Here is a 57,671-nt window from a genome sequence, read left to right as displayed (position 1 = left end):
GGCGTTGACTATAAAACCTGGCTGGGACCCGCCGAGACAAGGCCCTTCAACCCTAACCGCTTTCACTTCAACTTCCGCTGGTACTGGGACTATGCAGGTGGTTTAATGACCGACTGGGGCGTGCATCTCTTAGACTACGCTTTATTAGGCATGAAAGCTGCAAATCCCACTTCCGTAATGGCTGCAGGCGGCAAATTCGCTTACCCGGACGATGCCGCAGAAACACCGGATACTCTTACTACCGTTTACCAGTTCGACGGGTTTAACATCCAGTGGGAACATGCCACCGGCATTGACGGCGGCCCTTATGGACGTGATCATGGCATTGCCTTTATCGGCAATAATGGTACACTGGTATTGGATCGCGGCGGTTGGGAAGTAATTCCTGAGAAAGGTAAAATGGAGGCCGTACCCAGACAATTATCCGTGGATAATGGACTGGACCTGCATGCTGTCAACTTCCTCGAAGTGATCAAATCACGCAAACTGGAAGACCTGCATACACCGGTACAGGCAGGTGCACATGTAGCCACCATAGCACAGTTGGGAAACATTGCCTATAAAACAGGGAAGAAACTGAATTGGGACGGGGATAAGAACAGGTTTGATGATTCGGATGCCAATAAGCTCCTGGCTGCACAATATCACAACGGATATAAATTACCAAAAAGCTCTTAACAGAGCTTTTTTTTTTATCTGTTTATCAGAAAAATCTTCTTATATAAATAGCACAAAGATGTTCAGGCAATCCTGTTATTACAAGATATCAATACTAATAAGCGGTATATGAAGAAATACTAAACTACAGGTACTGCTTTCTCTTCCTGCAACATCATTGACAGATACACCGCATCACTGATGGGGTTATTGTAATATGCTGCGATCGGCTGAAATCCCAGTCTGGTATACAGATCTATCGCTGGTGTCATATGCGCCAGTGTATCCAGCAACATACGTTTATAACCCAGCTCACGGCCTGCTTTCACGGCCCTGGAAGCCAATGCCCGTCCTACTCCATGTCCTTTAAAGGCATCCTTTACAAATAACCTTTTCATTTCACAGGTAGAGTTTTCAAAATGACGTACCGCTACACAACCTGCGGGTAAACCGTCTACTCTGGCAAGGAATAAAGCACCTTCCGGTGCAACATAAGCTGGTTCAGGAAGATTACTTAACTCCTCTTCAAAACCCTGAAAGCTGAGATCTACGCTCAACCAATTCGCGTACTCACGGAAAAGTGCTTTTACCTGATCCAATGCTGCTACATCATCCTTTGTAACTCCTACAATTTCCAACATACACTTTTATTTAAGTCTGAAAAATACAAAAGCCTCCTGAGAGCATCAGAAGGCTTAATTCTATTAGACGTCTTTGTCCAAAATCACTTACTGTAAACGATATAATTTACGCAATTAACTCATTGTCAGCTTCCCTTTCATACACACATACGCCTTACTGCTCACCCTTCCAGGAAATAGGAAGGGTAACAAATATAATGAAATATTGCCAAAAAAGAAAGAAGATCTTTATATTGTTTCTAAAATTTAACTGCACGATAATAACAGCATGATTATTGTGCCCCTGAACCGATCATGAAAGCATTTATAACAAGAATTATTCCTGATGCCGGACTGCAATTATTGCAGGATGCAGGTATCACCATCACCCAATGGACAGAAAAGCGAGACCTTACGCCGGAAGAGTTGATCAACGCCTGCAAACAACATGATGCCTTGTTAAGCTCCGGTGCCAACAACATCAATGCGCATTTTTTAAATGAATGCAAACACCTGAAAGTAATTGCATTACTGTCAGTCGGCTATGACAACGTAGATGTTCCCGAAGCTACCCGTCTCAACATCCCTATCGGTAACACGCCCGGCGTATTAAGCGGCGCCACCGCTGATACCGCATTTTTATTAATGCTGGCGGCTTCCCGTAAAGCCTTTTACGTGCATAAAAAGATCTTAAAAGGAGAATGGAAATTCTTTGACCCTACTACAGATCTTGGTATTGAACTGAATGGTAAAACACTGGGTATTTTTGGATTGGGAAAGATAGGAATGGAGATGGCGAAGAAATGTGTAGGCGCTTACAACATGAAAGTGATCTATCACAACCGTCAGCATAATCCGGATGCTGAAAAAACATTGAATGCCGTAAGGGTTTCTTTTGATGAACTCCTGCAACAGAGTGACGTACTATCCGTACACACTGCTTTAACCACAGAAACAAAAGGGATCTTCAATACGACTGCCTTCAGTAAAATGAGACCTTCTTCCATTTTTATCAATACTGCCCGGGGCGCTATTCATAACGAAGAAGACCTTAAAGCCGCTTTGGAATCAGGGACCATCTGGGGCGCCGGATTGGATGTTACCAACCCCGAACCTATGCAACCCGATAATCCTCTCTTAAACATGCCTAATGTGGCCATTCTGCCACATATAGGATCCGCTACCGTAGATACAAGAAATGCGATGTCCGTTATTGCAGCTAAGAACGTGATTGCAGGCTTAGGCGGTACGAGGTTACCTCATGTCGTTAATCCGGAGATATACCAGGACTGGAACCGGATCACCTGTTAAATGAGAAAACCGGTACAGGAATGCCCCGGTGTATTGCTCAACCTAGAACTGCCACACTGTTATTAGGCTATCAGAGCAAAAGCGGGTGTATTGGCGCCAGGTATGTTGCGGGGATATCTAAAGTGGGTAATTTCAACGCTTCAAATGTAAAGACCGATTTCAGAACGAATGTAATACAAAGCAGTATCTTTTATATTTTCTAAAGATCGTACCCGGACAGGAAAAAAAGGGGCAACGCAGAACAGCCAACGGGAGACCGTCTGGCTGTTCTGTTTTTTATTCCCGGTCCTCAACGACTTCTCTCAAACGAATATTCAGATCAGGCATTAACTGGTTTAACGGGATTAATATCTACTTTTGCAGCATTATGGCTGATACCTCTATGCAGAGGGTCGTTAAAAGGGAACAAAAATATGTACTGCTATAAACCAGCCTGTATACTGATGTGTGTGCTGGTCGTCTTATTTACCACGGCGCTTAAAGCCCAGCAAAGAGATACTGCCAAAGCCAGGGAGCTGAAAGAAGTATCTGTCATCGCGCCTAAACCCGTCCGGGAAATCACTCCCGGGCAGAAAATGCAGGGCAAAGACCTGAGTCGCCTGAACAGTCTTTCCGTAGCAGATGCCATCCGCTTCTTCTCCGGCCTGCAGGTAAAGGATTATGGCGGCATTGGCGGGTTAAAGACCGTAGATGTACGCAGTATGGGCACCAATCAGACCGGCGTATTTTACGACGGTATTCAGCTGGGGAATGCACAGAACGGGCAGGTAGACCTTGGCAAATTTTCTTTGGATAACATGCAGGAAATTGCCCTCTACAATGGGCAGAAAAGCAACATCTTTCAACCGGCAAAAGATTTCGGATCTGCTGCTGCTATCTATATGACCTCCCTTAAACCGAATTTCAATACCGGTGAAAGTATACATCTGAAAGGGACTATCAAAACCGGCTCCTTTGGTTTATTCAACCCTTCTCTCCTATGGCAGCAGAAGATCAGTAACAAAGTATCCGCCAGTTTTAACACGGAATGGACCAACGCCAATGGCAGGTATAAATTCCGCTCACGCAAGGATGACGGGTATGATACAACGATGATCAGGAAGAATGGCGATATCAATGCGCTGCGCGTAGAAGGGGGCTTAAATGGGGTGCTAAATGGCGGAGAATGGAGTACCAAACTGTATTACTACCACTCAGAACGCGGCCTGCCCGGTTTCGTGGCCAATAACGTCTTCCGTCATGTGGACCGTCAATGGGACCGTAATTTCTTTGTACAATCCTCTTTCCGTAAAGATATCACACCGCGTTACAGCCTGTTGCTGAATGCTAAATACGCCGATGACTACACCCGCTACCTGGCGCCGGACACCGCTGCCTTATACGTGGACAATCATTACCATCAGCACGAGTTGTACTTTTCTGTTGCCCAGCAGTATGCCCTGACCACCTGGTGGAACCTCGGCCTTTCTGCCGATTTCCAATGGAATAAACTAAATGCCGACCTGCGGGATTTCGCTTATCCTACCCGTTATACCACATTAGTAGCTGCTGCATCTGCTGTTTACTTCAGGCGCTTCAGTGCACAGGCCAGCGTATTAGCTACCATCGTGAATGAAACCGTGGAGAAGAAAACGGCGGCCACACCGAAAAGAGAATACACGCCTTCCCTGTTTATCTCCTGGCAGCCATTCACTACACCGGCATTCAGGCTGCGGGCCTTTTACAAACGCATCTTCCGCATGCCTACTTTCAACGACCTCTATTATACAGATATCGGTAACTCTTTCCTGAACCCGGAATTCGCTACGCAATATGATGCCGGCTTCACCTGGACGACCACCTTTTCCAATAAAATAGAAGCGGGTATTGAAACAGATGCTTACTACAACGAGGTCACGCAAAAGATCATAGCAGTCCCTACCGTCAACCAGTTCCGCTGGACGATGATGAACCTGGGCCTGGTAAAGATCAGGGGCATCGATGTGAAAGCAAAAGCCAACTGGCAGATAAACGCAGTGGGCGTCAGCACAAGACTCACGTACACCTTCCAGAAGGCACAGGATTATTCAGATCCCACTTCCGGTTTTTACAAAGACCAGATCGTGTATATTCCCAGGCATAGTGGCTCTGCTATCATCGGAACAGATTATAAAAAATGGACTGCCAATTATAGCCTGCTCTATACCGGCGAACGGTATAATGGAAAAGATAATGTTCCGGAGAATTATATGCAGCCCTGGTACACCAGCGATTTTTCCATAGGCAGGATATTACAGTACAAACGGCTGAACATTCATCTGACTGCACAGGTAAATAACCTGTTCAATCAATACTACGACGTTGTATTGAACTATCCTATGCCCGGCAGAAATTATAAATTCATTATCGCAGTAAATATTTAATCGTCATGCAAAAGCTGTTAGCTTTTTCTATTGTTATTTTCATTGGATGCCGGAAGGGCGATAAGATCGTCCCTCCTGTTGTCACGCCTGTTGACACTGCGACCATCACATCTCCCGTGAATGGCTTTTATCTGTTAAACGAAGGTAGCATGGGTACTAACAAAGCATCTTTAGATTACTACGATTACAACACCGGTCTGTATAAAAAGAATATCTATCCCTCCGTAAATCCCACAGTAGTTAAAGAACTGGGAGATGTGGGCAATGATATACAGGTATATGGTAGTAAATTATACGCGGTTATCAATGTCTCCAATAAAGTAGAAGTGATGGATGCGGCTACTGCCAGGCGCATCGGTCAGATTGATATTCTCAGCTGTCGTTATATCACTTTTGCCAATGGCAAGGCTTATGTAAGTTCTTATGCAGGCCCTGTACAGCAGGATCCACATTCACCTGCCGGTTATGTTGCAGAAATAGACACTGCCACCTTGCAGATCACCAACAAGGTAACCGTAGGTTATCAGCCGGAAGAAATGGCGGTAGTGAACGGGAAATTATACGTAGCTAATTCAGGCGGATACAGCGTTCCCAATTACGACAGTACGGTTTCAGTAATAGATCTCACAACCTTTCAGGAGATAAAAAAGATCGACGTTGCTATCAATCTAAATCATCTAAAAGCAGATAGCGATGGAGATATCTATGTAACTTCCCGGGGCGATTATTATAACATTCCTTCTTCCTTATCTGTGATAGATACCAAAACGGATGCGGTGAAAAAGAAGTTTGATATTGCGGCCAGCAATCTTTGCATTTCCGGTGATACGGCCTATATCTACAGCTCTATCTTCAGTTATCTTACCAATACCTGGGCCGTCTCTTACAACATGATCAATGTAAAAACTGAGACATTGCTCTCCGGAAATTTCATTACAGATGGAACGGAGAAAACTATTAAGATGCCTTATGGCGTAGCAGTAAATCCTGTCAACAAAGATATATTCGTGACCGATGCGAAAGACTATGTATCATCCGGTACCTTATACTGCTTTGATAAAACAGGTAAGAAGAAATGGTCTGTAACTACTGGTGATGTACCAGGGCATTTTGCGTTTGTACTGGCGCGTAAATAACCAGACTTTTGATTTGAAATCTAATATAGACTAATGCCGTGATGAAATCTATGTTGAATCTGCAGGTATTGATTACCTGACCATTAAAAAGATACAATCTCATAAATACAAATAAAGAAGGAGCTGATCTAAAATCAGCTCCTTCTTTATTATTGGGGAAATAAGATTATTTGTTTCCAAAATCCTCCATCCATTTCCTGCCAATTTCTGCGAACCGCGCATTTCTTGAGAGTGTACTATACAGATATGCTTTTTGCTCAATAGAAAGTATTTTGTCAGGATCTAAACCAAGAGATTTCATTCTTTCAACTCTGGCTAAGAATCTTTGTTCCCGTAAGTTTACTTTTTGTACGCTCATAACTGTAAAATTTATAGATTTTTGGTTTAACTAAGTTAAGATTATTTCAACTTAAAAATAAAATAGTTGTACATAAATTTCGGATTGTTTTTCGTGTTTTTCCCGAACTTCTCCTCATGTATCATGACATCTTCAAAGTCAAATGGGTCCTCGAATTGCTCTTCTCCAAGCCTTGCAATTCTCACATAATATTTGACACAGTATATGTCGAAATATTTACTCAGATAATCATAATTCCTTTTTAAAAACCTGAAGTATAAATATGCACGTCCATTTGTGGAACCGTCAATACCAAGTTGATGATCAGGATTGCGTAATAAGTAGTTTTTTGCTTCAAAAAGAATGGTAGAAAATACTTTTGAGTAATCGCTGTGCGTTAGTTGTGCCCTATCATCAATCTGCCCTTTTTTATTCAGCGGACCGAATGCAAGATTATGGAGATTAGGGCGCAATTTATGTGGTCTGTTATCTACCTCAACATGTAGATTAGTTCGTGTACCATCCTCAAGTTCCGTTTCAAAAAAACTTTCGTTAAGGTTTTCAATAACTGGTATTGTTTCATAGATGTTATCAAAATCAATTTTTACCCCGAGTGCCATTTTAATGGTTTTTGAGTTTGAGATCTGGTTTGCTGTATAGTTCCCCGGGAGATAGCAATAACATCGAAGCAGAAGACACTTCGTTTTGGGATTAACAAAAAAAACTCAGTCAAATGACTGAGTTTCAATTTATCTTTCGGAGGTTTCGAGCGGATTCGAACCGCTGTAAAAGGTTTTGCAGACCTCTGCCTAGCCACTCGGCCACGAAACCATCTTTTTGGCCCACCAATTTTGTGGGACTGCAAAAGTAGTAAATTTTCGATATTTGCCAAATCTATTTCATCATTTACTTGTTTACCATGAATGAACGTATTGCAGAATCAGAATTGATATTGAATAGCAGAGGTGCCGTTTACCACCTGGATGTAAGACCAGAAGAGCTTGCGGGTACTATTATCACCGTTGGGGACCCGGACCGCGTTCCCGAAGTAAGTAAACACTTCAACCGCCTGGAAAGCGTACACCAGCACAGGGAATTTGTTACCCATACCGGGTATATCGGTCAGAAGAGGATTACGGTAGTGTCTACAGGGATCGGTACAGATAACATTGATATCGTGCTAAATGAGCTGGATGCACTGGCGAACATAGATTTTACCACCAGGACCATCAAACCGGCGTTAACAAGCCTCAAAATCATCCGTTTAGGTACTTCCGGGGCTTTACAGGAACAGGTACCCGTAGATAGCTTCGTGGTATCCTCTCACGGCCTGGGACTTGATAACCTCATGCCCTGGTACCTCTTCGAAAACACTCCCGAAGAAAAAGCACTGCTGTCTGCCTTCCGGGAACAGGTACTCCTGCGGCCGGGAACTGCCAGCCCCTCTATATTCAGCGCGGCAAAGACACTGGCTGATAAGTTCACGACCGGATTTCATACGGGGATCACTGTTACCTGCCCGGGATTTTACGCCCCCCAGGGTCGCGCACTGAGAGGCCCTCTCTCCCACCCGCAATTACTGGAACAATTGACCGCCTTCCGCCATGAACCACATTATATCTCCAATTTTGAGATGGAAACGTCCGGGATTTATGGTTTAGGACGGGTTTTAGGACACGACTGCCTGTCTATCAGTGCAATAGTAGCCAATAGGGTACGGCAGGAGTTTTCCAAAGATGGCGCTAAAGCCGTGGATAACCTGATAAAAACATCTTTAGAAATAATAGAGAAATTGTAGAAAAAGCTTCAAAACAGGATGATCTTAGGTTAAAAGACATAAGATCATCCTGTTTTTGCAAGGCTCCTTCATGTCTCCTTCATACCTGAAGCATATTAACCGCGCACTTTGCCACCTTTGCAATAATTCTTACTTTTGCGCATTATGTCAGCAATCCATTTCTACAAATATCAGGGTACCGGTAATGACTTCGTCATTATAGACAACAGGCACGGCGTTTACAATGATCTCACAGAAGAACAGGTCCGCAAATTCTGCGACCGCCGCTTTGGTATCGGCGCAGACGGATTAATGCTGCTTAACCAACAGGAAGGATATGACTTCGGCATGAAATACTATAATGCCGATGGTAAAGAAGGCAGCATGTGTGGCAATGGTGGGCGCTGCCTCGTAGCATTTGCCCGTAAAATGGGCGTAATAAAAGAACACATGCATTTCCTGGCTGTAGACGGCCCCCACGAAGCTACCCTCAAAGGAGGCGACTGGGTAAATCTTAAAATGCAGGATGTGAATGGTGTGGAAATGGGCTCCCTTTATTATTATTTGAACACGGGTTCCCCTCACTTCGTGAAATTCACAGAAGATGTACAGGCAGTAGACGTATACGAAGAAGGCCGGCAAATCCGTTATAACGACAGATTCGCCAAAGAAGGCACCAATGTGAATTTCGTACAGAACACCGATAACGGGATCTTCGTCCGCACCTACGAACGTGGTGTGGAAGACGAAACCTACTCCTGCGGAACCGGCGTTACCGCAGCAGCCCTGATGACTGCCACGGAAGAAAAGGACTATGTAGTCCCGGTACAGACACTCGGCGGCGCACTGGAAGTTCGCTTCACCAAAACAGGAGAAAGGTCATACACCAATATATGGCTCTGTGGGCCCGCTACCCTTGTTTACGAAGGAGACATTAAAAAGGGACATTAAATAATGGTTAACACCCATCCAGATCATTAATTATTCTACCTTTGCGGCCGGATGATCAAATATTTCAAAAATATAGATGCTCGTACAGTAGAAATCGAGACACCGGAAAACGGTGCCTGGGTAAATATTACCCCTCCTCTGAAACAGTCAGAATTCGAACAACTGTCTGAAGAACTGGAGATCCCCCTCGACTTCCTCATGGACTCCATGGATATTGATGAGAAATCCCGTTATGAGCTGGAAGATAATGTCAAGCTCATCGTCATCAAAACACCTGCAGGAAACGCTTCTATCAATGAAAGCGATGCGTATTACATCACCATACCCATCGTCATCATCCTCACCCATAACCAGATATTGACCGTCAATTCCTTCGATAACGCGGCCATCAACCGCTTTCTCGATACCTTCCATAACCGTCACCCGGAAAAAAGGGCCATGATGGTGCTGAAGATCTTCGAAAAAGTAACCATGAACTTCCTGGATTACCTGAAAGAGATCAACCAGCTCAGAAATACCCTGGAACAAAAACTCTACGACAGTAACAGAAATGAAGAACTGCTGTCTATCATGCGTATCCAGAAAAGTCTCGTATACTTCCTCACAGCGCTCCGCAGTAATGAATTACTGCTGATGAAGCTGGAACGTACCAACTTCCTCGGACTAAACGAAGATGAAAAAGAGTTCCTGCATGACCTGATCGTAGATACCTCCCAGGCTCTGGAAATGGCCAATGTCTACACCAACATCCTCAGCAGCACGATGGATGCCTTCGCCAGCATCATCTCCAATAACCTGAACATCGTGATGAAACGCCTCACCTCTATTACCATCGTACTCACTTTCCCCGCCCTGGTGGCCAGTGTATACGGTATGAACGTAGAGATCCCATTCGCGCACTCTGCTCACGCCTTTTATATTCCCATCATACTCTCTATCGTCGTCTCCGTTATCATGAGCTGGTACTTCATGAAGAAGAAATGGTTCTAAACCCATTATTTCTGGACTTTCTCAAATAAAATTATATTTTTGAATGTATTATATAATTATTATAAGGCATGAAAGTAGTAATTTTTGCAGGAGGACTGGGTACCAGGATTTCAGAAGAAACGGATGTTCGCCCGAAACCCATGGTAGAAATCGGCGGTAAGCCGATACTGTGGCACATTATGAAAATGTATTCTCACTACGGGTTCAATGATTTTATCATCTGCCTGGGCTATAAAGGATACGTGATCAAAGAATACTTCATGCACTATTTCCTGCATAACTCCGATCTCACCATAGAACTGAACAGTAATAAACTGGACATTCACTATACAAAAACAGAATCCTTTAAAGTAACCCTCGTTGATACCGGCCTGCCTACCAAAACCGCAGGACGCTTAAAAAGGATCAAACAATATATCGGGGATGAAGATTTCATGCTTACCTACGGTGATGGCGTTGCCGATATCAACCTGGAAGATCTCCTCAAATTTCATAAATCCCATAATAAAATGGCTACCGTCACCGCTGTACAACCAGAAGCCCGCTTCGGTGGTATAGAGATGGACGAAAACGGCAAGATCCTTGCATTCAAGGAAAAGCCTAAAGGCGATAATAAATTTATCAATGGTGGTTTCTTCGTATTAAAACCACAGATATTCGATTATCTGAAAGATGATATGGATAATATCATGTGGGAAGATGATCCCATGGAAAACCTGGTGGCCGATGCAGAACTGATTGCCTACAAACATACCGGCTTCTGGAAATGCATGGACGCCCTCAGAGATAAAATCGAATTAGAGTCTTTATGGCAAACCAATAATGCCAAGTGGAAAGTATGGTAAGATTACAGGATTTTTATAAAGATAAAAAGGTATTCCTAACCGGTCATACCGGTTTTAAAGGTGCCTGGATGGCTGCATGGCTGCAACAATCAGGCGCTATCGTAAAAGGGTATGCCCTGCCACCGGAATACGATAACGGTGTATATGATTATATCAGACCCGCCGACAGTGTCCTCGATGATATCCGCAATAAACTGGTATTAAATCAGGCGATACAGTCCTTCCAGCCCGATTTCATCTTCCACCTGGCTGCTCAACCGCTCGTAAGACGCTCTTACGAAATTCCCGCCGAAACGTTCGACGTGAATGTGACCGGTACTGCCAACGTACTGGAAGCTGCCAACAACTTACTGAACCCATGTACCATCGTTGTCATTACCACAGATAAAGTATACGAAAATAAAGAACAGGATATCCTGTATAAGGAAGGCGATGCCTTAGGTGGTCATGACCCCTACAGCGCCAGTAAAGCCTGCGCGGAACTGGTCGTAAGCTCCTTCCGGAACTCCTTCAGCAATAAAGCCATTGCCAGCGTACGCGCGGGTAATGTTATTGGCGGGGGCGACTGGAACAAAGACCGCATCATTCCGGATATCGTCCGTGCTTTAAGCAACGGACAAGTCATAGAAGTCAGAAACCCGGTCTCCGTAAGGCCCTGGCAGCATGTACTGGAACCTATTGGCGGTTATTTACGACTGGGCGCTCTCCTGCAGCAGGACCCGGCTAAATATGCAAAGGCGTATAATTTTGGCCCTGCTCCGGATGACCATCTCACCGTAAAAGAACTGGTAGAGAAAGCCATCGCCATATGGGGAAACGGACAGTGGAAGGATGCTTCCAAACCAGGGCAATTACACGAAGCCACCCTGCTGAAACTGGATATCTCCCTGGCGAAAAAGGAACTGCAATGGACGCCTAAACTCAATGCCGCACAGGCGATTGAATGGACCATCAACTGGTATAAACAGCCAGCGGCTAACAGGCAGGCTTACACTATTCAGCAGATCAATGAATATATGCAATGAAATTTCTGTCAACACCTTTAAAAGATAGTTATATCATCACATTAGATACCATCCAGGACAGCCGCGGCTGGTTTGCCAGGGTCTATTGTAAAGATGAATTCAAACAGATCGGTCATGATAAAGAATGGGTACAACTCAACCATTCCTTTACCAGCGCAAAAGGCGCCATACGTGGTATGCACTTTCAATACCCGCCTTTCAGGGAAGTGAAAATGGTACGTTGTATCGCCGGAGCCGTGTATGACGTCATCATAGATCTACGGGAAGGCTCCCCTACTTTTTTACAGCACATCGGCGTAGAACTATCTGCTGCCAACAAACTGATGTTATACATCCCGGAAGGCTTTGCACATGGCTTCCAGGCGCTGACAAATGATTGTGAACTACTCTATCATCATAGTGAATATTATACACCCGGCAGTGAAGGTGGTATAAAATATGATGATCCGAAAATAAACATCACCTGGCCATTGCCGGTAACCGATATATCAGAACGCGATAACAAGCATGCTGAACTGACAGAAAATTTTAAAGGAATTTAATATGCAATGTAGATTTTGTAAGACTGAACTAAAGCATGTATTTATAGACCTCATCAACTCTCCTGCGTCGAATTCATACCTGAATCCGGAACAGCTGAATGAACCGGAAACATATTATCCGCTGAAGGTCTACATCTGTCATAACTGCTTTTTAGTACAGGTAGATGAATACCAGAAGTCCGATGCGTTATTCAACAGTGAATACGCTTACTTTTCTTCCTATTCACGCACCTGGCTGGCTCACGCGCAAAAATATACACAGGAAATGATCGCCCGCTTTGGCTTCTCTGCAAGTTCTAAAGTGATAGAGATCGCCTCCAATGACGGTTACCTGCTGCAATACTTTAAAGAAAAGAACGTTCCTGTATTAGGAATAGAGCCTACTGCCAACACGGCGAAAGTAGCCATGGAAAAAGGCATTGAAACAGTAGTAGAATTCTTTGGTACCAGTCTGGCTAAAAAGCTGTCTGCACAAAACATACAGGCCGATTTATTACTTGGCAATAATGTACTGGCGCACGTTCCCGATATCAGGGATTTCGTGGCTGGTATGCAGGTGATCTTAAAACCTGCCGGCGTCATCACCATGGAATTCCCGCATTTAATGCAGTTGGTCGATAACAACCAGTTTGATACCATCTACCATGAGCATTTCTCTTACCTCTCTTTCTACACCGTAAAACAGTTGTTCGAATCTGTAGGACTGGAAATGTTTGATGTGGAAGAGATCCCTACTCATGGCGGCTCACTTCGTATTTATGCAAAGCATAAAAATGATAACAGTAAAGAGATCTCTCCACGGGTAGCTGCTTTATTGGCAAAAGAGATCAAACAAGGTATCACAGACCTTAACTATTATCACAACTTCCAGCAGAAAGCATTCGATATAAAACTCTCCTTGCTCAGCTTCCTCACGGAACAAAAGAAAGCGGGTAAAAAAGTGGCGGCATACGGGGCTGCTGCTAAGGGAAACACTTTGCTCAACTACTGCGGGGTTAAAAATGATTTAGTTGATTTCGTAGTGGATTCAAATCCTCATAAACAAGGGAAATACTTACCAGCCAGTCATATCCCGGTAGTAAACGAAGCATATCTCAAACAGGAAAAACCAGATTATGTATTGATCCTCCCCTGGAATTTAAAGGATGAGATCAAAGATCAACTGGCGTATATCAGAGATTGGAAAGGTAAATTCGTAGTACCCATTCCTTCTTTACAAATCGATTAAATGAAAAAAGTACTCGTTACTGGTTGTAGCGGTTTTATAGGGAACTATGTGGTAAGACAGTTATTAAAGAATAACTGCCAGGTGATCGCTACTTCTGTTGACGAAGGTAAAGCCCGTCATCACGACTGGTTCCCGCTTGTTACCTGGGTTCCCTTCAATCTGCAAAAAGATACGGATGTAGGTGTCTTTGGTCAGCCGGATGCGGTCATTCACCTGGCCTGGGAAGGATTACCGAACTATAAATCCTTATTTCATTTTGAGGAAAACCTGCCGGCTCATTATCATTTCCTGAAAAGCCTGATCGCAAACGGTGTCACTGATATCACCGTTACCGGTACCTGTTTTGAATACGGGATGCAGGAAGGGATGTTAAGGGAAGATATGCCTGCCCTGCCCGCTAATCCTTATGCATTGGCAAAAGATACTTTACGCAAATTCCTCAGCGAATTACAGAAGCTGTATCCGTTTGATTTCAAATGGGTACGCTTGTTTTATTTATACGGAGAAGGTCAAAACCCCAACTCCATCCTATCCCAGTTACAAAAGGCGATCATCAACAAAGAACCTGCCTTTAAAATGAGTGGCGGAGAGCAGGTACGGGATTATCTGCCCGTAGAAAAAGTAGCGGAGAACATCGTGAAAGTAGCGTTGCAAAATACCATCACCGGTATTATTAATTGCAGCAGCGGAACACCTGTCACCGTAAAACAATTAGTGCAAAACTACCTGCAGGAAAATAATGTATCCATCCCCCTGCAACTAGGTTTTTATCCTTATCCGGATTATGAACCAATGGCTTTCTGGGGAGATAATACCAAACTTAAAGAGATCAGATGAAGCATATTATCACCTTACTGATACCTACACATAACCGGCATAACTATTTAGAGCGGGCCATTGCTTATTATGGGCCTATGCCTGTTAACATCTATATAGCAGATAGTTCGGCTACACCCTACGATATCAGACAGGATAATATCACTTACCTTCATCTGCCTACTCATACTTTAACAGGTAAGATCTCTCATGCGCTGAACCTCATCAATACTCCTTATGTAGTAATGAGTGCTGATGACGATTTCCTCTTACCGGAAAAGGTCCTGGCCTGCATAGATTTTCTTGAAAAACACCCGGAATATCAGTCTGCTGCGGGTAACAGCATCTGTTATAAAAAAGACACCGTCTCTTCTACACATGTAAATTTCGCTCCGATATATACAGATCGTCTCTCTTACCAGGTAATAGATAAAGATCCCTTTGATAGAATAAAATCCTTCTTTAATCCTTATCGTGGTGCGTTCTACGCAGTGCATCGTACACCTGTATTACGCAGGGCATTTGATGGTGCTGCTGCTGTTGTGAAGAACCTGTACATGAATGAATACTTAACAGGTATTTACACCATTGCGTCCGGTGGATTTGCAGAACTGCCTTTCTTATATCATGTAAGGGATTATGCAAATGATTCGGGAGATAAAACCACGCCTAATTTAGATGCGATCTTTAATGACCCTGACCTTAATAAACAATACAACGGCTTAATAGAACAACAGGCTGCATTGGTAGCTTCGATAACCAATACAGCACCTTCCTTTGCATCTTTCCGGTTACATGGTATTTTAGATGATGTAGCGATGCAGATGAAACAGGGCCGGTATGCGCCAAGAGCCAGTGCAGATAAGAAATACGGAAAGATCATACAGAAGGTCCCCCTGATCGGTAATCTGTTAATCAGACTATACCGTAATTACAGGGCCAAACAAGCCTTACAACCGTTTATCAGAACCGCAGAAGACCAGAAAAACCTGGATATGCTGCGCAACCTTATTATCTCCTATAAACATATTCTATGAGTAATTACTTTAACGTACGCGTATACGGTATCATGATCAATGAACATAAACAGGTACTGGTAAGTGATGAATTTATAAGAGGGGGTTATTACACTAAATTCCCTGGTGGTGGATTGGAATTCGGAGAAGGGACTTTGGAATGTGTGGTAAGAGAATTCCAGGAAGAGTTAAACCTGGATGTAGAAGTAGTAGAACATATTTACACGACTGACTTTTTCCAGATATCTGCATTTGATAACACGTCTCAGATTATCTCCATCTATTATCTTGTAAATCCGGTATCGGCCTTTACTGCTAAGATCCTCAGCAAACCCTTCGACTTTATCATCCCCGAAGGAGTAACAGAAGTAGAAGGGGTAAGATGGATAGATAAAGAAGAGTTCTCCTCTGCTGTGATTACTTTACCAATAGATAAAGTAGTGGCAGATCTGGTAAAGGAAAAGTATCTGTAAAACAGGGATTCCTGTTATTCCTCACTCTTTCCCATCGCAGCGGCTTTCATCTTCGCCGTCAGCTCATGCCCGAAATAACGTTCTATCATCCCTTCTATCAGGTAGATTAAAGGTGTTAATAAGATCGCTACTGTAAACTTATATGTATAATTCACCAGGCAGATAGCCAATACCAGCTGCCAGCTCCAGCCCTGCCCTACCTTAAAGGCAATATACAACACGATAAAACTATCTACCAGCTGAGACACAATCGTAGAACCGGTAGCCCTCAGCCACACATATTTCTCTCCTGTAGCCCGCTTAATCCGGTGAAACACTGTTACGTCCACTATCTGGCTCACCAGGAACGCTACTATACTCCCTGCAATGATCCACATCCCCTGTCCGAAAATACCATTGTAAGCATTTTGCATATCAGGCACCCCGTTTTTCACTCCCGAACTGATCCAGAAGTCTGCAAAAGGCATATTAATAGACACATAAAACATGAGAAACGCGTACGCAATAAGACTTACAGCGATATAAGAAATACGGCGTACCGCCTTCGGCCCGTAATACTCATTCACGATATCCGTTAATACGAACTCCAGCGGCCATAACAACACCCCGCAGGTAAGATTAAAGGATAATCCACTCTGTCCGAACAGCGTAAACGTATGTACCGGAATCCTCAGCAACTTCTCCAGAGAAAATATCTTTCCCCCTATGCATTCCGCTATCAATGCATTAGCAACGAAAAAACTGCAAAAAATAACAAATAATTTGGTAGGGCGGTCTTTAAGGATATTGTTGATCATCAGAATAGAAAGAAAAATTGAGAAACTAAGATAATAATATTTACTATAAATACATAAGGCGGTAATTCCTTCCAGCCTATCCGCTTCATAATAAGCATCACTACAGCGAATATCAGCGTTACCACGTTCAGCGGGAATGCCACCATCATGCCCAGGGGAATGATGCTTTTGATCACCGCCTCAAATCCCTTACTCATATTAACATACCTGGAAAACTGCACCAGTAAAAAACACAGGTTGCAGATAAATGCCAGCTTTAAAAGGAATCGTAACCTGCCCATATTGAAATTTCGGATAAATTACAGTTATTTTGCTTTCCTTGATCAGATATTTTAAATAAAACAGATGCAGATAGCTATATCGGTAGTCATATGTTCATATAACAGGGAAGCCTATATTATACAGGCCATAGACAGCCTGTACAAACAGGATACAGATAAAAAGCTGTATGAAGTGATAGTAGTGGATAATAACAGTCAGGATGATACTGCGGCCAAAGTGAACGCCTACATCGCTTCTCATCCTGATATGCAACTGTATTATCACCTGGAAAAACGCCAGGGGGCTTCCTATGCCCGTAATACCGGCGCAGATCTGTCCAAAGGGAAACTCATCTGCTGTATGGATGATGACGCTGTGGCCATGCCCGGCTACCTGAACAATATCATCCGCTTCTTCGAAGAACACCCGGATGCGACCGGCCTCGGTGGCCGTATCATCCCCCGCTATATCCCCTCAGAACCCAAATGGATGTCACATTACGTGTCCTCGCTCGTGGGTAATTTCGATTACAGCCCGGTAACAAAGCCCTTCGATAATGGCCGTTATCCGCTGGAATCCAATATGATAGTGAAACGGGAGGACTTTTTCGCCGTGGGCGGGTTTAATACCAGTCTGCCCGGGGTAAAAGGGACTTTACGCATCGGCGGAGAAGGGAAAGAGTTCTTTTACAAGCTGATCTCCAGGGGGGGCATCATCTGGTACGACCCCGAAGTGATCGTACACCACGTGGTGGAAGTAAAGAAATTAACATCCGAATACATGTACCGCGTGGCTTCCGGCATCGGCCGGGGTGAAAAGGTGCGGATGCAGACTGCCGGCCGGGGGGCCGTCAGCAAAAAGGGAGTGGAATACCTCTTTAAACTGGGAGCTTCTGTTCTTATAGGCGCATGGTACCTCTTACAGGGAAAACCTGCTAAATCCTGGCCGGTGATACAATTCCGTATCGATGTGCTGAAAGGATTCTGGGAACCGGTACACCTTCCTTCGAACTGATAATAATATATTATTATCTTTATTCACTTATTAACTCACTAAGCGTCACGCATATGAAACCAGACTGGTTGAAAAAAATACTGCCACACATCATCGCAATAGGTATCCTGCTGTTGCTGGCTATTCTCTATTGCAAGCCTGTACTGGATGGTAAGGTCCTGAGCCAGAACGATAATATCCAATGGCAGGCAATGGCCAAGCAATCGCTTGACTATAAAGCTACGCATGGCACTACCCCTCTCTGGACCAACAGGATGTTTGGCGGGATGCCAGCTTACCAGATCGCACTGGAATCAAACGAACCTTTCGGTATTTCTTTCTTTAACAGCCTGTTTTCTCTATGGCTGCCCAAACCTATCAACTTCTTCTTCCTGGCCGCACTGGGCTTTTACTTCCTGTGTAGTGTGTTAGGTGTAAGGTCCTGGATAGGTATACTGGGGGCCGTGGCCTACGCTTTCTCCACCTACGATCCCGTAATCATAGGTGCAGGCCATGATACCAAAATGATGGCCATCGCCTATATACCGGCGGTACTGGCCGGGATTCTGCTACTAACACAGAAGAAATACCTGCCCGGACTGGCGGTCACGACCCTGTTCATGTCCCTGCTCATCACCATGAACCACTTACAGGTGACCTACTACTTCTTCCTGTTATTAGGAGTGCTGGGTATCGTGTTCGCTGTGGTGACCATCAAAGCGAAAGACTTTAAACACCTTATATTAACGGCTTTATTGGTTGGTGTGGCGCTGGTAATAAGTGTAGGTGTCAACACCATGAACCTCTGGACTACCTACGAGTATTCCAAAGAAACCATCAGGGGTGGCAAGTCTGAACTTACTAAAAACGTAGAAACCACCAAGGGCAGCGGTCTGGATAAAGAATATGCATTCCGCTGGAGCTACGGCATCTTTGAAACATTCACCTTCATGGTACCTAACCTCTATGGCGGCAGCTCACAGGCGTCCCTGGACGAAGGTTCTGAAACATACAAAACACTTACCGGCTTACAGGTGCCAGCTGCACAGGCTGAATCCATGATCAAAGCATGGCCTTTATACTGGGGAGATCAGCCCGGTACTTCCGGCCCGGTTTACCTGGGTATCATCACCTGCCTGCTGGCCATCCTCGGCTTCCTTACCATCAGATCATGGCATAAATGGTGGCTGCTGGCTATCAGTATCCTGGCCATCCTGATGTCCTGGGGTAGCAACCTCTCTGTATTTAACTATGCATTGTTCGACTACCTCCCTTTCTATAATAAGTTCAGGGCGCCGTCCATGATCCTCATCATTCCGCAGCTTACGTTCGCCATCCTGGCGGTACTGGCGCTGCAGGCTTTAATAGAGGATAACAACAAACAATCCCTGTTCAAACCACTGAAACTGGCGGGAATGATCACCGGAGGTATCCTGGCGCTGTTGCTGCTGGCTTCTGCTACGCTCTCCTTCGGCAACGCCAACGATGCGGCTATGCAGGCTCAGTTTGCCCAGATGGCTGGTGGTAATACTACCGTAGCAGATTCCCTGATGCATGCACTGCATGCCGACAGGGCCTCTATTTTCCGCTACGACCTGTTCCGCGCGATTGTCCTGGCTGCTATTGCCTACTTCCTCATTTTCTATTACCTGAAAGGTAAACTGAAGATGCAATGGATGGCTGGTGCATTGATAGTACTGATGCTGGTAGATCTGTTACAGGTAGATGCACGCTACCTGAACAGCGACAACTACTCCGAACAGGTCAAATACAACAATGAGTTTGCAGCTACTCCTGTAGATCAACAGATCATGCAGGATAAAGACCCCTATTTCAGGGTGCTTAACCTCACTCATTCAGATCCGTTCAGCGATGCCATGACTTCCTACTTCCATAATTCCGTAGGTGGCTATCATGCGGCTAAACTCACCCTCTACCAGGACCTGATCGAAAACCAGTTAAGTCATAACAACCTGCATGTCTTGAACATGCTGAATACCAAATACGTGATCGTTCCGGGGCAGCAGGGACAACCGGTCGTACAGACCAATCCTGACGCACTGGGTAATGCCTGGTTCATCAAAGGCATCCTCTGGGTACCAAATGCAGATGCCGAAATGAAAGCGCTGGATAACCTGAATACCCGCGATTCTGTGGTCATCGATCAGCGTTATAAATCTGCGGTAACGGCAGATCCGGTATTTGATAGTGCAGCCACTATTAAACTACTGAAGAATGATGTAGATGTGATCTCTTACACCTCTTCATCTAAAACACCTCAGTTTGCAGTATTCTCAGAAGTATATTACAAAGAAGGCTGGAAAGCATTTATTGATGATAAAGAAGTACCGTATGCGAGAGTAAACTATGTGCTGCGTGGTTTATCCATCCCGGCAGGTACACATGCCATAACATTCAAATTTGAACCTAAGTCTTATTTCCTGGGTGAGAAGATATCTTTTGCCAGTACGCTGATAGTCGTATTATTGCTGATAGTGGCGGCGGTGATGACTTATCTGAAGAAAAAGAAGAAATAACTAACTATAAAAAAGGGATGCTCCATTAGAAGCATCCCTTTTTTATGTGCTTTCAATTCCCTGAATAACATGCCGCACGATCGCAGTAAATCCCAACCTGTTCATGATACCAGTCGTGCTGCAGCACACAATCAGAATTCTTCAGGCATTTCCAGGCCAGCAGTAATACCCGTTCAAAAAGTGCAGGAGGCCCCTCTGCCCGATGAGGGATCTAAAACGCCGGTCCAATTAACAGCCTGGCCGGTTGTACAAAAGCAACAGGTTATCCAGCTATATGGGAATCCGGATGAAGAAGTAGCAAATGCATTGATTAAAAAGGACCTGATCCTGGGACTAATTACAACCGGTGATTATACGACTGCTATCGACAGTTACAAAGAGCTTAAAGTTACTTTAAAAGAGACTTATCATGGCAGCTGGGAAGGTGGTAAAGGGATTTTTAAAAGGCATACAGAACCCATGCTTGCATATGTAAGGGAAGTAATCGCAGCTTTCAATGCACCGTTGCTGGTCCTCCTTAAGGAATGTGTAACTTTTTACGGAGACTTATCAGTTGAATACGAATCAAATTACAATAATCTATACGAACAGATTGCATCAGAATTAAATGCCGGAAGAGATGCTACAGCATTAAATGAATCGCTGAAAAAAATGGCATCTGACCACAAGGAAGCATTTCTTAAAAAAGAAGCTGTGACGGCCTCGATCATCAATTTCAATAAAAAGGCTGGTACGGATACAAATGTTACCTATGCCAAAGATGATAAAGAAACTATTAGAGATACGAAACTAATAGCTGTCCCTGATGAGCAGCTAGGTGCATCTTATAAAAAGAACAGAAGTCTGGTTGCGTTGTCTACATCGCATGGAAAGGAAGTCAAAAAGACAATTGATACCCCGGGGGACCAGGCATTGAAAAAGGATGTCGCATTGATACTAATGGCCGGTTCAACAGAGCGAAAAGAAGCTATCACGGCATTGTTTGGAGAAGATGTTATTAAACCGGCCAGCATATTTACACAAATAAATAAACATCACCGGTCTGATAATATTGCAGATGTTGTAACACTCCTCCAGGCCATCGGGTTAGATAACCTGCCACAGGCACTCGGGTTAATTGAACAGGTAGGTCCTAAAGGAACAATCAGTGAAATAAACAGTTTCTATACTGTTTCCAAAACCGTAAAAGGTGGTGCTCCTGCCATTGCGGAAGTCATTCTTTTCCTTGGTCAGATCGAATTCACTGCTGTTAAGGCTTTAACGGATTTTGTCACCGAAGCGGGTAAACATGGAGGTTTAAACGCTGTTAAACCTGTGTGGAATGCCGCCAAAACGAATGATAATATTGCCGGTGTAACTGACTTATTAAAGGATGGTGTTATTCCAGTCACTTTATTAGCTGACACCTTAGAGATTGCACTGACTTTTGCCGGTAAAAAAGGGAAGAGTAATGCAGCAGATTGGGGCAAATTATTAAAGGTTACAGGTTGGAGTAAAGAAGAACTGATTGCATTAGCGTCGGCTTTTGATACCAATCCTGGTAATGTTACGCCGGAACGCTGGGCAGAAGCAGCACTGAAAGACCCTACCTTAAAAACAAAACCGGATGAAGTAAGGGCCACTGCAAGACTCAACCATTTTGCCAATAGCGAATGGTATGAGAACCACGATACAAACAAGTTGTCTTCTCCCAAAAAAGCAAAGAAAAAGTATACCCAGTTATTGCAGGCTCTGCTCGGAGATACTCCTTTAAAAGACCTGGGAGATATCAGCTTTGATAATATTAAGGGAGATTTTCTCTCTATGCTGGTTTTCTTTAACAGACATATCGCTTCATTTGATGCCATTTCAGGACAGGGGTATGACAGGACAGGCGGCGCTGGCAAGTATGCAAGAAGTGATAAAGACCATGAGCTGAACGAGCAATATAAAGGGCTGGTAGGCGCTCAGGGAATAAATGTAGATACTTTACTTCAACCCGTCAGTTCCTCTTTGTTAGATCTTCAGAGTAAGGGGGCCATATCAGGTGGTAAACCCATCACTTCTACTGCCATTGGAACAACCGCTTACAGTACCGGAGGAGGGTCCGTTGCTTCTGCCGGACTACCTTCTCATAACCTTAAAATACTACAGGACCAGCAGGATATTATAGCTGTTTCACTCGATCCTAAAAAGTCAAAAGAAACACTATTCAATGCTCCCGTCCATCCGATAGCTCCTGAAAAAAGCCGCACGCTTGATGACAAAGGAGTAGCCTTAGATAGTCTGGTAGACAAGCAGAAAACGGCATTGGCAGGTAAGATCGGCACAGATCCCAAATATGATAACTTCCACGATGGTCTGTTGAAGGATAGAAGCAAAATGACCAACGATTTAAGTAATGCCATCAATACTATAACAGGAGGAGCAAAAGTGCTGAATGCAATAGGTTCAGAAAATCATCCCAGTTTAATTTTAAATGTACCTAAAACAGGTAATAAATTCTGCTATAACAATATTGCTACTTATACATCTACGGAAAAACTGGTAGGACTGATGGCTACAGATTTTAACGCTGCGCCAGGCCAGGATGTTAAGATCACGGTAAGAGGAAGTTTTGGTTTCCAGCGCCCGACCATCACAGACACAGGAGACTCTGTACGGTTATGGCCAGGATATGCACCTGTAGAGACTATATTACCCGGCCTTAAAGTGCTGGTAGAAAAATTACGCAGCAAGGGAGGTGGAGCGCTCGGGAATATAGGCGCCCTTACCAGTTTAACCTCAGATCCGGGCCAACCCATTTTATATGTAGAGGCGTTAAAAACAGCGATGCGCCATACAAGTATTGCTTTAAATAAAAAGATAGCTGGTGGCGCCCCTGATGAAAAAAAGAGGGTGTACGACTGGCTAAGAACAAGACTGCTGATCAAATTACAACAGTCGGGCATATTATTGGAAAAAGCAGCCACCATATACGACCCCTCATCCGTAGTCATCGAGTCGGAAAAAAAGAAACAAAAGAATAAACATTATCTGGTTACAGCAGACATGACCGATAAACTGCAGGAATATACCATGCTATATACCGCTGCTACCCTGGAGCCGGCTGCAAATCCCAACGCAAACCATAAAAAGGCGGGTAATTTTAAGAATACCGGTGATGCTTACGAGTCGAAAGTAGTATCCAAACTGGCGGCGGCAGATTATCGCATCTTCTATATGGATAGCGGAGAACAGGCGCTTATAACGGCAGGCATATTAGCAAACAGATTCCAGAAGAATGCAGATGAAACGACCAGCAAGGTGCCCAAAAGCACTTATATTAACAGAAATCCATACTTCGAGATAGGGGTGTATAAAGGAGACAAACGTTCCAACCTTGAAAACGATGACGTAAATGGTACAATCGTACATTCCGATCTGTCGCCCGTTATTACATCCGGAAGGACCACTCCCAAATCCAAAGCTGATATACAGAAGGAAACCAAATCCACCTGGCAGGGCCTTGACGGCAGAGTAAATAAACCAGCTATCATCCCCATTATTGACATTACCAATAGCAGCATAGATGAAGTAAGAAGCTTAGGTGATATGCCTGATAACTTCATTATTGTAGAAAGCCTCACCAAACACGAACAACTGGGTGCGGATAAATTTATTATGGGAAGATTGATAGCGGTAAGTAATACACAGGGAACACAGGGTAACAATCAATTAGTTAAAACCAATTTCCTTGATTTAGCTCAAAAAATTGCAGGGCCTGTTTCCAATGAAGCATATAATCCATTGCTGTCTCAGATCCGCGCCAATATGGATAAAGCCCTCTATTCCAATGACCTGGCTTAACTTTACCCTTTAGGGAACGCATATTCCAACCCAAAACCAGACCATAATCCTCCTTTTTACCTTAGGACAGATATCCCGTTCCCCGCACTACAAAATGGCAGGAAAATCCCTTAAAATATATTTTTACCCCCAGGCAACCTTTTTGAATAAACCCTCGTATTACTAGTTATATAAGAGCAGTAATCGTGGAAAGCACAAAAAAAATGGTCCCCCTGAAGGGTTATAATCTGGCCACCGTTCTGGATGGCTGCCGGCGGGGAATCCCAACCTGGCAGAAAGCCTTATATGAGCAGTATTACGGATTTGCAAATTCGATCTGTGTCCGGTATGCGTCAACTGATGAAGATGCGCGGGAAGTACTGAATGATGGATTTGTAAAGGTGTTTAAGGGCATTTTGTCGTTCGTAGTGTATGGCGATGAAAGTACTTTACCCATCGTTTTTATGGCATGGTTAAAGCGGATTATGATCAATACCAGCATTAATCATTCAAAACTGATGGCAAGACGCATTTCATGGACAGTTGCAGATAACACGTTGAATAGTGCTGCATCTCACATGGAAGACCCTATGGAAAGCATGGCCTATAATGATCTGGTAAAACTGATCCAGCAACTCAGTCCGGCTTATCGCAGCGTATTTTGTCTTTTTGCAATTGACGGCTTTACGCACGAAGAGATTTCCAGGATTTTAGGTATTTCCCTGGGGACGTCCAAATCAAATCTGCTGAAAGCAAGGAGGAACCTGAGGAAGATGCTTGAACAACAAATGCATATGGTAATGGCGTCATGAGAGAAACAAGCACTGGAAAAATATTTTTTATGGGAGCACTACGGGCAGGCAGCAATATTTATCCGCTTCCGGGAAGCAACGAACTTGTTGAAACTGAAATCATCAACCTGCTGAAATATTTCAGCTTGTTCAGGCATCCGCTTAAACTAAGTGAGATCTATAGATTGTTGCCGGATAATATTAAAGAGCTGGATGCTAAATTAGCGCTGAGAAAGATGGATATCACCGGCACGATCAAAAAGATCGATGAGTATTATTTATTGGCAACAGACGATGATGCAATTATTGAAAAACGAATTATAGGAGAAGTAAAGGCTACACATTTATTCCCTAAGGCAAAAAGAACTGCCCATTTCATTTCACTGTTCCCCTTTGTTAAATTTGTCGGTATCTCAGGTTCCCTGTCCAAGAATTATGCTGATGAAAAGACCGATTTTGATTTCTTCATCATTACTGCTAATAACACTTTATGGATTTGCCGCACCATCCTGCACCTGGTAAAGAAATTGAGCTATATAATTGGCAGGCAGCATTATCTCTGTATGAATTACTTCATTGATGAACATCACCTGCGACTGGATGAAAAGAATCTTTTTACCCGTATAGAACTAAGCACGCTCATTCCTGTTTATAATAAGAATATTTATAAAACTTTCTTACTGAGAAATCAAAGTAATCTCTCTAACATTCAACATCTGGATATTGATTTTGAAGGCGCGGTGAAATTTAATCTGATAACACTGGGTAAGAAGAACCTGTTTTGGAAATCACTAAATCTTTTTTTGATGGACCTCACAGACAGGAAATGGAAACATAAGTGGAGAAAGAGAGGTTTTCCAATGGAGGATTATGAGCTGGCATTTAAAACCACACCTTATGTTTCCAAGAATCATCCGGCCAATTATCAGAAAAAAGTATTAGAACAACTACAAAAGAGATAACATTGAAAGTCTTATTCAGTCATTCATACTTTCTACAGTTCGATCCCAAGCAGGTCGCACATGCAAAACCTTACCCACCATTGGGTACAATACTGGCTGCGGCTTTCCTGAGAGAAAACGGGTACGAAGTTGCTTTGTTCGATACAATGTTCGCGAATGCGCCGGAAGAACTGATACCTCTTCTGAAAACGTTTAAACCGGACGTTTTTGTTATATACGATGATGGCTTCAATTATCTGACAAAGATGTGCCTGAGCAATATGCGCGAAGCGGCATTCCTGATGCAGCAATATGCCAAAGCATACGGTTGCAGGGTAATCGTTACAAGCTCAGATGCGGCGGACCATTACGATAAGTATCTAAACAATGGGGCTGATTATGTGATCTCCGGGGAAGCTGAATATACCCTGCTGGAAACAATGCAGCAATTGGAAAAAAATATATCCCACCTGGAGAATATAAAAGGACTCATCTATTCAGATGCAGGCGTTATAAAGAAGAATCCGTTAAGACCTGGCTCAAAACATCTGGATGAACTCCCGCTGCCTGCCTGGGATCTCATAAACATTGGACCGTACAAAAAAGTATGGCTCAAAAAACATGGGTATTTCTCTATCAACATTGCGACTACAAGGGGATGTCCCTATAAATGTAACTGGTGCGCCAAACCCATTTATGGTAACAGCTACAATATGCGTAGCCCTGAAAATGTTGTGAAAGAAATAGTGCTGCTGAAACAACTGTTCCACATGGACCATATCTGGTTCTGCGATGACATCTTCGGACTAAAACGCAGTTGGGTAAAAGAATTTGCAGACCTGGTAAAAGCGGCTGGCGTCAGGACCGCCTTCAAGATTCAATCACGCGCCGACCTGCTGGTACAGGAAAAGTATGTGACAGATCTCGAAGCGGCCGGTTGTGAAGAAGTATGGATGGGGGCAGAAAGTGGTTCACAGAAGATCCTGGATGCAATGGACAAGGGCACAACTGTTGGTGAAATTAAGCAGGCCAGGAAATTGTTAAAGCAACACGGCGTCCGTGCTGCCTTTTTCATTCAATATGGCTACCTGCACGAAACTGTAGAAGATATAAATAAGACGATCGATTTAATCACGGAAACATTACCCGATGATATCGGTATCTCTGTTTCATACCCATTGCCGGGTACAGCGTTTTATGAGCACGTAAAACAAGACCTGATAACGAAAGAGAACTGGACAGATTCCGACGACCTTGATATTATGTATAAAAATACGTATGATAGTCCGTTCTATAAAAAATTACACAGGTATACACACTACACTTACAGGCTTGAGAAATTAAAAAGCGACGGGAGTCTCTTTCCCGCTAAACTCTTTAAATCACTCAAATACTCTTTTTTAAAACGCAGGCTTAAAGAGGAACTAAGCGCATATACAACAGAGATTTCAACAGGCATTATTAAACCAATCTGATTATGACCAGCAACGACCAATTGGTAAGCCAGGCATTTTCATTACAGTCTGCGGTTTTCGACAAACTAAATAATGAAAATAAATTAACAGCACATCTGCGTGCAATATACCGCGAAGAGGTCATGAAACAGGCTAAGGAACAATCCCGCTTTTTGGAATTGAACTGTGGTACAGGGATCGACACACTGTTTTTCGCCAATCAGGGATTCCGGTTACTCTCTACCGATATCGCTGCCGGTATGCTGAATGAATTGGATCGTAAAATCCGGGAGCACCATCTGGAAGATGTTATCAACACCCGGCAATGTTCATTCAATGAGTTGAACAACCTAGGAAACCAGCAATTCGATTATATCATATCGAATTTTGGCGGTTTGAACTGTACCGGCAAACTGGACCAGGTACTTGATCAATTAAAGACATTCTTAACGGAAAAAGGGAAGGCCACATTGGTCATAATGCCTGTAGTTTCCCCCTGGGAACTGATCATGGCGCTGAAAGGAGATTTTAAAACCGCATTCAGAAGATTTAAAAAAGATGCCACCGCACATATTGAAGGTGTCCATTTCTCTCTGCGGTATTATAATCCTTCTTATATAAAGCGGCATCTGAAAAGTGATTTTGATGTCCTTACCTTAAAAGGGATCTACTTTGCTGTGCCCCCGGAATTTTACCAGGGATTTATAGAAAGGTATCCCCGTTTATATAAATTCCTGCAAAAGGTGGAGCGGCGCTTAAGCAATTATTTCCCCTTTAACATTTTCTGCGATCATTATCTGATTACAATCCAAAAAAAATCATAATCCGGTTATGCAAGAAGAGAGAGCACCAAATGATGAGTTAACGATGAATGAATTTAACGGGCAAATAAAGTTATTAGTTCATTTTATCCGGTCAATAATTCATCAGTACTGCAAAGGGTTCAAACGTTATTGGTTTGCAATGACTTTCCTGTTGATAGTGATAACTTCGGGAGGACTGTTATATTTCCTCCATGCAGAAAAGAAATTTGAAGGAAAGGCTTCTTACGGATATACTTCTTTAAAAAGAAAATTATATGGGGAAGCAATTGATAATGTGAATGCGCTTATTCAAACGCGTTCTTATCAACAATTACAAACTTTATTACCACTGGGTATAAATCAGTTAAAGCACCTCCGCGAAATAAAAGCAACAAACAACTATGGAAGTTTGTTATCGGATGATATGACAGAGAATAATAGTCAGATCTTTTATATTTCCGTAAAAAGTACAGATCACGCAGTATTTGATAGCCTGGCAATTCTATTGGAAAATTATCTCAATAATATTGTTGCCGTACAGGAGCTACAGCGGCAGAGGGCAGAAAAGTTTAAACGGGCTATCACATACAGGGAAAAAGAACTGGTCGCGCTCGATTCCCTGATGCATGCATATACCAATAGTCTGAACAGCACGACACAATCTGTTTACCCTGTTCAGAAAGGACAGATCAATACAGAAGCGCTTTTTGAGAAAGGTGAAAAGATCACGGAAGAAATTACGGATATGCAGAATTTCCTGCAAGACTCACGTGCTGTAAAATTACAGGAACCGTTCCTGGTAAGTCAGATGCCCGTGCAAAAGTCCGTGGTGAAATTTGTGGCAGTAGTTATAATAATGTACTTAGTAATAAGCGGGCTAATCCTCTTTATCTTATTAAACATTACCAGACCCAAATATGTTCCGGAATAAAAATATCATCAATAGCTTTTGGAATATAGCGGATATCTTTCTCTATCCGGTGCTCTTTTTCGTGAGCACCTCTTTCTTTATCAAACACCTGGGACAGGCACAGTTCGGGATATGGATGCTGGTAAATACCATAGTGGTATCTATGCAGCTTTTTAATCTGGGGATAGGCAGTATGGTATTGAAAAATATCGCCTTGTATACAGGAAGGCGGGATGAAGAAGGGAAAACTGGTACAATGAATAATGCTATCAGCATTACCGTTGTGCTGTTCGCATTTTGCATATTACTCTCTCTGACAGGCTACTTTTTGGTATCTCATTATCATTTGTTTGAAATAGCGGCCAATTACAAGCAGTTATGCGCTCAAAGCTGTGGCCTTGCCGGATGTATTGTTGGGATAAAGTTTTTTGAGCAAATATTTACCAACTATTTCAAAGCATTAGAACAATACAAAATTGCCGCATTATTGGGAAGCGGGAACAGGTTGGGCGGACTATTACTGAATGCATTACTGCTTGCTCTCTTTCCGCTCAATATTACCCAACTCCTGCTGGTAATAATAATTGTAAACGGTCTATTTATCCCTTTTGCATTCGTGCTGATGAAGCGAAGCCTGCCTGGTTATTCATTTAAGTTCAACCTGAAAATCCCCAGGCACGAAACATCATTTGCCGTTCTCACATGGCTGCAATCATTGGTAATTATTCTTACTTTCCAGTCAGACAGGTATTTGATCGTCAATTATTTTGGATTGATAGTATTGAGTTATTATGCATTGATCGCTACCATGTTCAATCATTTACATATGGGATTCAGCGCCATTCTGCACTGGATCTCCCCCAAGTTTACAAAAATGCATGCACAGGAGCTGGATAGCGTGGACCTGTATATGGCTGCGAGAAATGTAGTGACCAGCTGTGCGGTCATTTTCCTGCTTATTCTCTATATTATTTATCCCTATATCTTTAAAATTATCCTGGGAACGGAAACAGCTCATGAAGTACATGAATACACCAGGTATTTCATTTCATTTGAATCATTCTTCGCCCTTAGTATCGTGCCTACCTATTATTTCAATGCAGTAGGCCACGAGCGGACATATTTATATTATGTAGTGTTTTTCTGTGTGCTTGCATTGACGGGCATGTTTGCCTGCATATATATCTTTCAGCAGCCTGTTGCAGTCCTTTACGGACTGATCGGGGCCTGTGCTGTAAGTATGATAGTATTGGAAATGCTGCTGAACAAAATACTGACAGGCAGTTACCAGGTGTTGTCATGCATTGCCCAGCTGCTACCTTCCATTTTCCTGTCGGCCTTTATATTCTTGTCTGATCCCTTATTACAATGTGTGAGTGCTTCGTTAGCTATCCTGACACTCTATCTCACACATTTAAGGGGGAACAGCCATAAAATTCTATTATTGGTAAGATCGTGAGTACATCTAAAACATATCATCTCTTCTTCTTCGTTGCAATTGTGTATACGTTCTTTAACAGTGTACTATTGCCTGAGGGACTATATTATACAACATTACTGACGCCTTTCTTTTTCATTAATTTAATACGGCAAAAGTATGTCAAATACTACTTTCACTTCCTTATTATTTCTCTGCTGTTTGCATGTATACAATTGCCGACCGTAGAATATCCAAAGGATTATATCATATCGTTCCTGTTATTACAAACACTGGCAATATTTGTACTCAATGCTTATCTGTTCTTTAAAACAGCCGGAGCAACAGCCAACGTGTTTAAAAGTCTTGCTACGATAAACATTGTGTTGGTAGCAGTGGCTTTAATAACGCTGTTTATTCCATTTATCCGTCCCGTTCTTTGGTATTTGCTCCCTATAAGTCCGGACATCCCTGTTATTCCGAGGTTAAAACTGTTCACTTTCGAAGCGTCTTATTATTCTTTGGTCATGTTTCCCATTGCCGGATATTATGCTTTAAAGAAAATACTGTTGAAAAGCGAATATAATATCCTCTTTATCTCACTATGCCTTTCCTTATTGCTGAGTTTCTCCCTGGGTGTACTGATCACATTCTTTATCGGGACCATACTCCTTCTCTCGCTTAATATGGACAAATTAAGGGGCAAGGTGAATATTACGTTTATAATGATAACCTGCTGGGGGTTACTGGCAAGCATGCTCGTACTTTTTTTCTTTTACCGGCATAATCCGTTGTTCGAAAGACTTCACAATATTTACTCAGGAAAAGATACATCTGCAAGGGGGCGTATCACAGATTCATTTTATATTGCCTGGAATGTTACGAAAACGAAATCGTTATTGTTTGGTGCCGGCCTGGGACAGTTTAAACATATTGGGAAGGGCTTCTCCAACTACTTTTACTCCTATTCAAAAATCCCTGTAACAAGGGTCTACAACTCCGTGGCAGAAACATTTTGTATCTATGGAGGATTAGGGCTAATACTCCGGTTCTATACCATCATTTATCTTTTTATAAAGACAAAAGTCTGGGAGAACTACTACCGGCAGTTACTGTTCATATTTATTTTCATCTATCAGTTCACCGGCAGTTATCTTTTTAATCCCGCAGAATATGTGATATGGGTCCTGGCATTTAGCACGGCGCTATTCCCTCAGTTTAACAGAACAAATTTCATTCTTAATACCAGGCAGCTATGAGAGTGTTGTATATAAGCAGGGCTACATTATATTCCGCTAAAGGAGGCGATACGATTCAAATGGTGAATACGGCCAATGAACTCAGGAAGCTGAATATAACAGTTGATATTAAACTTTGTAATGACAGGCATATTGACTACAGCCAATATGAGCTTATTCATTTTTTCAATATTATTCGTCCTGCGGATATTATTTTCCATATAGATAAGAGCAAACTACCTTTTGTCCTCTCCCCTATCTATATGGATTATCAGGAGGCTCCAAAAATGAACAAACAATTCAGGTACAGGTTCCTGTCATTCTTCAGTAAGAATGCACAGGAGTATTTTAAATGTATGGCACGAAGCATAAAAAACGGAGAACGGATTATGTCCTGGAAGTACCTCTTCTATGGTCATAAGAGGTCCATTGCATATATCCTGAAAGAATGTGCCTGTTTGCTTCCTAATTCTTTTAGCGAATATGAACGCCTTAGAAAGGATTTTAAAGAAGCTGGCACATTCGCCGTCATTCCCAATTCCATTGATACCTCAATTTTTACTCAAACGGATGCTGTTCAACGGGAGGATGCAGTCATATGCGTGGCCAGAATAGAGCCCTATAAGAACCAACTGAATATCATACGGGCACTCAAAGAGGCAGATATACCATTGACGATTGTAGGGGATGCAGCGCCTAACCATCATGCCTATTACAATGAATGCCGGGAAAATGCTTATGATAAAGTAACTTTTATCAATTACCAGGATCAGGCAACAATTGCCGCATTATACAACAAACATAAAACCCATATTCTCGCCAGCTGGTTTGAAACCACTGGCTTAAGCTCTCTTGAGGCAGCGGCTTGCGGTTGCACGCTTGTAATAAGTGATAAAGGGGACACCAGGGAATATTTTTCAGATAATGTTGAATACTGCGATCCCGGCGATCTGCAAAGTATAAGAACGGCAGTACAACATGCACTGAAGGCGCCGGTGAACGATTCCCTCACGGATAAGATCGTTCATCAGAATAACTGGACCGAAACCGCTGTCAAAACCCTGGATGCCTACAAAAAGGTCTGCTATGAAAGCAATTGAATCCCGGAAAGAGATCATTTTCAATAAACTGTATTTAATACTTACAGGCTTATTGCTCGTATCCGCTATTCTGGGAGGGCGGTTCACTGCTTTTAACAGCATCAGCACTATTGGCTTATTACTGGTGTGGATAGCCGAAGGAGATTTCAGCACAAAATGGGAACGTTTGAAAAGCAGTCCTCTTGTATATCTGACTACTTTTTATTTTTTGCTGTATGTATTGAGTATCTGGATCTCAAAAGATAAAGATCATGCACTTTCATTGGTGCAGAGAGAGTTCGTTATTGTGTTCATATTCTCTTCTAAAAACCCATTTAAAAAGGAACATATCTATTTCCTGTTAAAGATATTTGTGTATGGGACATTTTTCTGGATGTCCCTTGCCAGCATCCTGGCAATGAAACAATATCTTTTTAGTGGTGATCCTTCTGTATTTCTTTATCATACACTGGCCTATAATATTGAGTCAACAGCTATCTACGCATCCCTGCTATGTGTGATAAGCGTTGCGGTCGTCTTATTTGTTCCTGCTTCTGCGAGGTGGAAAATCATCCTGTATGTCTTCTTTACTATCTGGCTGCTCCTGCTTTCTTCCAGGATGTTCCTGTTCATACATCTTGTAATTTCAGTGGTTAATTTGTTCACCTACCTACCTGCAAAGTACAGGGTTATACCTGCAGGTGGTATTATTGCGATTGTTGCGCTTCTATTTTTTACCAATAATCCCATTAAAAGCAGGTTCCAGGACCTGGAATTATTTAAGACGTCTTATCTCACCCAGCCAACGTTTAACGAAGCGACCTATTTCGATGGGCTTAGCCTGCGGCTGGTCTATATACGCTTCTCATGTGAAATAATGAGAGAGCATAATGGTTACCTGTTGGGCGTCGGCAGCGGTGACGCCGCAACCCTGTTGCGGGAGAAGATCCTTTCCTATCATATGTTTACAGGCGATAACAGTATCTCCGGAAAAGGAGGTTATCTTCAGTATTCCTTTCATAATATATACCTGGAAAGCTTTGTGTCGTTTGGCATTATCGGATTGCTTACCCTTTTAATGCTATACGGATATATTGGTTATACCGGGATAAAGAACAGGATGGCTTTGTTAAGGGACATATTTATCATCATTTTCTTTAGTTCATTTACGGACGTGATCATCATGCATGATCAGTGTGACCTTTCATTAATATTAACGCTCTGTTGCCTTTCTATAACACTTATCGGCTATAATGAACAACATCTATAAAAATATTATCCGGGTCCTCACCCGCGGGGAGAAAAAGCAGGTAAAGGTGTTTATTGTGTTAAACACGTTCATCAGTTTACTGGATATATTTTGCATTATATATTTATTGTTTGTCCTAAAATTCTATACAGAGAGCAATGCTTCTTTTTTGAATAATAGCCGCATGTTTGCAGACAAAAATTCTGTCATCCCTGCGATATGCCTGTTGCTCCTTTTTTCTGCCAAGAATATTATGGGGCATTGGGTGTATCAATCCCAGGTGAAATTCATTACGCGCATTGCTCAAAGGCTTTCTACAGAGAACCTGACTAAATACCTGAATGGCGATTACAGCAACTTTGCAAATGAAGATTCCGCTGTTTTTGTCAGCAGGATCATTCATCAGCCTACAGAATTTGCGCAATACGTGTTGCTGAATTTCCAGTTGATCATTACAGAATGTGTGATGGTCAGCCTCTCTGTAATTACTTTACTCGTATATAACGCACAGTTATTCCTGATAGCTGTCATTGCCCTGTTACCACCACTTCTATTATTAGTGTTCCTTACAAAAAGAAGGTTAAAGAACATTAAAAAGAATATCAAAACCATCGTTGAACGATCTTTACAATACCTCCGTGAGGCACTCTCAGGATTTGTAGAGAGTAATATCTTTGATAAGAACCCTTTTTTTATAAACAGGCACACGGCAGTGCAGGCGGAGTTAGGTAAGAAGATTTCAAGTATGCAGATAACGCAGGATTTACCCGCACGCTTTTTTGAAGTGTTTGCCATCCTGGGCTTATTCATATTGATCGTTGCCATAAAGTTTTCGGATACAATGGGCAGTGCATATATAGTATTGCTGGGCACTTTTATGGCAGCTGCTTATAAGATCATTCCCGGTATTTCAAAGATCATTAACTTAAACAACCAGTTGCGCACTTATCAGCATACAATTGCAGAGACGGGCGTATATCCTGAGTTATCAGTTAATACGATAAATGATAAAATAACTTCCATTACATTTCAAAATGTCGGTTTCTCATACAATGGAAACAAAATCCTCCATCGTTTAAATGCTACCATCCATACAGGATCATTGTCCGGGATCAGCGGTGATTCAGGAAAAGGGAAAACAACTATACTTAACCTGACAGCGGGTTTTCTGCAGCCGGAGCAAGGCGAAATTTTATTTAACAGCGAGAGCAGGAAATATCTCCCTTTCCTGAGCCAGATTTCCTATGCAAAACAAGATCCTTTCATTTTACATGCATCCGTTTTGGATAATATTGTTTTGTTCGACAAACAGTACGATCCTGTTAAATTAAATGAAGTGCTGGAAGTCACCGGGCTCACCACTTTTCTGAAAAACTTCCCGGAAGGCATCGGAAAGATAATAATGGAAGGAGGAAAGAATATAAGCGGAGGTCAGCGTCAGCGCATCGCTTTGGCAAGGGCCTTATATAAAAATGCAACTATTCTATTGCTGGATGAACCTTTCAGCGAGTTGGACGAAGCGTCTGAAATAGCGATCATGCAATATTTAAGAACACTCGCGGAATCAGGAAAGATCATTTTACTGATCTCACACAACCCCAAAAGCCTTGATTTTTGTCATGCTGTAATTAATCTTAATGCCCATTACCGTCCTGAAAAAGTTTCATAAACTGTTTTGCAGAATCATCCATATCAAATGGCAGCACTGACGAGTAAACAGTGTGAGGGTCCCGCAGCAGTTCCAATGCCCTGGTGATCATCTCTTCCTTTGTAGAGACAATATGCCAATGCGGGATTTTTTGGTCCATTGGCTTGGTAAAGCTGATGACATGCGCTCCTGCATACAGGGACTCAATACATACATTGCCAAAACCCTCATAGTTTGAGGTATGCAAAAACACCTTTGTTCTTTTCATCAGGCGCAACACTTCTTTCTGGGGCAATGGACCGGTGAGCCGGAGATGGTCTTCCAGGCCCAGTGCTTCCATTCTACTTTCTATTTTCCCCCGCTCGGACCCATCCCCACATAAAATGGCTTGGACAGGCTGTAATTGTTCTTTGATTGCAGCCACCACCTCCACAAAAACATCATATTGTTTTAGCGGGGACAGACTTCCCGCGCCTAGTATATCGATCGTTCGTTCCTCATTGTCTTTATCAAACAACAGTGTATCTATCGCATCGGGGATCAGATATGCCGGGCGAATACCATGGTTTTTATGAAATTCATTCAGCAGAAAGTCTGACATGGCCACCAATTCCGATGGTTGAGGGCGAATACGTTTTACGAATTTGTTCCAGGGCCTTGCATCTTGTCCGCATATCCAGCAATAATGCTTTAACCGGTATAGTTTCGAGAAATAATGTGCTACAAAACTGCATTCTGCACACCAGAAACTAAGTATCCCGATGATATGTTTTTCCCTTTTCAACCGGAATAAGGTCTTTACAACATTCAGCCACACCAGCCAGTTGCGTATACCCCCTTTATTTTCTCCAGAGAATGGTATCACCAGGTTCCCGTTCCAGGTATAGCGGTTGCGGCTCACAGGAAACTGAAAAGTGAGAATGACGATTTCCAGTTCCGGGAAGTTCCTGTTCAGCGCTCTTATTAAGCTTTGCTTGGCAGGAAGCCAGATGGACTCTTCTTCCGATTCGTTTGCCGGAAATGCAGGTGTTAATATGATAAGCGTTTTTCTATTCAATTGAACTGATAAATGCTTTTGTTTTTTGAAAGACTATTTCCGGAGTATACCTTGTAAGGCAATGAACATCATTGAACTTGCAGGTTTCCAGCATGCAATTACCACATGGCAGATCATCTGAACTGAATATCAGCGCGTTTTTATTTTGTGGTGTTACCCAATCGCTTCTGGTAGAACCGAGTAATACCACTGTCGGCTTATCCAATACCCAGCACATATGCATTAATCCGGAATCTTCGGACAGCATGAACCAGCACTGTTGAATAATCCTGAAACCTTCGCTGGGGGAAGTATTATCGATCATATAAAGCAGTTTATCGCCCAGTTTTTCTTTGAGGTAAACTGCCTTATCTCTTATGAATTGTATACCAAGCGCGATGAATTGGGTATCAGGGAATTCCTGTAACCATAATCTGGCAAAGGCCACATAATTATCCATATCCCAGTTACGTGTACCGAAAGCCCCCGCAGGATTAAGGATCACCAGCCTGCTCTTTCCGTCCCATCCGCATGCTGCTAATAATTTATCTGCCTGGAAAGCAGATGGTTTAAAACGATAGCCCGCATCCAGGAAATTTTTTCCCAGGCCAACAGATTCAATGGTGCGCCGGGTACGCTCCCCCGCAGCAAGAGGAGAATACCTGTCGAATTCGCTCCATGCTTCGGGCCGTAAGATCTTTCTCACAAATCTGCTGATACGGTTGTTCTGCAGATCAATGATCACATCGTATCTTCTGAAGAATAAGCGGGGCAGTAATAAACAGGCGGATAAAAATTGTTTTTTAAAGTTTCTCTTTCCACCGATGGAAAATACATGGTCAAAGAGTAAAAGATCTTTGGGGACCGGATCTACTTCTTTCCTTGTCAGGAAGTCCAGTTGCGTCCCTTCGGGTAAGGTATTACGTAATGCCTGTAAATAAGGAAGTGTAATGACCGTATCGCCCATTGCCTGTAAACGAATTGCCAGCACCTTTTTGGGTGCCGTGTTCCTCTCCCATTTTCTAATCGACATCTATCGGGAATTTAATCGCCGGCATATGTCTTCTTATTTCTCTTATCAATGCCGGAACATCTCCAATAACATATTTCTTTACATCATTTACATAAATGACTGAATAATCACTTACCGGAATATTATGCAATTGAATAAGCAGAGAAGCATCGAATAAAACAACCTTACCCTTATGAAGCATTAGCTGAATGTCTTCCGGATTAATTGAAAAGAAACCGGTCCCTTTGGCAATGATTAAATCAGCATAATATCCTTCCTTCACCGATCCTGTTTTATCCAGTTTCCAGACATTTGCAGCCTTTTGTGTTACCGCATTTATTAATTCAGTATCACTTAGCATGTTTTGCGCTTTTGCCAGTCGCAGGTGTTGCCATATATTCCAATTAGCTGAAACGGTAGCGTCCGTACCTAACAGGATTTTCGTACATGACTTAAGCTGATCGATCTTAGCTGTTGCATTCAACAGAAAGTAGTTCGAATCCGGGCACCAGACTAACGCCTCAAATTTCTCTGCCTGTTGTTCATTCATGGCCACGCCATGTATAGCGATCAGTTTACGGCGAAAGATATTCCATCTCAGTAATTCATCTATCTCGTTACAAGCCTCAAGGTCTGTCCCCTCCCCTGCATGGATCACAAAGGGATTATCTGCGAAAGGCCTATTCAATCTTCTTTTCCAGTGTTTTTCCAATTTCACTGAATGTAAGGAAGTGCATCCGGAAAATATGGTGATTAAATTTTCAGGGACACTTAATCTTTCTCCATGCTGTATAACGGTTGTAACTCCTGCAATCAGGTTCTTATAAACACCCCATTTTGTACGTAATTCTTTGGGAATGTCCAGCACCTGTTGAATGATTTCATTGCTTTGCTGATATATATCGGGGCCCCATTCCAGGTAATTCTTATAAGTACGGTTGCCTAGCTGGGGAAACAGGTTATAATCCAGATGATCGTGAGAATTTATCAATCCGGGGAAAGCCAGGCAATCCTCAAACCAGATATTCTTTTCTACCGGATTAATATCATCGGGAGCAAGGATCTGTTCTATTTTATTCCCGTGAATAAAAATGCTCCGGCGATCTCCGTTCATCAATTGTAATCCATGTAAAACCATCTTCTTACAATTTCGGTTCAATAATTGTTTTGTTAGATGCAGCCCCTTCAGCGTAAGGATTTTTTCTGAATACGACCCGGAAAAAGGTTTTCTTCGCTGCATCCACCATTAACCAGTTTCGCGAAAAAAGAAATACCAGGATATTACCAAACAAAGACCAGGCAAAAGATATCCTCCTTACATTCTTCAATTCCTTTTTTGTGCGGATAAAGTAATCAAGCGCCAATACCCTTCTATAATATTGCAAAGGATGTTGCAACCTGTTCATCTGTTCCTGGTGATGATAGACGAAGGCATTGTTCAATACGTGAATACCTGTTCCGGGGAAGCCGATACTAACCCCATAGTTATCACCAATTCCATATTTATCCAGCCTTTCATCATAAGGAGAATGTACCAGCCAGTTCTTACGGATAACGCTTGCCCCTAATCCAAACACGGGCACGGTAAAGTTCTCTCCTGAGAAATCTGTAATCACCGGCCATCCGGACCTTGCAATGTGATTCCCTTTCCGGACGTAATATCGTTTAATTCTCTTTATGAAAAAGTTATCTGATATGCACCGGATTTCTCCCCAGATGCCCAAACCGAAAATATATCTGATTATTAATTGTTTAGCGGAATAAACCGGATAGGTAGCCGTCCAATTGCCATTTTCCTGCTGCAGGACCTGTCCGGAAACTGCACCGGCTTCCCTATGCTGCTGAATATAGGCAGTTATCTTCTGCAGATAATCTGCCGGTACTTCTATATCATCATCACAGAGGAAGATCCACTCAGACCTGGCGGCTCTTATTCCCATGTTCCGCTGAACGCAGACTGAAGGTATGGAAGATAAGTGTTGAATATTTAAATTGGGGTAGTCAGTATTTGTTAACCATTCACTTCCGGCATCTACGATAATTACTTCGTCAACCGGCTGTGTGGAGTTGTTAAGGTTGTTTAATAAAGCAACCAGATTCCTTTTACGGTTATAAGTAGGTATGACTACACTGATGTTCATCTGGAATACTGAAAAACTTTAACCACTTTCTTTTCTTCCTTCTTTTCTTCCGTAATTTCCCCGAAATGTTTCAGATATTGTTCAATAATTCCTTCACAGGAGTATTGATGGATGATTTTCAATTTGTTCTCTGTTATTTTCTTATGCTCTTTTTCCCTTGAAACGGAACTTAGTAACCTCAATATATCCGTTGCATCTGAAAAATAAAATCCATTATTTTCCAGTACCGACCGGTTAAAGATATTGTCATGCGCACATATCACTGCCTGTGATGCCATAGCTTCCAGTAAAGAAGGATTGGTCCCACCCACACTGTGCCCATGAAAGTACAGGTTAGAATAATAACGCAGGTTATTCAGTTCTTCCAGGTCGTATATACCTCCTAAAAACCTGATATGTTCACCCGCAGCGTACTTTTCTTTCAGATATTTCCCATATTTCGTATCCACGTTCCCAATTACAATAAAAGGTGCAGGGGTTGGCTGCAGCATAGCGCCATCCAGGATGGTTTCAATATTATTCTCCGGTTCCATGCGTGCGATCAGCATGTTGTATTGAAATTGCCGGAGCTGATACTTTTTTAATATTATCTCATCAGGATGTTCAAAAATATTTGCACCGTAAGGAATATAAGTGGCCTCTTTCTGATATTTTTCCCGCAGGTATGTCTGTATTCCCAGGGAATCTGCAATCAGGTGATCGCTATACCTGACACCCAGTTTTTCCGCATATAGTAAAAAGCGCTGCACATAGCGGGAGTACTTACTGCGTTTCCATTCCAGTCCATCCATATTGGTGGTGACAATACTTTTCTGCCGGGGCATCAGCCATCCCCAGATCGTACTGCTGGTATAACCTAACTGCAAAATGATATCGAAGTTTTGCCTGCGGGCATTTATGATACAGTTCAGATCATAAATGAATTGTCCGGCTGTCCCTATTTTATGTTCAGGATCGTAGCAATGAATAATATCCACTCCTTTCCATTTTTTCTCCTGATAGGGATGGTTGTGCGAGTTATATACCGTAACGTGATGCCCTGATTTCACCAGACCTTCAGAAAGATATTCCGCAAGTTGTTCAAATCCGCCGTAGTGATTTGGAATGCCTCGAGTACCAATAATCGCAATGTTCATTTTGCCTTACTTATGTAACAAATGTAGGAATGTTTTACACTAAATATTTTTAATTATGAGGCAACCATAACGTCCATTTTAGGTGTTTATAACGAGTTAGCACGGCTTTGTATCACCATCTATTTTTTTGTATGATCAGCAAAAGTTTTAGCCAGATCGGCCTTAAAGAGAAAGACGTTCCTATAGCGCTACCGGAGGTACAGCGCGCGTACGGGTCTATGCCATTACAGGATGGGTTTAATCAGTTCGTAAAGCGATCACTGGACATCGTATTGTCCATTATAGTAATCCTATGTATACTGAGTTGGCTGACACCAATTCTGGCGTTGCTTATCAAACTGGATTCCCGCGGCCCTGTTTTCTTTAAACAGTTACGTTCCGGTAAGAACAATCAGCCTTTCGTTTGTTATAAGTTTAGAAGCATGTATGTGAATGACCTGGCAGACATTGCGCAGGCAACATTAAACGATGCCCGTTTTACCAGGTTCGGACGGTTTCTGCGACGAACAAACCTTGATGAATTGCCACAGTTCTTTAACGTACTGATAAACGACATGTCGGTTGTTGGCCCCAGACCACATATGCTTGCCCATACAGAAAAGTATAAAAAATTGCTGGACAACTACATGGTCCGGCATTTTGTAAAACCCGGTATTACCGGATGGGCACAGGCGAGCGGGTACAGAGGAGAAACGAAGTTGCTTTCTGAAATGGATGTAAGGGTACAGCACGATGTTTATTATCTGGAGAACTGGTCGTTCTTTTTTGATATAAGAATAATAGCGCTCACTACCTGGTTATTGTTAAGGAAAGATGAGAAGGCTTATTAAAATTCAATTGAAGGATTGTCTGAATGCCAGGGGAGAGAGCTTGGTCTTTGTTTTAAATAACCTGCTAAAAGACTGCGTATATTCAAAACCCAGTTTGTACGCTATTTCACTTACGGATAAATCTGTAGTAGATAATTTTTCTTTTGCTTTTTCGATCAATTTATCGTGAATGTGTTGTTGGGTATTTTGTCCTGTCAAAGTAGTAAGCAAGCTGCTTAAATAACCGGGCGATATATTTAATGCTTCAGCAATGTATTGAACGGTAGGCAACCCTTTTTCTTCCAGATCATCACTATTGAAATATGTGGTAAGAATACTTTCGAGGCGATCAAGAATTTTATGGTTAGTTATTTTTCTTGTGATGAACTGACGCTGATAAAATCTCTCTGAATAATTAAGTAATACCTCCAACTGGGATATAATAATATCCTGACTGAATTTATCAATATTTGAACGATATTCCTGTTGAATGCTTTTAATAATATTTATAATCTGTTTTTCTTCTTTGGGAGAAAGATACAGGGCTTCGTTTACCTCATAATCAAAGTATTTATATTGCTTTATTTTCTTTGCTAAAGGTGTATTCCATAAAAAATCCGGATGGATGAAGATCAGCCATCCGGATGGTTTTAATTGCGGACCTTTTTTAAACTCAATACTTAATACCTGGTTGGGCGATAAAAAATATAAAACCCCTTCATCAAAATCATATTCCTGCTGCCCGTACTTATATTTGGCATTGGAGACCCTTTTAAGCGATATGCAGTAAAAATCATATACCAAACTGATGGATTCACCTACAGGTAACTGCTTAATGGTCTCTAAATTTATAACACTGATTAATGGATGCTCTGGCTTAGGAAGCCCCGTAAGCTGATGATACTGCTTGATCGTTTTAACGCGGTATGGTTGTGCATTTGCCATGTTACAATGATAAGTACTTTTTGCGATATGCATCTGCGAACTCCTTCGCAAATTCTTTGAGTTTCACTTTACCCATTACCGGATTATTCTTATGAAAATTCTGCAGAGGAACACCGCTATGAGAAACCGCCTGCATTTCCACCAATGTTTCTGCCAGTTTCAGCGGTACTTTTGCCATTTTCAATCCCTGCAACATTTGCTTATCCGATAGCAATACCCATTTTAAATAAGGCTTTCCGATAGCTGCACCAATAATTCCGGCGGCCTCATTACAAGTCATTTCTTCACTTCCTACATACCGTACTTTTGTTTTTTCGGTGGTCGTCAATAGTTCTTCTGCCACAGCAGCTGCAATATCAATTGGCGAAACAAAAACAATTTTATCTTCACCACCATAATTACCCATTAAAAGCCCTCTCCTTCCTCTAAGCAAAGCTATCAGTCCGGAATAACGTAGTGTCAGAAATGCCCCCATCACCCCTTTACCTCTTATCAGATCCATGGAAGAATAAAAATTACTGTAAAAAGCGGCAGGCCGCATAATAGTAATTGAGACATCCGTAAGCTCTTCAAAAATATCCTCTACATTTTCACCACTGATCAAATCTGCTGCCCAACCGCTTAAAACCACCACACGCTTTACCTTTGTCTGCTTTAATGCCTGTAAATAATTACGGGCTATCCTGCTCAAATAGGCTTTCAGGTCTGGTTCCGAAAAACTCAAAGGTATCATACAATACACTGCATCAGCACCGGCAAATGTATTTATAAGAAAATTAACATCTTCTATAGAGCCAATAGCAGGCGTGGCCCCCAACGCTTCAATAGCTTTTTGTTTATCCGCCTTGCTGCTGATAACCGTAACCGAATGACCTTTTTCTACTAACTCTTTTGCCAATGGTTTACTGACATTCCCTAAAGAACCTGTAATGATAATTTTCATAATACTGCTTTTTGATGCTACAAAACTCCGTAACAACAAACAAACAGAGATAACAAAATCTACTATTGTTGTAACCAAAATGAAGAACAAACTAATAGATGTAATTGAGGCATTGTCTAATAAAAAAAGCCTTTAAAGGCTTTTTTTATTAATTAGTGATAGAAAAATCAGGCAGTTAGAATCGTCATGCGAACTTCCACAACTGTTAAAAAATCATGCTTTTTGAAGCTGACTGCTAAACCAGGTTTCGAAATCTATCTTACCTAAACGGGGATTTTCACCAGGTACAATTGACTGGTCGTTCAACTCCGAACCGAAATATGTTGCATGCACATCTGCCACCACTTTATGGGGATCTCCCTTCTTAGCTAAATAACGTTTTACGAAATCCACAAGACGTCCTCTTTCCGGTCCGGCTATTTCTATTATACCATTCAACGGAGCCCCAACAGTGACATCCGCCACCGCAGCGGCTACATCATCTGAGGCTATTGGCTGAAAAGCACCTGTAGACAGATGGATCTCATCCCCCACGGTACCGGCAGCCGCAATAGTGCCCAGGAACTCAAAGAACTGCGTAGAATGAACGATCGAATAAGGAATGCCCGACTGCTTAATTAATCTCTCCTGAGCCAGTTTTGCCCGGAAATAGCCATTGTCCAGCCTTTCAGTACCCACTATAGACAAAGCAACATGATGCTTCACACCGGCCCTGGTTTCTGCTGCGAATAAATTACGACCGGAAGTTTCGAAGAATTCTAATACGGCTTTGTCTTCAAAAGAAGGAGAGTTAGCAAGATCAACTACTACATCTGTACCTTTCATTACGTCTGTCAGTCCTTCCCCTGTAATAGTATTAACACCTGAAGCTGGTGATGCCGGAGTTACTTCATGACCAAGCTGGCGAAGCTTGTTTACTAATTTAGAGCCAATAAGCCCTGTACCGCCGATTACTACAATTTTCATGATCTTGTTTTTTCGTTATACCTCATTATTAAGGATGTGTATTTCAAGACAGATGACAATTGGAGAAGAGGAAACTGGACAATTTTGAGCCAGTTTTTATAAAAATACGGTTAATTCTTAATTTTCGCAGGCGTATATTAGCATTCGCCTTAACCCAGTAAAATGACAAACAAAATCCCGGTTCTGTACCTTATTCTCTGCCTTGGAACAGCTATTTCAACCCAGGCCCAAATGACTTTTAAGGTAACGATGGAAAATCCGTCCGGTCATCTTTATCATGTATCGCTGCAATACAGCCATGCTAAAAAGGAAGACCTTGATTTCAAGATGTGCACATGGACGCCGGGCTTCTACGAGATCGTTGATTTTGCTGCTGCCGTAAAAGATTTCAAAGCCACTACCTCCGACGGACAGCCTCTTGTATGGGAAAAAGATTCCAGTACCTGGAAGGTACATGCTACAAATAAAGATGTACTCATCAGTTATGACGTAAAAGCTGTAGAACCTTTTATCGGAAATGTAAACCTGGATGAAAACTACGGGTACATCATCCCGGGCGGACTATTCATGTATCTCGAAAAAGAGCTCCGGCACCCCGTAACCATTGAAATGCAACCCTACAGCGGCTGGAATAAATTCGTTGCTACCGGTTTAGATACCATCCCCGGAAAAAGCAATGTTTTCTATGCCGCAGATTTCGATATCCTGTACGACAGCCCTTTGCTGATGGGCAAACTGGAAGTGTTCCCCTCCTTTACTGTCAAAGGTATCCCTCATCAGTTCATCGGTTATAACCTGGGAGAGTTCGACCGTAACCAGTTCATGGCCGACCTCAGAAAAATAGTGGAACATACCAGCGATATCATCGGCGACATCCCTTATTCGCATTACACCTTTCTTGGTGTAGGGCATAAAGGTGGTGGTTCCGGAGGGATAGAACATCTTAATTCCGCTTCCCTGCTTATTGGCAGCAAAAACCTCATGACTCCCGGACACAAAGAGGATTTCTATAACTTCCTCTCTCATGAATATTTTCACCTGTATAATGTAAAACGTATCAGACCCATAGAACTGGGGCCATTCGATTATAGCAAAGAAAACTATACAAACCTGTTGTGGATATCCGAAGGATTCACAGATTATTATGCATTCCTGGGCGTTCGTGCAGCCGGCTTATCCGATGACGAATATGTGTTGAAAGGACTACAACAGCATATCAAAAACTATGAAGACGTATCAGGTCATCTTTATCAGTCTGCCGCCGCTGCCAGCAGGGGCATATGGACTATCAGAGGTAATCCTTTTACAAGAACGGATAAGGAACGCGACAGTACCATTTCTGTCTATGATAAAGGATGTATACTGGGATTAATGATCGATTTTAAGATAAGACATGAGACAGCTAATAAACATTCACTGGATGATGTGATGAAGGCGCTGTACAAAAAGTATTACCAGAAAAGAAAAAGAGGTTTTACAGATCAGGAATTTCAGAAAGAATGTGAACGCATAGCGGGAGTTCCCTTACCCGAAGTATTTTCATATGCCAATACAGTGACAGCCGTAAACTATCCCAAATACTTCGCATATGCCGGACTGGATATTGATACTGCATTTAAGATCACACCTATGCAGCATCCTACTGCGTTACAGTATGCTATTTATACCAGCTGGCTACATCGGTAGAAATACGCCCGGTTGATAAGGTTTGGCATTATTAAATCAACCCTCCAATTCTTTAGTCACTGCTTCAATAAATCCGGCCTTATCCTTTTTCATCTCTTGCAACAGTGCTTTTCTATCTTCTGGTATAGGAAAATATTTTTCAGCCCATAGATTTATTTCAATCATTATGGGAAGTAAGTCAATCCCTTTTCGGGTTAACCTATATAATCCTTTGGCTTTACTATCCGGGTGTACTAATTTTTCAATGATCTTATTTTCTTCAAGCACCAATAACCTGGCGGCTAAAATATTAGTAGCTATTCCCTCCGCGGCCTTTAAAAAGTCCCCATAAGTACACTCTTTTGCATATAATAAGTCTCTGATAATCAATAGCGACCACTTATCTCCCCAGATATCCAGAGAACAACTAACCGGACAATCCGACCTCTTTTTTGCTTTAGCCATAAAAATATTTTACAAAATAACTTGCATTTTGCAAGTAAGTAGTATATTGCACTTGCAAAATGCAAGTAAAGATACAAAACAACACAAAATGAAACAAACAATTCTGGTGACAGGGGCCTCTTCAGGTTTTGGTCTCCTTATTGCCAACAGGCTTCACGAAAGTGGCTACCATGTAATTGGTACCAGCCGCAATCCGGATAAATATAAAGCTAAACTGCCCTTTAAATTATTAGCATTAGATATTGCCGACGACCATTCAATCACATCTTTTGCCAGGCAACTGTTCAGTCAGATTAATCAGTTAGATGTGTTGATAAATAATGCAGGGTACCTTGTAACAGGACTTGCCGAAGAAACTCCTGTTGAATTAGGAAGACAGCAACTGGAAACAAACTTTTGGGGAACTGTTAAACTCACAAATGAGTTGTTGCCCTATTTCAGAAAGCAAAAGCATGGAAAAATAATTACAATTGGATCTATTCTTGGTTTAATCGGGCTTCCGAATGTTGCTTACTACTCAGCTTCCAAACATGCCCTGGAAGGGTATTTCAAATCACTGCGATTTGAATTGAATCAATTCAACATCAAAGTAAGTATGGTGGAGCCTATGGGGTTCAAAACCAACATTGGAGAAAATGCAGTTGCGGCAAATGCAAAAATTAATGACTACGATATATTCCGGCAAAAAATTACTGCGTTCACAAAAAAGGAATTTGATAAAGCGGCCGGGCCTGAACCAGTTATAAGTACTGTACTGAAAATTGTGAATGAACCAGATCCAAAGTTTAACTCTCCTGTAGGCAAAGGTTCATCCGTTATTCTTACGCTACAACGTTTTGCGTACAGTGTTTTTGAAAACTCCATTTTGAAAAGAGTGAACAGTGTACAATAAAATAATGTTATGATCATAAGCGGAAAAACAGTATTAATAACAGGCGGGGCCTCTGGCATTGGCCTGGAAGCGGCGACTCAACCGGTTTTTCCCGAAAACAGCTTTTGGCTTAGTTAATCCCAGGAAAACTTATCAGTCTTTAACAAACTTCAATAAATGAAAGCATTTATCGTAAATCGTTACGGCAAGAAAGAGAAATTGCATCTGCAGGAAATCGCGGCACCCCTGGTAAAGGAAAATGAGGTATTGGTTCAGGTATATTCCGCCGGCGTGAACTTATTGGATTCAAAAATAAAAAATGGTGAATTTAAACTTATTCTACCTTACAAAATGCCCCTTGTTTTAGGACACGATGTAGCTGGTGTGATCATAAAAACAGGTGCTAAAGTCAGCCGCTTTAAAGTGGGCGATGAAGTGTATGCACGACCTGCAGATCATCACATCGGTACTTTTGCCGAACTGATTGCAATCAATGAAGCCGATGTGGCGGTTAAACCCCAAAAGCTTACCATGGAAGAAGCGGCATCTATCCCCCTTGTGGCCCTAACAGCCTGGCAGGCGCTTGTTGAAAAAGCAGACCTGAAAAAAGGACAAAAAGTTTTCATCCAGGCCGGTTCCGGTGGTGTAGGAACTATTGCCATTCAATTGGCCAAACACCTTGGTGCTACCGTAGCAACCACCACCAGTACGGCAAACATAGAATGGGTGAAAGCACTAGGTGCAGATGTTGTGATCGATTATAAAAAGGACGATTTTGAGACCATCCTGCATGATTATGATGTAGTACTGAACAGTCAGGATGCCAAGACACTCGAAAAGTCTCTACGGGTGCTAAAACCGGGTGGAAAGCTTATCTCGATATCCGGTCCTCCGGACCCTGCTTTTGCCAAAGAAATCGGATTGGGCTGGCCGCTGAAAATGGTCATGAGGTTGCTGAGCTTTGGTGTACGCAGGAAAGCAAAACGCCTGCACGTAGACTATTCTTTCCTTTTTATGCGGGCGGACGGTAACCAGTTAAGCAAGATCACGGCTCTTATTGATTCAGGAATCATAAATCCCGTTGTCGATAAGGTCTTTCCATTCGGGGAAACAGAAGAGGCATTGACCTATGTCGAGAGCGGACGGGCAAAAGGCAAGGTCGTCATCAAGGTTAAATAAAATTAACCTTGATTGATATCAACATTTAAGAAAAGTACGCTGTTTTATGTTTAAAAATGTGGGACATTTAGTTTTCATTCTATTTATTAACGACGTGTATATAAAAATTGCAGTTAAAGAAAGTAATAGCACAACATTTAATGACCACCAATAAATAAATTATATGAACAGAATGCAATTTCTTAAAGGCGGCCTTCTTATAGGCGGAGCTGGGATTCTAAATACGAACAATGTCTTAGCACAGAGCATTGAAGAAAATAACCTGGATAAACTCACAGATGAAAACGGTTCTTTTGTGCTGAACCAGCTTCCATACACGGAATCTTTTCTTGAACCCAACATGGACGCTGAAACGCTTCATTTACATCATCAGTTTCATCATGGTGGGGCTGTTAAAGGTGCAAATAATGATATTAAGATGATCAGGAAAGCGATTGATGATAATAATCTTGAAACAGTCGATTTCTGGACCAAGAAGTTATCCTATCATTTTGGCAGTCATCTTTTACACACTATTTTCTGGACAAATCTCACCAATAAGAAGTCTGATCCTAAAGGTGAATTACTAAAGCTGATTGAAAAAAGCTTTGGAACGTTTGACAAATTCAAAGGGTATATCGCAGAGTCGGCCAAGAACATTGATGGTAATGGATGGGGCATTCTGGCTTATCAGCCATATTCAGGATCTCTGACCATTATGCAATGTGAAAACCATGAAAAACTGCAGCAATGGGGAGCCATACCTATCCTGGTAATTGATGTCTGGGAGCATGCCTATTATCTGAAGTATAAGAATAAGCGTCAGGATTTCGTAGATACACTCTTCAACATTATTAACTGGGATAATGTTGCGGAACGTTTGAATAAAGCAAAAAAGATCGGATAATGTTGATTGATGAATAAATATCAGTTTACTCCCCGTGGTGGCACAACAGCACCTTTATCAATCCAGATTTTAACCTGATTAACAAATTCAGCGTAACCGAGAGGTCGTTTACTTCTACCATCACCGGATTCCCAGGCCCACTTAACCAGGTCTGTGTTCATGTGCTCTATCAAATCGTGCAGGGCGTTGGCAATATATCTTGTCTGAGATGGATGTTTATAGCGTAAGCAGAAAAAGTGGAGGGTTATAATACCTTATAAAAATAAGGTTTATTCTTAATGATCGTGGGGGTAAACCGCCAGAGGGCGGCCACGTTTTTAGTCAGGCCACCTACCTGTTTCATATATCTAAAAGGATTCCTTAACCGGAAAATCCCTTCTATTATACTGCCAAAGAAGAATACCGGTACAGCAAAGGTGTAGTTCAGCAATAACACCATATACCAGCCAACCCCAAACTGTTTACGTACCCGTAAATGATTGGACAACATCACCTGTAACCCTTTACGGTCGTACAATCCGTAATATCCTTTCTCAGCAGAATCAAAGGCTTCTCCCGTACTTTCTCCCTGTAAATGGATGATGTTGATATCCCCGTAAATAGCCAGCACGCCCAGTTTACGGATACGACTGCACCACTCTACCTCTTCCGCAAACAGGAAGAAATCCTCATCCATATATCCCGCTTTCTCCAGCACGTCGCGTTTCACCATTAAAAAGGCTCCACTGATCCAGTCTACTTCATGCACCGCCTTTGCTTCCTGCACATTCGGTACTTTGGTATTCAGTTTATAGCCTATCCAGCGGAGCAGGCCACCCCAGTAAGGCAAGGGTAAGAGATGATTCAGGCCGCCTTTCATGAAATAGTTCCCGGAGATCTGTGTAGTCATATCAGGGTTCAGCAACTGTACCCCGCAGGCTACATGAGAACTGGCAGCAAAACGCTGTACACAGCGGTCCAGCGCATGGTCTAATATCAGTGTATCAGGGTTTAATAACAGTAAATACTCACCGGCAGCAGCCCGTAACCCGGCATTGTTAGCCCGGGAAAAGCCGGCATTATACCCCATCTGAATCCCTTTTACAGCAGGATGTGCCGCTAAGATCTTCTCCAGGCTACCGGCAGCAGACAGGTTATCAACCACAATTATTTCATAAGCAGTATCCTTCGTCTGTAGGATAATCGTATCGATACAGTCGATAATAAGTGCGTCGGTATTATAGTTGACGATGATGATAGATAATAACATGCTTGATTTATTTACCGGGAGCAAACAGAAAAGACAAGGACATCCACAGTTTGGAAACCGGCCCCTTACGTAAAAAAGGTATGCGTCTTTGCCAGTTCAATATATAAGTAGTCACAACAGGCAAAGGCCCGTTAAAACCCGCTTTACGGATATCCTTCACATCACGGATCTTCATATTCCGCAATAAGCGCCAGAAGAAATCATATACCAGTATACTCTTAAAATGCCCGTTCCCGGTTTTCTGTAACAGGTAAAAATATTCGGGGATATATACTTCCCGTACCCCATGCACCTCTTCCGTAATCTGCTCCTTCCCCATTCCCACATACAAAAGCGGCTCCGCTATATAAGTAAAACCCGGTCGCTGTTGCAACAGCCGGATATAAAAATCAACGTCTACTGTCCAGCGGACCTTCTCATCATAGCGGTAAGCCGGTTTATTGCGATGGATCATCACACTGGGCGGACCTACCAGGTTATCATGCAGTATGTTCACAGGGTCTTTCTGAAACGCCTTCCTGAAATACGCAGGAGATGTCATCAGCTTTGTAGTGCCATTATCCAGGTAATAGTTATAATATGCTGCATAAGCAAAATCGTGCTGAGGATTATCGTCCAGGGCCTGTACAAGCAAACCCAAAGCAGTTGGTGTTGCAAACCAGTCATCATCATGCATAATCTTGATATACTCTCCACGGGCCAGGTCCAGCGCTGTATTCCAGTTGCCCGGCATCCCCCTGGCAGGTTCGTTCCGGTAATACCGGATGGGTAAACGCTGCAGGTATTGCTGCACGCATTGTTCCACGCTGTTATCCGGACTATCATCCGTGATCACTACTTCAAAATCATCGAATGTTTGTATCAACAGTGAGTCCAGCAGGCGTTGCAGGTAAGCAACCTGCTTATAAGCCGGTATACATACGGAAACTTTCATCATATTTACTTCATATTTGCTGGCAGACCGCGAAGCAAAATAATCCAAAATTATGAATACCTTTAATTTTTAAACCAGCGCCTCCGACAGATTATGAGTACCATAAGGAAAAAGGGTATAATTACTACGTTTTACATTTATATAGGATTTCTTTTAGGAGCGCTGAATACATTCTTCTATTTTAAATACTTTCAACCCACACAATACGGCCTTACGATCGTTCTTCTGGAAATTGCGATGCTATTCAGCAGTATGGCAATTCTGGGAAGTAATACGGTGGTGGCTAAATTCTTTCCTTATTACCGCAGTCATCTTAAAGAAGGGAAAAGTGAGCTGTTGACAATCGCTTTCTTTTTCTCGCTGGTAGGTTTCCTGATATTATTAGGCGGCACCTTGCTTTTTCAACCGCTGATCATTAAAAAGTATTCCGGCAAATCGCCCCTGCTGGTCAATTATTTTTATCTCATATATCCGATCACCTTCTTCCTGGTATATTTCCAGGTACTGGAATCACAGGCATGGAATATGCGAAGGGCGGGCCTTTCCAACTTTCTGAAGGAAGTATTGTACCGTATACTCTGTTTTATACTGATCATCCTTTTCATTACAGGGCTCATCTCCTTTCACACCTATGTAGAGATATTCAGCTGGAATTATGCCGTGTTATTTGCGGTAATGCTGCTATACCTTATGTATAAAGGAGATCTGCAGTTCTCCTTCCGCATCAGCTCCTTAACAAAAAGATTATGGAAGAAGATGCTGGCCTATGCATTATTCATATTAGGAGGGAATGTTATTTCCATATTGAGTAAAACGATAGATGCCATCGTTATTTCCAGTGTTATTGGTTTGAATTATGCAGCCGTATTTTCACTGGCGCAGTATATGTCGTCCGTCATCGAAGTACCACAACGTACTGCAACAAGCATGGCTACCCCTATCATTTCACAGGCATGGAAAGACCGTGATATGGACAAGCTGGCAAGCGTATACCGCAAAACCTCTTTAACCCTGCTGATAGCGTCTACTTTTATCTTTACGATGATATGGCTGAATTATGATGATGCCTTCAGGTTCCTGGACATGCCTGAAATTTATTACCTGGGTAAACCCCTGGTATTAATGCTGGGCCTCACCAAGATCATTGAACTGGGAACGGGCATGAACAGTGCGATCATCATCACTTCCCGCAAATGGAAATTCGAGTTGTATTCAAACATGATATTACTGGTATGTATGCTGCCTCTTACTTATGTCCTTATCAAAAGTCACGGGTTAATAGGAGCAGGTATTGCCAATATGGTGTCCATCACCCTGTTTAATACGATCCGTTTTGGCTTCCTCTGGAAAGTATATAAACTGCAGCCATTCACTTATAAAACACTGATAGCCGTACTGATACCAACAGGCGTTTTCTTCCTGCTGTATTATACAGTACGGCTGCCAAATCCCTTATTAAATATAGTGGTACGCTCTATATTATTTGTGGGACTGTATACATTCCTGTTGTTGCGTTTAAAAGTATCGGAAGATGTAGAGCAAGTATTAACGAATGTATACTTAAGAATAAGAAATGTCTTAGCAAGGCGTTAAAAGCTGCCAGAAACCGGATCACATAAGGCCTGTTGGCAGGAAACTCCCAGGCCCCGCTTTCCCGGCACCAGAGCAGCTTCACCTTAAATGTGATCTTCTCCCTGCGCAGACGCGATAACCAGGATTTGCAGACGGCTTCTTCATTGTTTCCGGGTAGCTCATCAATACTGCATGGCAGGGTGACCGCGCATACTTCCCTGTGGAAATAAACGGCCGCCTTGATCCATTGATCAGAGAAATGGCCCATGGAAAAATGTACCAGGTCTACATTGTAAATAACGGCCGCCTTGTACTTTTCAGATACACGCAAACTGATATCCAGATCATAGAAATGGAACCCTTTCAGCTTTTCACTGTTGAAGGGGATCTCTTTCCATACCTTCTTACGCATCACCAGCATCACACCGTCCAGTGTCCTCACAGGAACAGCATCCCCGGTCAATCCTTCCGGACGGGCCAGGAACCGGCGGTGATCGCCATTTCTTTTACGCTGAAGAATGTTGCAGCAGTCGGCCGCCCGGATGCCTGTCCACCAGCCGGATAAGGTCTTACTCTTATAACGGCTGCCGGCAAGCCCTAACAGGCCCAGCTTTTCATCCCGTTCAAAATGATCTGAGAGCAGCTTACCCCAGTTTGGCGTCTGGAAAGCTACATCGTCGTGGACAAAACAGAGTACTTCATAAAGGGCTTTTTCAGCAGCCCGGTTGTAGGCGTCGCAGATGCCGGTTGATGCTGCATCTTCCATCACAATAAGTTCATAGTTCGTACCGATGGTGTCAGCAATGTTCTGCTTCACAAGGGCTAAACGACTCTTATTCGCGGAGCAAATAATTACAGATACCATTCGCAAATTTTTAGAATGTCTTCTTACTCAATTCTACCGCCTCCTGCATAGTACTTCTTCCAGTAAGGTTCATTGAGGTCACTGATCATAACCCCGGAACTGGTAGAAGCGTGTACAAACCTATCGTTGGCAAGGTAAACTCCCACGTGGGATACGTCTTTCTGACTAATACGGAAGAAAACCAGGTCTCCTTCCTTCATTTGGTTGTTGCTTAGTTTTTTCGCTTTCTGGAACAGTTGTGATGATGTGCCGGAGGAATTGTACCGGAACACCGTTGTCAATAGTGTATTTGTGAAATTGGAACAGTCGATACCTTCTTTATTTTTACCTCCTAAGCGGTATGGTGTAGCCCACCAGTCCTCAATAAAATTATACAAAGGAGTGTTTAATACCTTTTCTACAGGAACATCCAGCATCTGCGCATACTTGAACTGCCATAACTCGGCAGTCTCAATATTGGCGCCGCTGGTCACGATCTTCAATTTCACCGTACTTGCCTTAAAATTGCTGGTGGTCGTAAATCCTTCCAGGAACTGCGCCTGATTGTTATTAGTGGTGCTGTTACTCGTTTTTTTAAGAGAAGAACAGGCACTCACCATAAGTACACACATCATCAATGCCAGCCATAAAGGTTCCTTCCTTGTCATAAATCCCTGCTTGGTTAAAATTGGAGCCAAGTTACTAAAAATAATCGTTTTTTATAATATCATAATATAAAAGCTTGGATAACAGGCCTTAGATAGTTAACGAACTTGACTAATTCATTTTGTTATGCACCATTGTGGATAATTTTACATTCCTTCAATTTTTATTCTGCTCTAAGTATCGGACTTTTGCAGGATGATTTTCTCTCACTTACACGTTCATACTCAATACTCCCTGTTGGATGGTGCAGCAGACATTAAATCCCTGTACAAGAAAGCAATGTCCAGCAACCAGCCGGCCCTTGCTATCACAGATCACGGGAATATGTTTGGCGTATTCCAGTTTGTGGCAGAGGCGTATAACAATAAACTGAACCCGGAAGATCCAAAAGATAAACGCCTGAAAGTAAAGCCTATTGTAGGCTGTGAATTTTATGTGGTGGAAGACCGCTTTAAACGGGCCTTCACACGTGAAGAAAAAGATATCCGTAATCACCAGGTACTCCTGGCAAAAAACGACGAAGGCTACCGTAACCTCATCAAATTATGTTCCCTGGGATATATGGAAGGCCTGTACGGTAAATATCCCCGTATAGACAAAAAACTGATCCTCCAGTATCATAAAGGTCTTATCGCTACCACCTGCTGTTTAGGCGCTTCCGTACCTCGTACTATCCTCAAAAAAGGAGAAGAAGCGGGCGAAGATGAATTCAAATGGTGGCTGGACATCTTCGGGGAAGATTACTACGTGGAACTGCAACGCCACGGTATTCCGGAACAGATCAAAGTGAATGAATCACTGGTGAAATTCGCGCATAAACATAATGTGAAGATCATCGCCTCCAACGATTCCCACTACGTGGACCAGGCAGATGCCAACGCTCATGATATCCTGCTTTGTATCAATACCGGTGAGAAAAAGAGTACGCCGAGTATGAAGGATTTCTCTGATGACGATGTATCCGTTAAAAACAAACGTTTCGCTTTCTATAACGATCAGTTCTACTTCAAGACCACCGAAGAGATGACCGCTCTTTTCAGCGATCTCCCGGAAGCTATTGATAATACCAATGAGATAGTGGATAAAGTAGAATTACTCGATTTAAAAAGAGATATCCTGCTCCCTAACTTCCCTATCCCTGCGGGATTCTTTACGCAGGACCAGTACCTGCGTCACCTCACCATGGAAGGGGCCCATGCCCGCTATAGTGAAATGACGGCCGAAGTGGAAGAACGTATCAACTTCGAACTGGACGTTATTGAAAAGATGGGATTTGCGGGTTACTTCCTCATCGTATCCGACTTTATCAAAGCGGGGCGCGACCTCGGCGTATTCATAGGCCCCGGCCGTGGATCTGCGGCAGGTTCTGCCGTGGCATACTGTATCGGTATCACCAATATCGACCCTATTAAATATAACCTGCTGTTTGAGCGTTTCCTGAACCCGGAACGTAAAAGCATGCCGGATATCGATACGGACTTCGATGATGAAGGCCGCCAGAAAGTAATTGACTACGTTGTACAGAAATATGGCAAGAACCAGGTAGCACAGATCATCACCTATGGTACCATGGCCGCCAAAATGAGTATCAAAGACGTGGCGCGTGTAATGGACCTTCCCCTGATAGAATCCAATATACTGGCTAAGATGGTCCCGGATAAACCCGGTATCCAGCTGGCCCGCCTCTTCAACGCTCCGATGGAAGGTGATAAAAGCCTGGTGGAAAAAGAAGGACTGGGACCGGAAGACATGGAAAATGTGCGTAAACTCCGCGAACTGATCAAAGGAGACGACCTGCAGGGGGAAGTATTACGGGAGGCCTGCGTACTGGAAGGCTCCGTGCGTAACACGGGTATCCACGCTGCGGGTATCATCATCGCTCCGCAGGACCTCTACGACCTTATCCCCGTGTCTACCGCAAAAGACTCCGACCTGCTGGTGACACAGTTCGAAGGTAGTATCATCGAGAGCGCCGGCGTTATCAAAATGGACTTCCTGGGTCTGAAGACCCTCACCATCATCAAGGGCGCCCTTGAACTCATTAAAATGAACCACGGGATAGAGATCTCTATTGATGATATCCCGCTGGACGACGTTAAAACATACGAACTCTATCAGAAAGGTGAAACCAACGCCACGTTCCAGTTCGAGTCTCCGGGAATGCAGAAATACCTGCGTGAACTGAAACCCGACAGGTTCGATGACCTCATCGCCATGAACGCCCTGTACCGCCCGGGCCCTATAGAGTATATCCCCCTGTTTATCAAACGTAAACTCGGACTGGAAGAAACAGCGTACGAC

At 42.7% G+C, this 57,671-nt stretch carries 52 protein-coding genes and 1 tRNA gene (2 of these 53 only partly in view); 34 read left to right on the top strand and 19 right to left on the bottom strand.

Going from position 1 to position 57,671, the window contains the following annotated elements; genetic code table 11:
- Positions 1–678, top strand: the 3' portion of a protein-coding gene (locus tag GO495_RS16430) for a Gfo/Idh/MocA family protein (protein WP_157300804.1). 627 nt of this gene lie to the left of the window's left edge; the window shows 678 of its 1,305 coding nt (coding positions 628–1,305); the start codon falls outside the window, past its left edge; its stop codon occupies positions 676–678.
- Positions 679–797: 119 nt separating this feature from the next.
- On the opposite strand, the gene GO495_RS16425 is transcribed toward GO495_RS16430, so the two are convergent.
- A complete protein-coding gene (locus tag GO495_RS16425) occupies positions 798–1,298 on the bottom strand; it encodes a GNAT family N-acetyltransferase (RefSeq protein WP_157300803.1) in 501 nt (166 codons plus the stop codon).
- 294 nt (positions 1,299–1,592) lie between these two features.
- Between GO495_RS16425 and GO495_RS16420 the strand changes: the two genes are divergently transcribed.
- The 3 genes from GO495_RS16420 to GO495_RS16410 all read left to right on the top strand — a co-directional run bounded on the left by GO495_RS16420 (position 1,593) and on the right by GO495_RS16410 (position 6,126).
- Positions 1,593–2,588: a 2-hydroxyacid dehydrogenase gene (locus GO495_RS16420; protein WP_157300802.1), complete on the top strand. Its 996-nt coding sequence runs from the start codon at positions 1,593–1,595 to the stop codon at positions 2,586–2,588.
- 413 nt (positions 2,589–3,001) lie between these two features.
- Positions 3,002–4,990, top strand: a complete 1,989-nt coding sequence (locus GO495_RS16415; RefSeq protein ID WP_205691279.1) for a TonB-dependent receptor — start codon at positions 3,002–3,004, stop codon at positions 4,988–4,990.
- A 5-nt stretch (positions 4,991–4,995) separates the two neighbouring features.
- The gene (locus GO495_RS16410) at positions 4,996–6,126 is read left to right on the top strand and encodes a YncE family protein (RefSeq protein WP_157300801.1); all 1,131 of its coding nucleotides are present in this window, start codon (positions 4,996–4,998) and stop codon (positions 6,124–6,126) included.
- 166 nt (positions 6,127–6,292) lie between these two features.
- Here the strand turns inward: GO495_RS16410 and GO495_RS31975 are convergent, their stop codons facing one another.
- The 3 genes from GO495_RS31975 to GO495_RS16400 form a co-directional block, all read right to left on the bottom strand.
- A complete protein-coding gene (locus tag GO495_RS31975; protein ID WP_170302688.1) occupies positions 6,293–6,484 on the bottom strand; it encodes a hypothetical protein in 192 nt (63 codons plus the stop codon).
- 41 nt (positions 6,485–6,525) lie between these two features.
- A complete protein-coding gene (locus GO495_RS16405; RefSeq protein WP_157300800.1) occupies positions 6,526–7,083 on the bottom strand; it encodes a DUF6934 family protein in 558 nt (185 codons plus the stop codon).
- A gap of 140 nt (positions 7,084–7,223) precedes the next feature.
- Positions 7,224–7,294, bottom strand: a tRNA-Cys gene (locus tag GO495_RS16400).
- A gap of 88 nt (positions 7,295–7,382) precedes the next feature.
- Here GO495_RS16400 and GO495_RS16395 point away from each other — a divergent pair.
- From GO495_RS16395 to GO495_RS16350, 10 genes are all read left to right on the top strand, one after another.
- A complete protein-coding gene (locus GO495_RS16395) occupies positions 7,383–8,261 on the top strand; it encodes a nucleoside phosphorylase (protein ID WP_157300799.1) in 879 nt (292 codons plus the stop codon).
- Positions 8,262–8,405: 144 nt separating this feature from the next.
- A complete protein-coding gene (gene dapF, locus GO495_RS16390) occupies positions 8,406–9,191 on the top strand; it encodes a diaminopimelate epimerase (protein ID WP_157300798.1) in 786 nt (261 codons plus the stop codon).
- A gap of 51 nt (positions 9,192–9,242) precedes the next feature.
- A complete protein-coding gene (locus GO495_RS16385; protein ID WP_157300797.1) occupies positions 9,243–10,181 on the top strand; it encodes a magnesium transporter CorA family protein in 939 nt (312 codons plus the stop codon).
- A gap of 68 nt (positions 10,182–10,249) precedes the next feature.
- Positions 10,250–11,026: a glucose-1-phosphate cytidylyltransferase gene (gene rfbF / locus GO495_RS16380; protein ID WP_157300796.1), complete on the top strand. Its 777-nt coding sequence runs from the start codon at positions 10,250–10,252 to the stop codon at positions 11,024–11,026.
- Positions 11,020–12,051 carry a CDP-glucose 4,6-dehydratase gene (gene rfbG, locus GO495_RS16375; RefSeq protein ID WP_157300795.1) on the top strand — a complete coding sequence of 344 codons (1,032 nt, stop codon included), beginning with the start codon at positions 11,020–11,022 and terminating at the stop codon, positions 12,049–12,051. The genes rfbF and rfbG overlap by 7 nt, the downstream gene beginning before the upstream one ends.
- A complete protein-coding gene (gene rfbC, locus GO495_RS16370; protein WP_157300794.1) occupies positions 12,048–12,593 on the top strand; it encodes a dTDP-4-dehydrorhamnose 3,5-epimerase in 546 nt (181 codons plus the stop codon). The genes rfbG and rfbC overlap by 4 nt, the downstream gene beginning before the upstream one ends.
- Before the next feature lies 1 nt (position 12,594).
- Entirely contained in the window at positions 12,595–13,821 is a 1,227-nt protein-coding gene (locus GO495_RS16365) for a class I SAM-dependent methyltransferase (RefSeq protein ID WP_157300793.1), read from the top strand.
- Positions 13,822–14,658 (top strand): NAD-dependent epimerase/dehydratase family protein, encoded by an 837-nt coding sequence (locus GO495_RS16360; RefSeq protein ID WP_157300792.1) that lies wholly within the window; start codon positions 13,822–13,824, stop codon positions 14,656–14,658.
- Positions 14,655–15,674 (top strand): TIGR00180 family glycosyltransferase, encoded by a 1,020-nt coding sequence (locus GO495_RS16355; protein WP_157300791.1) that lies wholly within the window; start codon positions 14,655–14,657, stop codon positions 15,672–15,674. The genes GO495_RS16360 and GO495_RS16355 overlap by 4 nt, the downstream gene beginning before the upstream one ends.
- The gene (locus GO495_RS16350; protein ID WP_157300790.1) at positions 15,671–16,126 is read left to right on the top strand and encodes an NUDIX domain-containing protein; all 456 of its coding nucleotides are present in this window, start codon (positions 15,671–15,673) and stop codon (positions 16,124–16,126) included. Before GO495_RS16355 ends, GO495_RS16350 begins: the two co-directional genes overlap by 4 nt.
- A gap of 14 nt (positions 16,127–16,140) precedes the next feature.
- Here GO495_RS16350 and GO495_RS16345 read toward each other — a convergent pair whose 3' ends face one another.
- Positions 16,141–16,923, bottom strand: coding sequence for a queuosine precursor transporter (locus tag GO495_RS16345; protein WP_157300789.1), 783 nt, complete (start codon positions 16,921–16,923; stop codon positions 16,141–16,143).
- On the bottom strand, positions 16,923–17,204 hold the full coding sequence (locus GO495_RS16340; RefSeq protein ID WP_157300788.1) for a hypothetical protein: 282 nt from the start codon (positions 17,202–17,204) through the stop codon (positions 16,923–16,925). Before GO495_RS16340 ends, GO495_RS16345 begins: the two co-directional genes overlap by 1 nt.
- A 64-nt stretch (positions 17,205–17,268) precedes the next feature.
- On the opposite strand from GO495_RS16340, the gene GO495_RS16335 reads away from it, so the two are divergent.
- The 13 genes from GO495_RS16335 to GO495_RS16275 all read left to right on the top strand — a co-directional run bounded on the left by GO495_RS16335 (position 17,269) and on the right by GO495_RS16275 (position 36,072).
- Entirely contained in the window at positions 17,269–18,198 is a 930-nt protein-coding gene (locus GO495_RS16335; protein ID WP_157300787.1) for a glycosyltransferase family 2 protein, read from the top strand.
- Between the two features lie 53 nt (positions 18,199–18,251).
- A complete protein-coding gene (locus tag GO495_RS16330; RefSeq protein WP_157300786.1) occupies positions 18,252–20,714 on the top strand; it encodes a YfhO family protein in 2,463 nt (820 codons plus the stop codon).
- A gap of 69 nt (positions 20,715–20,783) precedes the next feature.
- Positions 20,784–24,542 carry a hypothetical protein gene (locus tag GO495_RS16325; protein WP_157300785.1) on the top strand — a complete coding sequence of 1,253 codons (3,759 nt, stop codon included), beginning with the start codon at positions 20,784–20,786 and terminating at the stop codon, positions 24,540–24,542.
- Between the two features lie 185 nt (positions 24,543–24,727).
- The gene (locus GO495_RS16320) at positions 24,728–25,333 is read left to right on the top strand and encodes an RNA polymerase sigma factor (protein ID WP_338075440.1); all 606 of its coding nucleotides are present in this window, start codon (positions 24,728–24,730) and stop codon (positions 25,331–25,333) included.
- Positions 25,334–25,362: 29 nt separating this feature from the next.
- Positions 25,363–26,274: a hypothetical protein gene (locus tag GO495_RS16315; protein ID WP_157300784.1), complete on the top strand. Its 912-nt coding sequence runs from the start codon at positions 25,363–25,365 to the stop codon at positions 26,272–26,274.
- A 2-nt stretch (positions 26,275–26,276) separates the two neighbouring features.
- On the top strand, positions 26,277–27,728 hold the full coding sequence (locus GO495_RS16310) for a B12-binding domain-containing radical SAM protein (RefSeq protein WP_157300783.1): 1,452 nt from the start codon (positions 26,277–26,279) through the stop codon (positions 27,726–27,728).
- 2 nt (positions 27,729–27,730) lie between these two features.
- Positions 27,731–28,531, top strand: coding sequence for a class I SAM-dependent methyltransferase (locus tag GO495_RS16305; protein WP_157300782.1), 801 nt, complete (start codon positions 27,731–27,733; stop codon positions 28,529–28,531).
- Between the two features lie 7 nt (positions 28,532–28,538).
- Positions 28,539–29,441 (top strand): hypothetical protein, encoded by a 903-nt coding sequence (locus GO495_RS16300; RefSeq protein ID WP_157300781.1) that lies wholly within the window; start codon positions 28,539–28,541, stop codon positions 29,439–29,441.
- Entirely contained in the window at positions 29,428–30,879 is a 1,452-nt protein-coding gene (locus GO495_RS16295; protein ID WP_157300780.1) for a lipopolysaccharide biosynthesis protein, read from the top strand. Before GO495_RS16300 ends, GO495_RS16295 begins: the two co-directional genes overlap by 14 nt.
- A complete protein-coding gene (locus tag GO495_RS16290; RefSeq protein ID WP_157300779.1) occupies positions 30,876–32,096 on the top strand; it encodes an O-antigen ligase family protein in 1,221 nt (406 codons plus the stop codon). Before GO495_RS16295 ends, GO495_RS16290 begins: the two co-directional genes overlap by 4 nt.
- A complete protein-coding gene (locus GO495_RS16285; protein WP_157300778.1) occupies positions 32,093–33,175 on the top strand; it encodes a glycosyltransferase family 4 protein in 1,083 nt (360 codons plus the stop codon). Before GO495_RS16290 ends, GO495_RS16285 begins: the two co-directional genes overlap by 4 nt.
- On the top strand, positions 33,162–34,424 hold the full coding sequence (locus GO495_RS16280) for an O-antigen ligase family protein (RefSeq protein ID WP_157300777.1): 1,263 nt from the start codon (positions 33,162–33,164) through the stop codon (positions 34,422–34,424). Before GO495_RS16285 ends, GO495_RS16280 begins: the two co-directional genes overlap by 14 nt.
- Entirely contained in the window at positions 34,408–36,072 is a 1,665-nt protein-coding gene (locus tag GO495_RS16275; RefSeq protein ID WP_157300776.1) for an ATP-binding cassette domain-containing protein, read from the top strand. Before GO495_RS16280 ends, GO495_RS16275 begins: the two co-directional genes overlap by 17 nt.
- Here the strand turns inward: GO495_RS16275 and GO495_RS16270 are convergent.
- From GO495_RS16270 to GO495_RS16250, 5 genes are read right to left on the bottom strand one after another with little or no spacing between them, the layout of a single operon-like run.
- Positions 36,038–37,108 carry a glycosyltransferase gene (locus tag GO495_RS16270; RefSeq protein ID WP_157300775.1) on the bottom strand — a complete coding sequence of 357 codons (1,071 nt, stop codon included), beginning with the start codon at positions 37,106–37,108 and terminating at the stop codon, positions 36,038–36,040. The two genes, GO495_RS16275 and GO495_RS16270, sit on opposite strands and share 35 nt — an antisense overlap.
- On the bottom strand, positions 37,101–38,120 hold the full coding sequence (locus GO495_RS16265; RefSeq protein ID WP_157300774.1) for a glycosyltransferase family 9 protein: 1,020 nt from the start codon (positions 38,118–38,120) through the stop codon (positions 37,101–37,103). The genes GO495_RS16270 and GO495_RS16265 overlap by 8 nt, the downstream gene beginning before the upstream one ends.
- Entirely contained in the window at positions 38,110–39,237 is a 1,128-nt protein-coding gene (locus tag GO495_RS16260; protein ID WP_157300773.1) for an amidohydrolase family protein, read from the bottom strand. The genes GO495_RS16265 and GO495_RS16260 overlap by 11 nt, the downstream gene beginning before the upstream one ends.
- Positions 39,238–39,241: 4 nt before the next feature.
- Entirely contained in the window at positions 39,242–40,240 is a 999-nt protein-coding gene (locus GO495_RS16255) for a glycosyltransferase family 2 protein (protein ID WP_157300772.1), read from the bottom strand.
- Positions 40,237–41,376: a DUF1972 domain-containing protein gene (locus GO495_RS16250; RefSeq protein WP_157300771.1), complete on the bottom strand. Its 1,140-nt coding sequence runs from the start codon at positions 41,374–41,376 to the stop codon at positions 40,237–40,239. The genes GO495_RS16255 and GO495_RS16250 overlap by 4 nt, the downstream gene beginning before the upstream one ends.
- A gap of 131 nt (positions 41,377–41,507) precedes the next feature.
- Here GO495_RS16250 and GO495_RS16245 point away from each other — a divergent pair, with 131 nt between their 5' ends.
- Positions 41,508–42,206, top strand: coding sequence for an exopolysaccharide biosynthesis polyprenyl glycosylphosphotransferase (locus tag GO495_RS16245; RefSeq protein WP_157300770.1), 699 nt, complete (start codon positions 41,508–41,510; stop codon positions 42,204–42,206).
- 3 nt (positions 42,207–42,209) lie between these two features.
- Here GO495_RS16245 and GO495_RS16240 read toward each other — a convergent pair whose 3' ends face one another.
- The 3 genes from GO495_RS16240 to GO495_RS16230 all read right to left on the bottom strand — a co-directional run bounded on the left by GO495_RS16240 (position 42,210) and on the right by GO495_RS16230 (position 45,039).
- Positions 42,210–43,130 (bottom strand): helix-turn-helix domain-containing protein, encoded by a 921-nt coding sequence (locus tag GO495_RS16240; protein WP_157300769.1) that lies wholly within the window; start codon positions 43,128–43,130, stop codon positions 42,210–42,212.
- A gap of 1 nt (position 43,131) precedes the next feature.
- On the bottom strand, positions 43,132–44,073 hold the full coding sequence (locus tag GO495_RS16235; protein ID WP_157300768.1) for an SDR family oxidoreductase: 942 nt from the start codon (positions 44,071–44,073) through the stop codon (positions 43,132–43,134).
- A 213-nt stretch (positions 44,074–44,286) separates the two neighbouring features.
- Complete coding sequence (locus GO495_RS16230; RefSeq protein WP_157300767.1) at positions 44,287–45,039, bottom strand: SDR family oxidoreductase; 753 nt, start codon at positions 45,037–45,039, stop codon at positions 44,287–44,289.
- A 162-nt stretch (positions 45,040–45,201) separates the two neighbouring features.
- Between GO495_RS16230 and GO495_RS16225 the strand changes: the two genes are divergently transcribed.
- The gene (locus tag GO495_RS16225; RefSeq protein WP_157300766.1) at positions 45,202–46,725 is read left to right on the top strand and encodes a M61 family metallopeptidase; all 1,524 of its coding nucleotides are present in this window, start codon (positions 45,202–45,204) and stop codon (positions 46,723–46,725) included.
- A 36-nt stretch (positions 46,726–46,761) separates the two neighbouring features.
- Here GO495_RS16225 and GO495_RS16220 read toward each other — a convergent pair whose 3' ends face one another.
- A complete protein-coding gene (locus GO495_RS16220) occupies positions 46,762–47,169 on the bottom strand; it encodes a winged helix-turn-helix transcriptional regulator (protein WP_157300765.1) in 408 nt (135 codons plus the stop codon).
- An 88-nt stretch (positions 47,170–47,257) separates the two neighbouring features.
- On the opposite strand from GO495_RS16220, the gene GO495_RS16215 reads away from it, so the two are divergent.
- The 3 genes from GO495_RS16215 (at position 47,258) to GO495_RS16205 (ending at position 50,105) form a co-directional block, all read left to right on the top strand.
- Entirely contained in the window at positions 47,258–48,061 is an 804-nt protein-coding gene (locus tag GO495_RS16215; RefSeq protein ID WP_157300764.1) for an SDR family NAD(P)-dependent oxidoreductase, read from the top strand.
- Between the two features lie 156 nt (positions 48,062–48,217).
- Entirely contained in the window at positions 48,218–49,219 is a 1,002-nt protein-coding gene (locus tag GO495_RS16210; protein ID WP_157300763.1) for an NADP-dependent oxidoreductase, read from the top strand.
- Between the two features lie 163 nt (positions 49,220–49,382).
- Complete coding sequence (locus tag GO495_RS16205) at positions 49,383–50,105, top strand: superoxide dismutase (protein ID WP_157300762.1); 723 nt, start codon at positions 49,383–49,385, stop codon at positions 50,103–50,105.
- 244 nt (positions 50,106–50,349) lie between these two features.
- On the opposite strand, the gene GO495_RS16200 is transcribed toward GO495_RS16205, so the two are convergent.
- Positions 50,350–51,354, bottom strand: a complete 1,005-nt coding sequence (locus GO495_RS16200; protein ID WP_157300761.1) for a glycosyltransferase family 2 protein — start codon at positions 51,352–51,354, stop codon at positions 50,350–50,352.
- Positions 51,355–51,361: 7 nt separating this feature from the next.
- Positions 51,362–52,291: a glycosyltransferase family 2 protein gene (locus GO495_RS16195; RefSeq protein WP_157300760.1), complete on the bottom strand. Its 930-nt coding sequence runs from the start codon at positions 52,289–52,291 to the stop codon at positions 51,362–51,364.
- Positions 52,292–52,381: 90 nt separating this feature from the next.
- Between GO495_RS16195 and GO495_RS16190 the strand changes: the two genes are divergently transcribed.
- Positions 52,382–53,881: an oligosaccharide flippase family protein gene (locus GO495_RS16190; protein ID WP_157300759.1), complete on the top strand. Its 1,500-nt coding sequence runs from the start codon at positions 52,382–52,384 to the stop codon at positions 53,879–53,881.
- Here the strand turns inward: GO495_RS16190 and GO495_RS16185 are convergent.
- Both GO495_RS16185 and GO495_RS16180 read right to left on the bottom strand, forming a co-directional pair.
- The gene (locus GO495_RS16185) at positions 53,763–54,725 is read right to left on the bottom strand and encodes a glycosyltransferase (RefSeq protein WP_157300758.1); all 963 of its coding nucleotides are present in this window, start codon (positions 54,723–54,725) and stop codon (positions 53,763–53,765) included. The two genes, GO495_RS16190 and GO495_RS16185, sit on opposite strands and share 119 nt — an antisense overlap.
- Before the next feature lie 23 nt (positions 54,726–54,748).
- Positions 54,749–55,372 (bottom strand): C40 family peptidase, encoded by a 624-nt coding sequence (locus tag GO495_RS16180; RefSeq protein ID WP_157300757.1) that lies wholly within the window; start codon positions 55,370–55,372, stop codon positions 54,749–54,751.
- A 193-nt stretch (positions 55,373–55,565) separates the two neighbouring features.
- Here GO495_RS16180 and dnaE point away from each other — a divergent pair, with 193 nt between their 5' ends.
- Positions 55,566–57,671, top strand: partial view of a DNA polymerase III subunit alpha gene (gene dnaE, locus GO495_RS16175; RefSeq protein ID WP_157300756.1) — the 5' portion only. It continues 1,530 nt past the right edge of the window; 2,106 of the gene's 3,636 nt are visible here — the first part of the coding sequence; the start codon lies at positions 55,566–55,568; its stop codon lies off the right edge, out of view.

This window comes from Chitinophaga oryziterrae (assembly GCF_009758125.1).
Taxonomy (GTDB): domain Bacteria; phylum Bacteroidota; class Bacteroidia; order Chitinophagales; family Chitinophagaceae; genus Chitinophaga; species Chitinophaga oryziterrae.
The sequence above is the reverse complement of the archived record's forward strand: the minus strand, read 5'-3'. Positions and strand labels throughout refer to the sequence as shown.

Bases quoted from the DNA above. Each gene is read 5' to 3' on its own strand.
- GO495_RS16385 (WP_157300797.1), top strand. From the start codon at position 9,243: ATGATCAAATATTTCAAAAATATAGATGCTCGTACAGTAGAAATCGAG.
- GO495_RS16340 (WP_157300788.1), bottom strand. From the start codon at position 17,204: ATGGGCAGGTTACGATTCCTTTTAAAGCTGGCATTTATCTGCAACCTG.
- GO495_RS16345 (WP_157300789.1), bottom strand. From the start codon at position 16,923: ATGATCAACAATATCCTTAAAGACCGCCCTACCAAATTATTTGTTATT.
- GO495_RS16180 (WP_157300757.1), bottom strand. From the start codon at position 55,372: ATGACAAGGAAGGAACCTTTATGGCTGGCATTGATGATGTGTGTACTT.
- rfbG (WP_157300795.1), top strand. From the start codon at position 11,020: ATGGTAAGATTACAGGATTTTTATAAAGATAAAAAGGTATTCCTAACC.
- GO495_RS16295 (WP_157300780.1), top strand. From the start codon at position 29,428: ATGTTCCGGAATAAAAATATCATCAATAGCTTTTGGAATATAGCGGAT.
- GO495_RS16205 (WP_157300762.1), top strand. From the start codon at position 49,383: ATGAACAGAATGCAATTTCTTAAAGGCGGCCTTCTTATAGGCGGAGCT.
- GO495_RS16240 (WP_157300769.1), bottom strand. From the start codon at position 43,130: ATGGCAAATGCACAACCATACCGCGTTAAAACGATCAAGCAGTATCAT.
- GO495_RS16195 (WP_157300760.1), bottom strand. From the start codon at position 52,291: ATGATGAAAGTTTCCGTATGTATACCGGCTTATAAGCAGGTTGCTTAC.
- GO495_RS16260 (WP_157300773.1), bottom strand. From the start codon at position 39,237: ATGGTTTTACATGGATTACAATTGATGAACGGAGATCGCCGGAGCATT.
- GO495_RS16330 (WP_157300786.1), top strand. From the start codon at position 18,252: ATGAAACCAGACTGGTTGAAAAAAATACTGCCACACATCATCGCAATA.
- GO495_RS16420 (WP_157300802.1), top strand. From the start codon at position 1,593: ATGAAAGCATTTATAACAAGAATTATTCCTGATGCCGGACTGCAATTA.
- rfbF (WP_157300796.1), top strand. From the start codon at position 10,250: ATGAAAGTAGTAATTTTTGCAGGAGGACTGGGTACCAGGATTTCAGAA.
- GO495_RS16350 (WP_157300790.1), top strand. From the start codon at position 15,671: ATGAGTAATTACTTTAACGTACGCGTATACGGTATCATGATCAATGAA.
- GO495_RS16415 (WP_205691279.1), top strand. From the start codon at position 3,002: ATGTACTGCTATAAACCAGCCTGTATACTGATGTGTGTGCTGGTCGTC.
- GO495_RS16190 (WP_157300759.1), top strand. From the start codon at position 52,382: ATGAGTACCATAAGGAAAAAGGGTATAATTACTACGTTTTACATTTAT.
- GO495_RS16300 (WP_157300781.1), top strand. From the start codon at position 28,539: ATGCAAGAAGAGAGAGCACCAAATGATGAGTTAACGATGAATGAATTT.
- rfbC (WP_157300794.1), top strand. From the start codon at position 12,048: ATGAAATTTCTGTCAACACCTTTAAAAGATAGTTATATCATCACATTA.
- GO495_RS16285 (WP_157300778.1), top strand. From the start codon at position 32,093: ATGAGAGTGTTGTATATAAGCAGGGCTACATTATATTCCGCTAAAGGA.
- GO495_RS16360 (WP_157300792.1), top strand. From the start codon at position 13,822: ATGAAAAAAGTACTCGTTACTGGTTGTAGCGGTTTTATAGGGAACTAT.
- GO495_RS16405 (WP_157300800.1), bottom strand. From the start codon at position 7,083: ATGGCACTCGGGGTAAAAATTGATTTTGATAACATCTATGAAACAATA.
- GO495_RS16365 (WP_157300793.1), top strand. From the start codon at position 12,595: ATGCAATGTAGATTTTGTAAGACTGAACTAAAGCATGTATTTATAGAC.
- GO495_RS16220 (WP_157300765.1), bottom strand. From the start codon at position 47,169: ATGGCTAAAGCAAAAAAGAGGTCGGATTGTCCGGTTAGTTGTTCTCTG.
- GO495_RS16395 (WP_157300799.1), top strand. From the start codon at position 7,383: ATGAATGAACGTATTGCAGAATCAGAATTGATATTGAATAGCAGAGGT.
- GO495_RS16275 (WP_157300776.1), top strand. From the start codon at position 34,408: ATGAACAACATCTATAAAAATATTATCCGGGTCCTCACCCGCGGGGAG.
- GO495_RS16355 (WP_157300791.1), top strand. From the start codon at position 14,655: ATGAAGCATATTATCACCTTACTGATACCTACACATAACCGGCATAAC.
- GO495_RS16425 (WP_157300803.1), bottom strand. From the start codon at position 1,298: ATGTTGGAAATTGTAGGAGTTACAAAGGATGATGTAGCAGCATTGGAT.
- GO495_RS16325 (WP_157300785.1), top strand. From the start codon at position 20,784: ATGCCGCACGATCGCAGTAAATCCCAACCTGTTCATGATACCAGTCGT.
- GO495_RS16265 (WP_157300774.1), bottom strand. From the start codon at position 38,120: ATGTCGATTAGAAAATGGGAGAGGAACACGGCACCCAAAAAGGTGCTG.
- GO495_RS31975 (WP_170302688.1), bottom strand. From the start codon at position 6,484: ATGAGCGTACAAAAAGTAAACTTACGGGAACAAAGATTCTTAGCCAGA.
- GO495_RS16335 (WP_157300787.1), top strand. From the start codon at position 17,269: ATGCAGATAGCTATATCGGTAGTCATATGTTCATATAACAGGGAAGCC.
- GO495_RS16250 (WP_157300771.1), bottom strand. From the start codon at position 41,376: ATGAACATTGCGATTATTGGTACTCGAGGCATTCCAAATCACTACGGC.
- GO495_RS16305 (WP_157300782.1), top strand. From the start codon at position 27,731: ATGACCAGCAACGACCAATTGGTAAGCCAGGCATTTTCATTACAGTCT.
- GO495_RS16410 (WP_157300801.1), top strand. From the start codon at position 4,996: ATGCAAAAGCTGTTAGCTTTTTCTATTGTTATTTTCATTGGATGCCGG.
- GO495_RS16210 (WP_157300763.1), top strand. From the start codon at position 48,218: ATGAAAGCATTTATCGTAAATCGTTACGGCAAGAAAGAGAAATTGCAT.
- GO495_RS16200 (WP_157300761.1), bottom strand. From the start codon at position 51,354: ATGTTATTATCTATCATCATCGTCAACTATAATACCGACGCACTTATT.
- GO495_RS16230 (WP_157300767.1), bottom strand. From the start codon at position 45,039: ATGAAAATTGTAGTAATCGGCGGTACAGGGCTTATTGGCTCTAAATTA.
- GO495_RS16225 (WP_157300766.1), top strand. From the start codon at position 45,202: ATGACAAACAAAATCCCGGTTCTGTACCTTATTCTCTGCCTTGGAACA.
- dapF (WP_157300798.1), top strand. From the start codon at position 8,406: ATGTCAGCAATCCATTTCTACAAATATCAGGGTACCGGTAATGACTTC.
- GO495_RS16315 (WP_157300784.1), top strand. From the start codon at position 25,363: ATGGGAGCACTACGGGCAGGCAGCAATATTTATCCGCTTCCGGGAAGC.
- GO495_RS16235 (WP_157300768.1), bottom strand. From the start codon at position 44,073: ATGAAAATTATCATTACAGGTTCTTTAGGGAATGTCAGTAAACCATTG.
- GO495_RS16245 (WP_157300770.1), top strand. From the start codon at position 41,508: ATGATCAGCAAAAGTTTTAGCCAGATCGGCCTTAAAGAGAAAGACGTT.
- GO495_RS16255 (WP_157300772.1), bottom strand. From the start codon at position 40,240: ATGAACATCAGTGTAGTCATACCTACTTATAACCGTAAAAGGAATCTG.
- GO495_RS16215 (WP_157300764.1), top strand. From the start codon at position 47,258: ATGAAACAAACAATTCTGGTGACAGGGGCCTCTTCAGGTTTTGGTCTC.
- GO495_RS16280 (WP_157300777.1), top strand. From the start codon at position 33,162: ATGAAAGCAATTGAATCCCGGAAAGAGATCATTTTCAATAAACTGTAT.
- GO495_RS16185 (WP_157300758.1), bottom strand. From the start codon at position 54,725: ATGGTATCTGTAATTATTTGCTCCGCGAATAAGAGTCGTTTAGCCCTT.